Here is a 56,724-nt window from a genome sequence, read left to right on the forward strand (position 1 = left end):
ACCACCGCGACACGCCGCTCGACGGGTCGGCGCCCTGCCTGCTTTACGGCTACGGCTCCTACGGCATCACGGTGCCGGCGGCGTTCAACACCAACTGGTTCTCGCTCGTCGATCGTGGCTTCGTCTTCGCCATCGCGCATGTGCGCGGCGGCAAGGACAAGGGCTATGGCTGGTACGACGATGGCAAGCGCGCGCACAAGATGAACACGTTCACGGATTTCATCGCCTGCGCGCGCCATCTGGTGGCCGAACGCTACACAAGGCACGACCGTATCGTCGCCCAAGGCGGCTCAGCCGGCGGCATGCTGATGGGGGCGATCGCCAACATGGCGCCGGAAAGCTTTGGCGGCATCGTCGCCGAGGTGCCGTTCGTCGACGTGCTCACCACCATGCTCGACGCCAGCCTGCCGCTGACGCCGCCGGAATGGCCGGAATGGGGCAACCCGATCGCGTCGGCCGACGACTACCGCACGATCGCGGCCTATTCGCCCTACGACAATGTCGCGGCGCTCGACTATCCGCCCATCCTGGCGCTGGCGGGACTCACCGACCCGCGCGTCACCTATTGGGAGCCGGCCAAATGGGTGGCGCGGCTGCGCGAGCGCAAGGCGGGCGACAACCCCGTGCTGTTCAAGATCAACATGGAGTCCGGCCATGCCGGCGCCTCCGGCCGGTTCTCTCGGCTGGAGGAGATCGCGTATATCTACGCCTATGCCTTGAAAGTGACAGGCAGGGTCTGATTTTTGCTCGCAATTGCGACGGCCACGCGCTACGCAATTCGCCGTCCTTCAGGCGCGGCCTTCCGGGTCGCGGGGGTTGTCCATTCGCCAGGGTTCGCCATGCTGCTCGTCGACGTCTATCTCGACAAATCGCCTATCCAGGGCATCGGTGTCTTCGCCAAGCATCACATTCCGCGCGGCACGCTGATCTGGAAGCTCGATCCAAGGTTCGACCGATGTATTCCCGTCGACACCTATGAGAGCGAAAGCGGCCCGGTGAAGTCCTATCTCGACCGCTATTCCTATCCCGACCGGCGCGATCCCAACTACATCGTCTTCGAGGCGGACGACGCGCGCTACATGAACCACGCGGACGAGCCGAACTGCGACGTCTCCTCACCCGAGGAAACCTATGCGCTGCGCGACATCGCGGCCGGCGAGGAACTGACCTGCGACTACAACCACTTTTTCGAAAACGGTTTCGACTTCCTCGGCGACCGCCACGCGTAGTCCTCGCGCGAGTCCACTGTCAGGATTGACAAGCACGGCAGCTTCGGCGCAATTTTTGGGACGGTGGATACGACCTGCTGCTTGCGCCCCTTCCAGGGGTACGGTGAACGTATCGAGCCATTTCAGGCTCCCTTTGCCCGAACGAACGGGTCAGCAACGCAAGCTCCTGACACGCCTTCCGTTCGTTTATGCAAAGGACCATCTCATGCGCGATTTCCGCGATGCAAAAGCCATGGCGCAAACGCTAACCGCAGCGCTGGCCGCTAAATCCGTTTCCCTTTCTCACAGCGAAAGCCTGGAGTTGATCTCCAAAATCCTCGGCTTTCGCGACTGGAACGTGTTGGCCGCGCGGATCCAGGCCAGCCAGCGGACTGGCGCACCCGGCCTGTCGGATGGGGTCACCACGCCCCCCAGCTTCGCCCAGGCAGACATCCCCATCTTTCCGATGCGGGATCTCGTGCTGTTTCCGCAAACGATCACGCCGGTCTTTGTCGCGCGTGACAGAACCCGCCGCGCCGTGGAACGTGCCATGGCTGGTGACCGTCGCGTTCTCGTGGTCGCCCAGAGGCGCGGCGCCGACAACGATCCCAGCACGCTCGAATCCCTCTATTCGGCGGGCGTCACGGCAAACGTGATAAACAGCCAGACGCAGGTGGATGGTGTTCTCAAGGTCTCCGTCTCTGCCCTGCAGCGCGCTGCCATCACCCGCCTGATCGTCGGCGAATTCCTGGCGGCGGAGGTAGAGCCGATCGAAGAGCAGCGCGGCCTCTCGGAAGAGGCCGCCGCGCTTTCACGTGCTGTTCTCGATGCGTATCGGATCTACGCCAACGTCGACCTTTCCTCTCTTCCGCTGCAGCAGAGGGTACGCTTCGGCCTTCCTTCCGCGGAAAATCCCGGCCTATTGGCCGACACGGTCGCGCAGTCGCTGTCCATCGGCATCGAACAGAAGCAGCAACTCCTGGAAACCGGCGACGTCGTCGTCCGGCTCGCAAAGATCCTCGACCTGATGAGCGCCGGCCGGCCTGAGAAATAGACCAGCGCCGCCGGCATCGCCGAGCCCGTTCTCAATTCGCCGGCTTGCGTGCCGGATAGCCGTTGGGGTGCGGCGGGATCGCTTTCAAGTAGGCGGCGATCGCGGCGCGGTCGTCGGCCGTCAGCTGCGCCATGTTCCTTTGCACCTCGACCATGGCGCCGCCGACGGAATCGAAATCTGGCGTGAAGCCGGTTTCGAGATAGTTGGCGATGTCGGCCTCCGACCAGTCCTTGGTGCCGCCCTGCGGGGTGATGTTGGGCACGACGCCCGAGCCCTCGGCGGCCACGGCACCCGCCAGCCACTCGGCCTTCTTCACGCCGCCTGCGAAGTCGCGCGGGGTGTGGCATTCGCCGCAATGGCCCGGCCCCTCGACCAGATAACGGCCTGCCAGCACCTTGTTCGGCGCGCCGTCGGGCAAGGCGATCACCGGTTCGGGGCTGAGATAGAGCCGCTTCCAGAGACCGATGCCGCGACGGATATTGAAGGGGAAAGCAAGCTTATGGCCAGGCGCCTTGCCGGCGACTGCCGGCAGCGTCTTCATGAAGGCATAGAGGTCGGCGATGTCGGCGGCCTTCATGCGCGCGTAGGAGGCATAGGGAAAGGCCGGATAGAAGTTTTCGCCGGAGGGCGAAACGCCCTTCAGCATGGCGTTGGCGAAATCCTCCTCGCTCCAGGCGCCGATGCCGTCCCTGGCATCCTGCGAGATGTTGGGCGGCACGAAGGTGCCGAACGGCGTCTTCAGTTCCAGCCCACCGGCAAGCTCCAGGCGGGCATCGCCCTTGGACCCCGGTTTGGCATGGCAGGAGGTGCAGCTGCCGGCATAGAAGATGCGCTTGCCCCTGGCGGCGTCGCCGGGACTGAGCTGCGCAAGGGTCCCGGCATCAAGCCTGACGGGTGCCGACAGCGCCCAGCCGGCGACCGCGCCGGCGCCGCCCAGCACGATGACGGCGCCGACGAGCTTCTTCAGCCAGGCCATATCAGGCGATCAGCCCTTCTTGATCCTGTAGGTCTGATGGCAGGTGCCACAGTCGCCGCCGATCGTGTTGAGCTGCGTCTTCAAGGCATCGACATCGGCCGGCGGCGAGGCGACCGCGGCCTTGACGTTGGTCAGCAACTTGTCCTCGGCCGCATTGAAGCCGGCCTTGTCTTCCCAGATCTTCGGCGCAGCCGTGGTATCGCCCTTGTCGCTGCCGGCGGGGAAGAGCTTCTCGGCATCGAACTTCTCGGCATTGGCCTGCAGCGCCTTCAGCGTCGTCAGCACGGCGGCCGCGTCGAAATCCTCCTCGCCCTTGACCACCTTCACCAACTGGCCGGCGAGCTTGCCGCGCTCCTTCATCAGGGCCTGACGATCCTTGATCGGATCGGCAAAGGCGGCCGAACCGGCAAAGGCAAGCATGGAGATGGCGAGGACAAGCTTTCTCATTCAATTGGCTCCGTGGTGAAGAACATTCGCGACCAAGGCATTTCACCGTGAACGGTGAAATGCTCTATTTCCTTGTTGGCGCAATTCCGGACGGAAAACCGGTCCACACTTTTCCTGGAATTGCTCTGCACGTTAACGGCGCTCGCGGCGGGAATATTCCCCCGCACCGTCACGATTTTCCCGATCGTGATCAATCTCCTGTGTTGGCAGATAAAGAAAAGCCCCGGCATGCCGGGGCTTTTCGTCAGATAATCAGGCTTTCGCCTTTTCGTAGAGCTCCAGGACGTAGTCCCAGTTGATCAAGCTATCGACGAAGGCTTCGAGATATTTCGGCCGCGCGTTGCGGTAGTCGATGTAATAGGAGTGCTCCCACACGTCGACGCCGAGGATCGGCGAAGCGCCATGGACCAGAGGGTTCTCGCCGTTCGGCGTCTTCGAGATTGCGAGCTTGCCATCCTTGACCGAGAGCCAGGCCCAGCCGGAGCCGAACTGGGTGGTGCCGGCGGCAATGAAATCCGCCTTGAACTTGTCGTAGCCACCGAGATCGCTTTCGACGGCCTTCTGCAATGCGCCCGGCAGCTTGTTGCCGCCGCCGCCCTTCTTCATCCATTTCCAGAAGTGGATGTGGTTGTAGTGCTGGGCGGCATTGTTGAACAGCCCGGCATTCTTGCCGAACGACTGCTTCACGACCTCTTCGACCGACAGGTCGCCCATTCCAGCCTCGGCGGCCAGCTTGTTGCCGTTGTCGACATAGGCCTTGTGGTGCTTGTCGTGGTGATACTCCAGCGTCTCCTTCGACATGTAAGGCTGCAGGGCCTCATAGTCGTAGGGCAAAGCGGGCAACTCAAAAGCCATGGATGGTACTCCCTCAGGAAAAAGTCCGGTGCAACTACCGGACTAAGATAGGTCTGGAATGGATTGGGGCAACTCCGGAACGAAGCGCCGGCCGCCTTTTTATCCGCTCAGGCAGCGGAAGTCGAATGCGCCCAATCCCAATAGAGCTCGCGCGCCTTCTTGGCCACCGGCCCGGGTTGAAGATCGCGGTCCTCGATGCGGGTGATCGGCACCACTTTCGAGTGGTTGCCGGTCGAGAAGATCTCGTCCGCTTCGAGGAAATCGCGGATCGAGAGCGCCTTTTCGGTGGTCCTGAAGCCGTAGTCGCCGAGCAGGTTGATGGTGCGCGAGCGGGTGATGCCGGAGAGGAACGTACCGTTCGCCGCCGGCGTCATCACATGGCCGTCCTTGACCAGGAAAATATTGGAAGTGCCGGTCTCGGCGACATTGCCCAGCATGTCCAGCACCAGGGCGTTGTCGAAGCCGCGCATCTTGGCTTCGAGGATGGCACGGCCGTTGTTGGGGTAGAGGCAACCGGCCTTGGCATTGGTCGGCATCGTTTCGATGGTCGGCCGCCGGAACGGCGAGACGCCGATCGAGAAGCCGGAAGGCGGAATCATCGGCGATTCATAGAGGCAGAGGCAGAAACGGGTCGAAGATGGATCGGCCGGCACGCCCATGTAGCCGCCATGCTCGGCCCAGTACATCGGCCTGATGTAGACGGCGGTCTTGCCGTCGAACTTCTTCAGGCCGTCCCAGGTCAGCGCGACGATCTCGTCGGCGGTCACGGAGGGCTTCAGACCGAGCGCGATCGCCGAGGCGTTGACGCGCGCGGCGTGGCGATCGAGATCGGGCGCCACGCCCTCGAACCAGCGGGCTCCGTCGAAGACGCTGGTGCCCAGCCACATGGCATGACTGCGCGGTCCGAGAATGGCGACGTTGCCCTCATACCAGTCGCCGTCCACATAGGTCCATGTCGCGGACTGCGCCGCCGCCGCCAGTGTCATCGTTTGCCGTCCATATGGATGAAATCAGACCGCCATAGGACGATGCTTCGACGGCCTGCGTCAACCGACATCGGGAAAAATCGTTGAGGCCAGAGGCACTTGACCGCAATCAGTGCTTGCACGGCAGGCTCGCGCGCCGCAAAACTTCTCCCCATGCACCATGCGGCCTATGTCTTCGACGCCTATGGCACGTTGTTCGACGTGCACGCGGCCGTGCGCCGCCATGCCGGCGAGATCGGACCGGACGGCCAGTTGCTCTCCGAGATCTGGCGCGCCAAGCAGCTCGAATATTCCTGGGTCAGGACGCTGATGGGCGCCTATGCCGACTTCTGGCAGCTCACCGAGCAGGCGCTGGACTTCGCGCTGCGCAAGGTGCCCTCGGTCGATCCGGCGCTGAGGGCCAGGCTGCTGGAAGCCTATTGGCGGCTCGACTGCTATCCGGAAGTGCCGGCGGTGCTGAAAGCGTTGAAGGCATCGGGAGCAAAGCTGGCGATCCTTTCCAACGGCTCGCCGGAAATGCTGCAGGCGGCGGCGAAATCCGCGGCACTCGACCAGATCCTCGACGACGTCTTCTCGGTCGACGAGATCAAGCGCTTCAAGACCGACCCCTCGGTCTACGATATGGTGGTCACCGGCTGGCGGCTCTACCCGGGCGCGGTGTCGTTCCAGTCTTCCAACCGCTGGGACGTCGCGGGCGCCGCCAAGTTCGGCTTCCGAACCGTCTGGATCAATCGCACCAACCAGCCGGACGAATACCAGGACTTTCCGCCGGGGCTTATCCTGCCCTCGCTCGAAGGCCTTTTGGCAGGCGCTTGACCTTGCTGTTGCTGCAGCGCAACAGATGTGTCGCGGTCACAGCTTCGCCTTCGTTTGTCCACCCTGAGGCCAGAATTGGAACCGCCTATCACCGCCGACTGTTATTGGAGCTGCCGGCGGCAAGCCTGCGGGTTCATGCTTTCTTGCAAGTCAGGTCCTAGAAAAGGCAACCATGTCAGACGATTCTTTCCGCATCAGTCGCCGCGGCTTTCTCAATCTCACAGCCCTCGGCGCCGCTTCGGCCGCGGTCTCTGCCTGCACCACCACCGGTCCAGGCCCCGAACCTGTCCAGCCGCCACCGCCGGCCTATGTCGAGCCGCCGCTCGGCGACTACGAGACGATGTATGGGCCGATGTCCGACAACGGCTTCGACCTGCCGGCCATCCCGGTGAACAAGATCGATCACAGATTCCTGCGCCAGATCGTCCCCGATCCGACCGGACAGCGGCCAGGCACGATCGTCGTCGATACCACCAACCACTTCCTGTACCTGGTGCGCGAGGGCGGCCAGGCGATCCGCTACGGCGTCGGTCTCGGCCGCGCCGGCTTCGAGTGGTCGGGCGATGCCGTGGTGCAGTGGAAGCAGAAGTGGCCGAAATGGACGCCGCCGGACGAGATGGTCGCCCGTCAGCCGGAGCTGACGCAATTCAGCGCCAAGAACGGCGGCATGCCTGGGGGCTTGAAGAACCCGCTCGGGGCGCGTGCGCTCTACCTCTTCCAGGGCAATCAGGACACGCTCTATCGCCTGCACGGCTCGCCCGAATGGTGGTCGATCGGCAAGTCGGTCTCGTCGGGCTGCGTGCGCCTGATCAACCAGGACATCATCGACCTTTACGACCGCGTGCCGACCAAGACCCCGGTCGTCGTGACGGCCGATATCGGCGAGCCGATGGCCGACATGCCCGAGCGCCGGGCCATCCCGATCGACAACGGCGTGCCGACCGGCTCTATCCTGCTCGGTCCGGTCAGGCAGATCACGAACGAGATCTTCTAGGGGCGAGATCTTCTAGAGGCGAGATCTTCCAGATCTTGAATTCTTCAGCGGTGCTTGGCCAAGACAGTCGCCAGCACCGCAACGCCGCGCCGCAGCGCCTCCGCGTCGAGCCCGGCGTAACCCAGGATGAAGCCCGCGGTTGCGGGCAGAGGCTCGCTCGGGTCATAGAGCGGCGACACCGGATAGAGGCCGATCCCGGCGGCGCGCGCCGCCGCGATGATCTCCGGCTCGCGCTCGGCGGCGATGCCGTTCATCCAGGCAACGACATGCAGTCCGGTTTCTGCCCCTGCGATAGAAATCCTTGACCCCAGAAGATCTGCCAGCGCCTGCAGCAGGACCTCCCTGCGCTCGGCGTTCCTTCTGCGGATGCTGCGAACGTGACGCTCGTAGACGCCGCTCGCCAAAAGGTCGGCCAACGCGTCCTGCTCCAGCATCGGCGCGTGCCGGTCGGTAAGGCGCTTTGCTTCGCTGAACGCCCTGCACAGGCCTGCGGGTACGACGAGGTAGCCGAGCCGCAAGGTGGGCGAGAGGGTCTTGGACAGCGTGCCGACATAGATGACCAAGTCTGGGTCGAGCGTCTGCAGAGGCGGGATGGGAGCGATGTCGTGGCGGTATTCGCCATCATAGTCGTCTTCGACGATATAGGCGCCTGATGCCGCAGCCCAGCCCAGGAGCGCGCGCCGCCGCGTCGCCGAAAGCACGCCGCCGAGCGGAAACTGGTGCGACGGCGTCACGTAGGCCAGACGGGCCGGCGGCAGCGCATCCGTCCTCAGGCCGTCCGCGTCGACGGCAACGGGCACTGCGATGCCGCCCGCCGCCACGAAGGCGTGGCGCGCCAGCAGATAGCCCGGATTCTCGATCACGAACGGATCGCCGGGGTCGAGCAGAAGCCGCGCGCAGAGGTCGAGCCCTTGCTGCGAGCCGTTGACGATGACGATCTGGTCGGGGGTGCAACCGATGCCGCGGGCGCGCCACAGATAGGCCTGAAGCGCGCTGCGCAGGACGGCAGATCCCTGGGGGTCGCCATAGCGCAGCCGCTCGGCGCGCCGCAGAATCGCTTTGTTCGACGCCCGCCGCCAGGCCAGCACCGGGAAGTCCGCGCCGGACAGGTCGCCATAGCGGAAATCCGCGACCTTGGCCGGCTGCTGTTGCGCCGGCGGAGGCATAGCCAGCAGGCGTTGCGCAAATGCCGAGAGGCTGCGCGGCGAAGCAGCCGCGACGGGGGCCTCGCCCGACGCTTTCTCCAGTCCTGGGGCAACGATGGCACGCGCGCCCTGCCGGATGATCAGGTAGCCTTCCGCGTCGAGCTGGTTGTAGGCCGCCGTCACCGTGGTTCGCGACGCGCCCCATTCGGCTGCGAAGGCCCGCGTCGACGGCAGGCGGTCGCCGGGCCGGTAGGCGCCACTGTGGATCTGCGCCTTGATCGCCGCGATGATCCGGCGCGCGATACCATCCTGTTCGAACTGGACCACCAAAAACCTTCAAAACTGGATATTCAAAGCAAGCCAGATTTCCGGCATCTTGCCATGCAAAGCAAGGAGTTTTCGCCATGTACATACCGCCCGCCTTCCGCGAGGACGACAGGGAGAGCCTCATGGCCACGATCCGCGCGGCGCGGCTGGCGACGCTGGTCACCGCCACGGCGGAAGGGCCGCTGGCGACGCCATTGCCGCTTCTCCTCGACGAGCGCGAGGGCGAGCATGGCGTGATCTATGGCCATGTCGCGAGAGCAAACCCGCACTGGCGTGTTCCGCCGCTGGGCAATGGCCTGGCGATCTTCATGGGACCGGACGCCTATGTGACGCCAGCCTGGTACCAGACCAAGCAGGAAACCGGAAAGGTGGTGCCGACCTGGAACTACATCGCCGTCCATGCCCATGGGCCGGTCGAATTCTTCGAGGATGCCGACATGCTGTTAGAGGTGGTCACGCGCCTGACCAATCTCCACGAAAGCGGGCGCGCCTCGCCCTGGGCCGTATCGGACGCGCCGCCGGATTTCATCCAGGCACAACTCAAAGGCATTGTCGGCCTGCGCATGCCGATCGCGAAGCTCGACGGTAAGCGCAAGATGAGCCAGAACCGCAACGCGGCCGATCGCGCCGGTGTCATGTCCGGTCTCGCGGCGAGCGACCGGCCTTCCGACCGCGAGGTCGCCCCTCTCATTCCATCATGACGCCCGCCCGCTCCGCTCCGTAGCCCCGAGTCCATCATGCCGGATCTGACCCAGTTTGCCTTCTACTTCGCCGCGGCCTTCCTGCTCGCCATCACGCCGGGACCAGGCATCTTCTACGTCGCCGCGCGCACGCTCGCGGGAGGACGCGCGGAAGGCATCGCCTCCAGTTTCGGGACGGGCCTAGGCGGAATGGTCCATGTGCTTGCCGGCAGCCTGGGCGTTTCGGCCATCGTGCTTGCGAGCGCGGAGCTGTTCACCGCGCTGAAGCTGATCGGCGCCGTCTACCTCGTCTGGCTCGGCTTCCGCACCTTCCAGTCCGCCCGCCGCGAGACAAAGACGATGCCGGAAGGCGACGCGGCGGCGCCCGCGGTCGGCGCGGGCCGAGCCTTTCGCGAAGGGGTGCTGGTCGAGGCATTGAACCCGAAGACGGCCGCCTTCTTCCTGGCCTTCATTCCGCAGTTCGTGAACCTCGGCGCCGGCCATGTCGCCCTGCAGTTCATGGTTCTCGGCTTCATATCGGTGACGCTCAACACCCTTGCCGATGTCGTGGTCGCATCTGCGGCCAGCCGCATCAGGGAAGGCGCGGCCGGGCGTTCGGGCGTGATACGCCGCCTGCGAGAGGCGTCCGGCGGCGCGATGATCGCGCTCGGCATCGGCCTTGCCATAGCCAAGCGCCCTGCCCCTTGATTGCCCGGCCGAGACAAGGGCCGCAAGCCGGTCTGGAACTTTGCAGAATCTGCAGCGTTCTCACCCAAGTCTGAGTCCAAGCACAGGCCGTAGCAGACCGCGCAGATCAAAAAGACGGTCTTCGCCCCTGGCCCGGAGAGAACCTCCGACCAAACACCGGGTGCAAAGTCCGGCCGGTTTCCGGAAGCTCGCTTCACGGCCCAGCCATAAAGATCCGCACACGAAACCGCCGAGTTCCGGAGCGCGTGCATATGCTGAGTAGCGAACAGGGCAAAAACATACTTCGCGCGAGAAGTCTTTTTGTCCCAACGATCATGATTTTTCTCGCCGCGTATCTGATGCTTTCTTCAAGCGTCGGCTTCGGCGAGGTCATGGCCAGCATGGCCGCGATCGACTCGCGCGTGCTGGCCGTCGTCCTCGCATTGTCGCTGGTGAACTATGCGCTCAGGTTCTGGCGCTGGTCGCTGATGCTTTCCCCGTCTTCGAACGCGCTGCCGCAATCGCGGCATTTCCTGATCTATCTGTCGGGATTTGCGTTGACGACGACGCCGGGGAAAGTCGGCGAGGCCCTGCGCATCTTCTATCTCAGGCCGTTCGGCGTCAGCGCCAGACGTTGCCTGGCTGCCCTCTACAATGAGCGTCTGCTCGACCTTGTCGCGATCGGCATCCTCGCCATGTTCATAGTTGCCTCTTCCGGTGCCGTCACCCGCTCGTTCGGCCTTCTCGGCGCGGCGCTGGTGGCAGCGCTGATCATCGCCCAGCATCCCGCCACGATCGCGCGCCTCGAACGGCTTTCCGCATTCTTGCCCGGACGGCTCATCCCGTCCCTGACCAATGCCGCGACGACATTCCTTCGCGACGTCCGATCCATGATGACGGTTCGGCTGGCCATCGTCGGAACGCTTCTGGGCCTCCTGGCCTGGGGCGCCGAAGGCTTCGGCACATACATCGTGGCCAGAGAACTCGGCCTCAACATCGGGCCGCTGGCCGCAGTCGGCATCTATGCGGTCGCCATGCTTGCCGGTGCGTTGTCCTTCCTGCCCGGCGGGCTGGGCAGCACCGAAATCGTCATGATTTCTTTTCTTGCTTACACCGGAGCAACGGCCCCCGAGGCCGTTGCAACGACCACCATCGTTCGACTCGCCACGCTCTGGTTCGCAGTGGCGCTCGGATTGGGCGCCTGGTCAGCTATCGAAGCCTTTCCGGGGCCGATAGCGGCAGGTTCGGGGCACACGTCAGAGAGAAAGAGCCCTCATGCAGCGTCTCCAAGCGGTCCCGAAGACCGATGAACCACAGCGCGTCACAAAATCGTCGATTCCCCTCGTCGTCGACCTCGACGGAACACTGATCCACAGCAACCTGCTGGTGGAGTCCGTCATCGCGCTGGTCAAGCGGTCGTTCCTGTCGATCCTGCTTTTGCCCCTGTGGCTCATGAGCGGCAAGGCAGCCTTCAAGGCGCAAGTCACAAAAAGGGTGGCGCTTGACCTTTCCGCCCTGCCTTTCAACCGGCCGCTCATCGATCACCTGAGACAAGAGAAGGCGCGCGGCCGCAGGCTGGTTCTCGCCACCGGCGCTCATGAATCCCTTGCTCGTGAGATCGCGCATCAGCTTGGCCTGTTCGAGGAGGTCTTTGCCAGCGACGGAAAACGCAACCTGACGAGCCATGACAAGCTCGCCGCCCTGCGCGACCGCTTTGGCGCCGATGGGTTCGACTATGCCGGAAACGCGGCGGCGGACTTTCCGATCTGGCGCGCCGCGCGATTTGCAACGGTGGTCAACGCGTCGCCGCGCACGGTCAACTGGGCGTTTGCCCACGCGCATGTGGACGAGGTGTTCCCGCGCAGGAAGCCGACGCTTGCCATCTATGTCCAAGCGCTGCGCCTGCATCAGTGGCTGAAGAACCTGCTTCTCTTCACGCCGTTGATCGCCGCCTTGAGATTCACCGACACCGAGGCGCTCGTGGCGCTTCTGACCGGATTTCTCGCTTTCAGCCTTTGCGCCTCGAGCGTCTATCTGCTCAACGACATCGTCGACATCGAGGACGACCGCCGCCATCCCGAGAAGCGCGCCAGGCCCTTTGCCTCCGGCCGCCTTCCGATCGCGCATGGGTTCGTGCTTATCCCGGCATTGCTGGCGGGATCCGCGGTGCTGAGCTCATTCCTGCCCTGGAAGTTCGGTGCCGTGCTGGCGGTCTACTACGTGGTCACGCTCGCCTATACTTTTTTCCTGAAGCGCCTGGAGGCGGTCGACGTCGTTACGCTCGCCCTGCTCTACACGACGCGGATTTTCGCCGGCGGCGCGGCGGCGAGCATTCCGCTTTCCCAGTGGCTGCTCACCTTCTCCATCTTCATTTTCCTCAGCCTGGCATTCGCCAAACGCTGCGCGGAACTGATGCTGATGCAGGAGCACGGCAAAAAGGCGAGCCTGGGCCGGGGCTACCTGCTTGCCGACCTGCAGATGCTCAACAGCATGGGGGTGGGCGCGGGTTATGTCGCGGCTCTCGTGCTTGCCCTCTATCTCAGCACGCCGCAGGTCCTCATCGCCTATGCGCGCCCCGGCCTTCTTTGGGTTTTCGTGCCACTTCTGATTTTTTGGGTGACGCGGATCTGGCTCAAGACCTGCCGCGGCGAGATGCGCAGCGACCCGCTGGTCTTCGCCGCGCGCGACCGTGTCAGCCTGGCGTTCGCCGTCCTGGGCGGCGGCGTCATCTGGCTGGCCATGTGATGGGACGGAACAGTCGATATCGGTCGTGGGCGCGGCCGCCGGCGCCGGGCCCGCAAGGCGCGGTCCGGCTGCATTGGCGGGACGAGCAACTGCCGGAAGGCGGCGGTCCGTTCCTGGCCTACGGCAACGGGCGCAGCTACGGCGACAGCTGCCTGAACAGCGGCGGCACGCTCGTCGATCTTCGCGGCCTCGACCGCTTCATCTCCTTCGACGCCGAGACCGGTGTCCTTCGCTGCGAGGCCGGCGTTCTCCTGTCCGACATACTTGGCCGTTTCGTCCCAGAAGGCTGGTTTCTTCCGGTGACGCCGGGCACCCAGCAGGTGACGGTCGGCGGAGCCATCGCCAACGACGTTCACGGCAAGAACCATCACTGGGCCGGAAGCTTCGGCCATCATGTGCGGCGCTTCGAGCTCCTGCGCTCCGACGGCAGCCGGCTCCTGTGCTCGCCGCGCGAGAATGCCGACTGGTTCGGAGCGACCATCGGCGGGCTCGGGCTCACCGGCGTCATCCTTTGGGCTGAGATTGCGTTAAAGCGGATCGAGGGGCCGGCGATGGAGGTGGAGAGCCTGCGCTTCTCGCGCGTCGAGGAGTTCCTGGAGCTCAGCCGCGCCTCGCACAACGCCTATGAATACACGGTCGCCTGGATCGACTCCCTCACACCAGGGCCGGGCGGGGCGCGGGGCCTGTTCTTCCGCGGCAACCACGCAGCCGGGCATCATGCCGCCGCGCCTTCCCGCCGCAAGCCGGGATTGCCGGTCACGCCCCCGGTCTCGCTGCTGCCGAGGGCCGCGGTCGGCCTGTTCAACACGGCCGTCTACCGGTGGCCGCGTCGCCGGCACGCCGTCGCCCATTACGAGCCGTTCTTCTACCCGCTCGATGCCGTGCCGAACTGGAACCGGCTGTTCGGCCGCAAGGGTTTCTACCAGTATCAGTGCGTCATCCCGCAAGACCAGGCCGGGGCCGCGATCGGCGAGATCATCGCCAGGGTGGCGCGGGCTCAGGAAGGATCGTTCCTTTCCGTGCTGAAGGTGTTCGGCAACCGCAAGCCGCCGGGCTGGCTGTCCTTTTCGAGACCGGGAACGACACTTGCCTTCGATTTTCCGGACCGCGGCCGCTCGACGCTTGCCCTGCTCGATACGCTGGACGAGATCACCGACGAGGCGGGCGGCGCCGTCTACCCGGCCAAGGATGCCCGCATGAAGGCAAGGATCTTCGAGCGCGGTTATCCGGCGCTGCATCGTTTCGAGCGCTATCGCGATCCCGCTTTCATGTCCGACTTCTGGCGACGCGTGACTTCCGGCGACACGCAACAGGGGGCAGCCAATGCGTAGGGTTCTGATCATCGGAGCGACCTCGGCAATCGCCGAAGCGACCGCCCGCCTCTTCGCGGATGATGGCGACAGGCTGTTCCTCGTCGCAAGGCGCAAGGCCAGGCTGCAGGCGGCGGCCGACGACCTGGCCGTGCGCGGCGCCGAGATCGCGGGATGCGAGGTTCTGGACGTCAACGAGTTGGACCGGCACCGCGCCGTGCTGGAGCAGGCGGAGCACGCTCTCGGCGGCATCGACGTGGCGCTGGTGGCCCACGGTACCCTGCCCGACCAGCAGCTTTGCCAGGCGTCGGCCAGGCTGACGGTGCAGGAGATCCAGACCAACGCCGTCAGCACCGTGGCACTGCTCACCCGCCTGTCGGAGCTGATGGAGCGCAAGGGAGCCGGCCGGATCGCCGTCGTCACCTCGGTGGCCGCCGACCGCGGGCGGCAGAGCAATTACGTTTACGGGGCGGCCAAGGCGGCGGTCGATACGTTCCTGGAAGGTCTGCGGCAGCGGCTCTACAAGGCGGGTGTCGGCGTGACCACGATCAGGCCCGGCTTTGTCGACACCCCGATGACGGCGGGGTTCGAGAAAGGCCTGCTCTGGTCACAGCCTGAAACCGTCGCCAAGCGCATCCATCACTCCATCCTCAATGGCAAGGACGTCGTCTATGTGCCGTCATTCTGGCGCTGGATCATGCTGGCGATCCGTCTGATGCCTCGCCGGGTTTTCAAAGCGATGAAGCTGTGACGGCGTAAGGCATGTTGGATTTACCTTGATGCCTGGCGCGGTTCTCCCTCGAGCGTTTTCCGAAACGCGGGATCGAACATCGCGGGATCGATCCGCTCGCCGCCGTTGACGATCGGAATGAGCTCGTCCTGAGGGCCGCGACGGAGCGGATTGACGAACTCCCAGACGATATCTCCTGCAGGCGTCACTTCGAAGATGCGCCCGCCGTCGGACTCGGTGATCAGCGTATTGCCGTTGCCGAGACGCTGGGCATCGGAGCGCAGCGCGCTGGAGAACGGATGCTGGGCGCTGCCGGCATAGCTCCATTTTACGCTCGATGAGCGCGGGTCGTACTCGATCACCCTGGAGTTGTTGCCGTGTCTGATGCCGCCGAGATTGTCGAAAAGCAGGATGTCGCCGTTCGGCAGAACTCTGGGGTCGTGCTGTCCTAGCCACGGGCCGCGCGTCGCCCATGTGATCTCGCCTGTCTTCATGGAAAGGACCGCGATGAGCGACATGTCACGGAAGGAAACCAGCACGTCGCCCTCCTCGGCGAAGGGAAAGGCCTTCGCCTTGTCGGCGTCGATATATTCGACCGTGTTGGGATGGAGCGGGTCGGCAAGCGAGAAATAGGGCAGGACCGCCAGAAGCGAGAAATAGGGCGAGCGCAGGAAGGCGTCCGTCAGCGACACTTTCCTGATCTCCTTTCCGTTCGGCGAGAGCACCACCACGAAATCCCTGAGGTGGGGGCGGTCGAGCTGCGGGGCGGCGTCGACCGGGTTGAAGTCGAACTCGTTGGTGAGCGTGTAGATGCGATTGTCCGGCGCGATCGCGAGGTCGTGATGGGCGGGGGCAAGATAGCTCCAGATCACATTGGAGTCCTTGTCGAGCTTGACCATGCCATAGCCCCACGGGGTGTCGGCGGACGAAATGTAGATGACCAGAAGATCGCCGTTCGGAAAGACGACCGCCCTGTCCATGTAGACGAGCGAGTCGGGCTGCGGCTTCCTGTTGAACGCGCCGTTCTTGGCGACATCGCTGAACGGGCGGCGCCATTCATGCACCACGTGTCCGTCCATCGCTATGAGACGCGCCACATTGTCGTCTCCCGAGGTGTAGAGCGTATACCCCGGCTCGGCACGCTTCGGGTCATAGATGGTGACGCCGCGGGCGGGCGTTCGGGCCGGCTGGTAGAGATTGGCCAGGACTGGATTTTCGATGATCTGCCGCTGCAGGACCAGGGCTTCTCCGGCCCGATAGGCGTCGCGAAGAAATTCCGACGGAAATACCCGGCCGAAAACCGCCATTGCCCCCGCGACGAAGGCGAGGAAGGCGATCATAAAGACGAAGAGCGCAGATCCGATTTTCTCCATCAGCTTGCCTTTGGTTCACCCATATCCGAACCGGCCGGCCACCGCCGCCGTGCGGCTGCGGATGTCGCTGCGCTCGGCTTGCGTGAACGATGGCTCGTAATAGGCCGGGAAGCTGATGGTAGCTTGCGCCGCCTGCCTGAGCCCGCGGTCGTCAAGCTCGCAGTGGTCGAGCATTGTCGAGACTGCTCCGCCGGGATCGCTGCAAAGATCCTCGTAGCGGACGACGAGCATGCTACCGGCGATCGCCGGATCATCCAGCATCGCCGCCACATATCCGTAGACCGAGGCCCAATAGGTCGCCCATCCGGCAACGTCCTCGCCGCTTTTCCAGAGCCTGACGATCTCGCCGGCGATCGTGCCATCGACATTGATCGGCACGCGGTTCAAGCCGAACTCGAAATGTCCGCTGCGCCGCATGTGGCTGAGGACACGGCCGTCCCTGCTCTCCGCCTCGGAAAAGAGCCTGTGCTGCTTCATCAGCGATGCGATGTGCCATGTCGGATCGCGGACGGGTACGATGAAGCGCGCGTCTGGAAACAGTTTCCTCAGATAGCGCAAGCGCGTGACATTGTAGTTGCCCTTGGCGAGATAACGACTGGCATTGCGCAGCAGGAGCAGCTTGCGGATATGATCCCGGTAGAAGGCTTCGAAGCAGGGATGGCGCGCGGCTTCGTCCAGGACCGCATTCGTCGACGGATCGTGCAGGTCCGGGAAGAATGCCATCCAGACGATCTCCTCGAAGGCCTCCGGGCTCTCCGGCGTCACCTTGATGCGGTCGCGATGCGCACGCTCGGCCGCAACCTGCTCGGTGCGCCCGGCGCGGTCGACGAACCAGTTCCATGCCATGGGGGCAGGCACCAGGGGAAAGTCGCGATAGCGATGACTGGCCGTGTCGGGATGGCTTGCAAGCAATTCTAGCAGGATGGTGCTGCCCGAGCGGGCAAGGCCGGCAATGTAGATGGGCCGGCTCACGCTGGTATGATCGAGCTGCTCGGCAAGCAGCCGCGTTTCCCAGTTTCCCACCCTGATCCAAAAACGCGGAAAGCGTTCCAGCAGCCGCCCGATCGCGTCCGTCCACGTATCGACCTCCAGGCCAGCCACCCCGCCACGACTTTTCGTTGAGCGTCTGGTCCCGATCATGCGATGCCGCGCACGCTCTTGAGCATCAGGGCAACGAGGATCGTCGCGACGAAGAAGATGCCTTCCCAGCCGCGCAGCCAGGCGGGACCGACGCCAAGAACCTGCTGCCGCGGCAGCCCAAGGTCGATCCTGTCGAACGGCAAGTCGTCCGGCAGATAGCCGGCGGGGTTGCCGACCAGCACGTTCCACCAGCGCCATTTCTGGATGACCGACACCGCCTGCGTCACCGGCACGTCGGCGACTGCCGCGCCTGCCCGGTCGATGATCCGCGCGTGCGGCACGCCATCGCCTGCGTTCACCCAGCGTCCCTCGAAGTCGTTGGACACGGTGATGCCAACCGGGGCGTCGGGCGGCGGGTAGACGTCGCCGTAGCGGCTGTCGAGCCAGACGGCAACCAGGAGCAAGGGCAGCGACGCGGCGATGGTTGCCGGAAACACCAGCGCCACGCGCCGCAGCGCCAACGTCAGCATCCGGCGAAGAAGGGGCCAGGCTTCCTGGAACTCGCCCTCGAAATCGGCAACGCTCTGCTGCGCCCGCGCATATGCCAGCTTGATCTCCGCAATGCGCTTTTGCGGCGAAAGGAGCCGGTAGAGCTCCATGCCGAGAAAGGCCCCGAACGCCGCCCAAAGCACCAACTTGGCCGATGACGGCAGGAAGGGCGTCAGCCAGTTGTCCAGCGCCGAGAGGACTGGCGATGGCATGTCCAGGAGACCCATCGGACTGCCTCAGCGGCCGATTTCGTCGCGTGAGCCGTCACTTTCGGTCCGGCCGGCACGCCTTTCAGTGGGCTTCATCCCGCGCGACGCACGCCGACGCCTCAACGCCTTACGAAACGGCCAGGCTATGATGAATGAAAGAGCCGTGGCCAGAGCGGCGACGAGCGCCCAGAGAGCGCCCAGCAGGCCCAGACCCGCTCCCGGTCCGACATAGGCGAAAGCGGCTGTCGGAACGGTCAGCGCCAACATGAAGCAGATCGAGGCGATGAGCCTCCGCATATCGTGGCCTCCTCATCTCAGGATGGCTTCGACCAAGGAGAGCGCGCAGCGACGGTTCATCCGTCTACGCAGATGTCTCCTGGATCGTTCATAGCGATCCTCGCTGCCCCCACAGCCCAAGAGCTTGACGATCCGGCACGGACAACAAGCGACGACAAGTGAATGCCGCGCACCACGGTCCGGTTCCGGCTTTACATCTAGTGCCCGGTCGCCGGCCGGCCACCCAACCCTGGGCAGGCCTGGTGGTTCGGTCGGAAAAGCAATCGATTTCAATAAGTTGATTCGATCCGTTGCCAGGATCGACAGCACAGGCAGCCGGTCCTAACGCATTCGTGAACCGGACAGATCCGCTCCCAGCTATGCCTAAGAACGGGCGCCCACCCAGGCGGACCTGCCGGCTGATCCACCTGGGAGGAGCCAGCCGATCATTTCGAGCTGACCGGTGTCACCGCGGCGCCAAGCGGCGCGACCGGATCGTCGGCGGAGACGACCGCCGGGGCGGCCGGCTCGAGCCTCGTATGCATCAGGAAGACGTTATAAGGGCCCCACTGGGACATCGTGTAGTAGAGATCGCCATCGATCTCGGTCCCCGGCACGATGTAGGGCGCGTAGAGACCCGGATATTGATCCGCGGTCACCACCGCCTGGGCGTCGCTCCAGGGGCCAGTCAGCGCGGGGGCGGTGCGCAGCACCACCGCTCGCCGGTTTTCATCGAGATACATCATCAGCCAACGGTGATGGGGCTCGCTCCACGCCACGGAGAGCTCACCCACCGGCGCGGGCACGACCAGGGCCGCGGATTTGGCATCGGCACCCCACTTCGTGCCATCCCAGTACTCATAGGCATCGGGCGTCAGGATGCGCTCACGCGCGACCCGGCGCAGCCGCACCCCGCCGAAGCGCCCTTCAGGTATGCCGAAGCTGTAGAGAAAGCCGTCCGCCATGACGAAGGCAACCTGTTCGAAACCGCAGTCCTCGCGCCATGTCGCCCCGGCCGGCTTCGCCCATGTCTGTCCGTCGTCATCGGAATAGGCGAGGCCCGAATGGCCGACCGTCCAGTTGCCGCCCGTTAAGCCCCAATGCCTGACCGACATATAGTGGAGATAGATGCGCCCTCCCAGGGAGATGCCCTGGGTCGGGATGACGGTCTTCTCATCACCGTCGATCTTGCGCGAGCGGATCAGCTCTTTGGCCGCGCCGTCCGGGCCGGTGACCATGGATTCGAACGGAAAGCCGTGGCGCGGATCCGGATCGGCGATGCGGGCCATGACGTTGCTGCGCCAATTGCTGCCGCCAAAGCCACCTGCCCCGAAAGTATCGCCAAAGACCATGTACAGCCGGTCGCGGTGCCAGAACATGTGACCAAGGTCGGTCCCGTAGACGCCCCAGCGCGCAGCCGTGTCGTTCCGGGAATTGTTGCCGGTGACCTGATTCAGCATCTCGGTGCCGAGCACGCGCAAAGGCATGACGTCCTCTTTGGCCGGACCGACTGCAGCGGGAGCTTTCGCGGCCTCTTCCGGCGACGTAGCCGGCGGCTGAATCGGCGCGGCAGATGCTGCTAGCGTGGAGCTACGCGGGTCAGTTGGAGGAAGATTTAATAAGATGCCCAGACACGACAGATTCAAGAATACGAGCCAAAAAACCCGCCCCACGCAACGCCCCTTTGTTAGTCACAACCCAAGTCGGACTGTTACGTATTGTGATCAGATGGCGGAATTGCGACAGCGCCGCATGAATGCGCCGCAAAGCTGAATTCCGAGCGATCCTGTAATTAACCTATTGATTATCTTATGATATTTTTTCCACAGGCAGACATGGGCCGCCTCTCCCTCACAGAATGCGACTCTTGGTCCAGATGAGTGATTGAACCCACCCTCCCGATAGGGGTTGGTGAAAATCGGGCTGATTTCTGTGGCGGGCCGAACAATCGACAAAACCCCGGAGGTGCCCGTGGTCCTGGCAGTCTCAACAAATGCGTCGATGGGCACCAGTACCCGCGTCATGCGGCTGGCGTGGTTCGTGGCGTTGCTGTGCTACGCGGTCCTGCTCACCACGTTCCACTATGCTTCCACGACCGTCTGGTGGATCGCCAGCCCGGCTCTAATGGCCGACTTCATCGCGGCGGCGCCATTTCAAGGCCGGGTGCTGCTGCCGCTCATCGTCCACGCTATCATGCGCGTCACGCCCTGGTTCGACGTCGACCTCCTGTTCGCCGCGGCCGAAGTCGCCGCCTGGATGCTGCTGGTCGTCGTGGCGCGTAAAGCGCTTCGGGTGTTCCGCATCGAGACATCGGATCTCGTCAGCGGGATTCTGGCGCTGACGATCACGGTTCCGGTCGCGCTGCATCTGATCGTGCCCGACCTGGAGGTCCACTCGGTATTGGGGCTCGACAGCGGCGTTCTCGAATTGGGAAAATGGCAGACGGTGCCGTTCTTCCGCTATGTCTACGACCTGCCGGCGGCTGTCTTCACGCTGGCGCTCGTGCTCTGTCTCGCACGCTTCGTCCAGACACCAGGAACGGGCTGGTTGACGACCTATCTCGGTCTGTTCGCGCTTGCCACCGTGAACCGCGAGACCACAATGTTCTTGCTGCCGGCTTTCCTTGCCGTGTGCTGGGGGGTGCTCGACCGCCGCACGATTGCGACGGCGCTGGCGGCGCAGGTGATCATTTTCGTCGTGATCCAGGCTGCCATCAGATGGTTGTTCCCGGGGCTGCCCAATCCCTATGCCAGCATCCCGGGGACCAACTACGAGATCCATCTGACGGACAATCTCTGGCTGTTCACCAATCCCCTCTATCTGTTGACCTATCTCGCCCGCTTCGGCGCCGGCCTTTACCTGCCCGTCCTGCTGCTGCACCGCTACCTCGACCCGGTGCTGAAACGGACACTGCTGTGGTTCGGCATACCGTTTCTCGTATCCACCGTGCTTTTCGGGCGTCTGGTGGAGCATCGGGTGGTCATCGAAATCGTGCCGTTGCTGTGGCTGGGCGCCGTCCAGGCAATCAGCGCCTGGAGCACGGATCAGGCGCGGCAGTCCCAGACCCATGGGCGGGAACCGTTGCCTTTAGAGGCTCAGCGCGGGCCTGAAAGCGCAAAGCTCCTCGTCGGCGATTGAGACGACGTTCCAGCGTCAGGTGCAGACCCACTCGCGGATCTTGCACTCCTTCTTCTCGCCCCCGCACTGCGCCGTGGCCCTGTCCTCGGCCTCACGGCGGGTCGTGGCCGAGGCGGCGCCCCAGAATGGGGTTGCCGCGCCGCGGCTCTTGCCGACGGAGAGGGCCGCGCAGTGCTCGTAGGGGAAGCCGGTGCCATCGTCATCGTCCCAGTGGCGATGGTTGCGGAACACCTCGACGACCCTGCAGCCGGCACCATCGGCGTTCTCGCAATGCTTGAGCGCGATGTCCTCCGCCTCGTCGCGCTTATCGGCGCCCCAGAAGAAGCCGTGCCGGCCGTCGCCCGGCGAATAGGCGATCGCGCCCCAGATGCCTTTTTCCTCGCCTGTCGGCGCCGGCGGCGGCGCCACCAGGTCCGCGGCGTGGCTCGCAATCGTAAGCCCGGCGAGCGCCGCAAGAGCGGGCAATGAGAGGCGGCGATTGATCAGCATTCTCGTGCTCCATGTTGCAGCCATTCAGCAATCCACCGCGGATCCCGACCCCTATCCGCCCATCCGCGCGACGGAGACGACGATGCAGGTATTTCCGGTCGGGACCAGCAGGGCCTGGCCACCATCGTTGGCCAGGTTGAAAAGCACCGTGTTCGAAAGATTGTCCGTCGCAACGCTGCCCTTCGGCAGGGTTTGTGCGACTTCCTGGCAGGATTTCTGGAACGGGGCGATCCGCACGAAGCCGCCTTCGCAGGTCTGGCCGACAGGCGAGGCAAAGACGACGCCGGCGGCTTGCGTCTTGTAGTCAGGCAAGTCGTAGCTCATGCCGGCGACCGCCTGCAGAGCATGGGTATCCGGAGAGGATTTGTCCCATTGCGTTTGGACCGCATAGCTCGATCCCGCGGTGAGAGCCTGGCCGAGCGTGGCGAAAAGGTTGGCGCAGGTGCGGACGCCTGCCTGGGTCACATGCGCCTGAAACGGATTCTTGTTCGCAGAGGCATCCGCCGGCGCGGGCTTGGTTTCCGCGGGTTTGGCTTCTGCTGGCTTGCCTTGGGCGGCGGGCGCCTGCGCTTGCGCCGAGGCCGTGCCCGCGACGAGCGTGCCTAGCGCGGGGAAGAAACGGAACGACAGGATGACCGCCACCGCGACGAGGACAGCGAACGCGCCGAGCAGCGCGGTGTTTCGCAGCAGCCGCCAGACCGACGAACGCCTCGGCGGCAGGCTGGCCGACGGGTCTTGCGGAGCTCCCGGCTGAGGTCGCATCAGAATTCTTTCCTCGATGGATTGGCGTGTCATTTGCAAGTCTTTCTATTTGATGGCCGACAGCGCGGTCTTGAGCCCCTTGAAAGGAGCGTCGAGGCTGACCGCCGCGCCCGACGGCAGGGAATAGGTAACCTGGACGGTGGTCTCCTTGCCGATCTGCTCGCGAAGCACGGGCCCCACCGGGAGGTAACCGACGCAGACCGACGCATCGCAGGCCTGCAGTTGAACTTCGACCGGCTGCTTGCGGCCAGCGATTTTCAGCGAAAGCTTGCTGCCTGCGCCCGTGGCGCCGGGGGTCCGCAATATCAGGAAAGGCTTGCCCTTCTCGTCGGCCGCAAGCGACCAGCTGAAGACCAGCGCCTGGCTCTGGTCGATGAAGGACTGGCTGATGTTGCAAACTTTCTTCCTGGCCTGCAGGTTCTCGTCGCAGATCAGCGTCCAGTTCTCGAACGGACGCGTGGTCCGCTGATATTGGCCAAGCTTCACGTTCGCGGGCACCGCGACTTCCGAAGGCTTTATCCGATAGGCAGACGGGACTGCCTCCTGCCCGGCCGCGCGCGGGCCGGACAGGAGCAGGCAGGTCAATGACATCGCTATGACAGAGACCGCGTACCTGGTCATGAACGGACTGCTTGTTTGCGCATGATCTTTCCGCAAACCGCTACACACTTTCCGGGATCATGCTTCTAGTTGATGGTAAAGCTGACGCCCGCGCCGACACCCCAGTGGCCGCCCGCCGTCGTGCCGGACACGTTGGCCCGGGCGCGCCCGTCCTCGCTGGTGTAGCCGGCGCCGAACGCGACGGCTCCCTCGCCGCGCCAGTAGCCGCCGCCTGCCGCCACGCTGAGCTTGCCTGGACGATCGTCATAGCGCAGCGAAGCGGCCGCCAGGCCGATCGCGGCCGCCTGGCGCGCCTCGCCTCGAGCCTCGCCCATGTCCATGTTGAGCTGGCTGAGCTTGGAGTCGGTATAGGCATTGGCCTGCTGGAGCGTGGTGGCCGCCACCTGGTTGGTGTAGGTCTTGGAGTCCGTCAGGTTGAGCGCCAGTTGGTCGGTAAGCTGCTTGACGTTGACCGCGTCGGTGTCGGCTGTGCCGGCGCCGACATTGTGGATGACGACGGGCGCGTTCACGTCGCCGCCGACCAGCGTCAGCGAGTTGGACTTGGTGCCGTCCGGGTTCTTGTCATATTGGACGGAGAACTCGGTCAGATTGCCGACGCTTCCCTGCACAGCTTCGACAGCCTGGTTGGTCGCATAGAGCTGGCTGCCGTTGATGGCGTCAGTCGAAGTCTGGCTGATCCGGCCCGCGGCCACGTTGGTGACGGTGCGCTCGTTGCCGACGCTGCCGACGCTCACCGTGCTGGTCGGCGTGGTGCCGGCGAAGGTGTAGGCGACGCCGTTGATCGTGGTGCCGGTGGTGGCGACCGCGGCCGCCGTCGTCGAGCCCGCGCCAAGTGCGACGCTGCCCGGCTCGTTGGCCGTGGCGCCGGCGCCGAGGGCTACGGCCTGGGCGCCGTTGGTGGTGGCGTTGGTGCCGAGCGCGACACTGTCGGCCTGGTTGACGGTGGAGTTCTGGCCGATCGCGATGCCGCCAGGCGCGGTCTGCTGGACGATGGCGCCGTTGCCCATGCCGATGCCGTTGTCGCCGTTGACGGTGGTGCGCGGGCCGATCGCCACCGAATCGGTGCCGACCGCCAGCGAGTCCGAGGCGGTCGAGTTGGCGTGGAAGTACATGGTGCCCGTCACCGCGAAGGAGCTCAGCGCGCCCTTCAACTGGCGAAGCGTGACGGCGTCCTGGTCCAGCGTGCCGTCGGCCACGTTGGTGATCTGGCGATAGGATGTCGAGTTACCCACCGACACGGCGCCGAGGAGCGTCAGGTCAGTGGTGTTGTAGGGGATGAGGCCGGTGCCAGAGAGGATCGATCCCGACACGGGCGCGACCGTGCGGTCCGAGACCGAGCCGGCGCCGAGCGCCACTCCGCCGAGGATCGTGGCCTGGGTGCCCCGGCCGAGCGCCAGCGCATCGGCGGCGGACGCGGTCGCCTGGTAGCCAAGCGCGGAAGAGCCCACCCCTTGCGCGAACGCGTCGGTGACCGGGAGCGTCGTGTCGTTGGTGCGCACATAGCGGATGCCGTCGCCATTGGCGTCCGTGTAGGCGGTCGAGGTGTCGCCGGCAAAATTGTTGATGGTGTTGCCGAGAGTGGTGATGTCGGCGGTGTTGGCGGCGATGTCGGTGGTGTTCTGCGTCACCTGCTGATTGGTGGCGAAGAGCTGCGAGCCATTGACGGCGTCGGTCGACGAGCCGCTCAACTGCCCGGCCGCTACGTTCTGGATCTGGCGCTCCGCGCCGACCGCGCCGACCGAGAACGCACCCGCCGGCGTGGTTCCGGCGAAGGTGTAGCTCACGCCGCCGATCGTCGTGCCGCCGACCGCGGTCGTGGTGCCGGACACCGAATTCAGACCGATCGCCACGTCGCCGGCATTGTTGGCCACGGCATTCGGGCCGATCGCCACCGAATCCGCCCCCAGCGCCTGGGAATCGGCGAGCGTCGAATTGGCGTGGAAATACTTGATGCCGCCGCCGGTGTTGATGTTGGTGACGGTGCTCGCGAGGCTGTCGACGGCTTGATTGGTCGCGAAGAGCTGCGAGCCGTTGACCGCGTCGGTCGAGGACCCGCTGATCCGCCCCGCCGCAAGATTGGTGAGCGTGCGTTCGGCGCCGGGCGCGCCGATGCTCACCGTCGAGGTCGGAGTGGTGCCCTGGAAGGCGTAGGTGGTGCCGTTGATCACCGCACTGGGCGTGCCGACCGCTACGGCGGTCACCGAACCAGAGCCCAGCGCGACATCGCCGGAGCTCGCCGTGGCGAGCGCGCCATTGCCCAGCGCGACATTGCCGACGAAGCCGGCGGCACCCGCGGTGGAGCCGTTGCCGAGCGCGACCGAGCCCTGCCCGATCGCCTTGTTGCTGTTGCCGATCGCGACCGCGCCGGCGGCCTGGTTGGCGGCGGTGGCGCTGGCCGTGCCGTCGCTGTTGGCAATATTGTTGGCGCCGCCGGTGAAGGCGCCGGTGCCGCTGGCATAGCTCGGATCGCCGATGGCGACCGCACCGTCGCCAAAGGCGGTGTTGCCGGAGCCGATGGAGACGGCCTTGCCGCCTGTGGCGACCGCATTGGTGCCCATGGCGACCGCCTCGGCGGAATCGGCCTTGGCGCTTGTGCCGAAAGCGATGGCGTCCTGCGCGCTCGCATTGGACGACTTACCGATCGCGCTGGCATTCACACCGCTCGCCGTGGCGCCAAGTCCCAGCGCGGTTGCGCTTGCGGCGGTCGCCGTGGCGTTGTTGCCCAGCGCGGTGGTGGAGGTGTCCGTGGCTTGAGCGCCCGAGCCCGCCGCGACCGAGCCCACGCCGCTCGACACGGCCGAATTGCCGAGGGCCAGCGCGAATTGACCCGAAGCCGTGGCGACGTTGCCAAGCGCAGCCGAGTTTATCGCCGTCGCATTGGCCTGGGGACCAATGGCAATGGCATTGGTTCCTCTCGCCATGGCATTGTAGCCGATCGACGTCGTTGCGTTGTTCGTGACGCCGATACCAGCGTTGGTGCCGATCGCGATGTTGTCGTTACCCGTCACCAAGCTGCCTGCGGACGCCTTGAGCGTGGCGTCATAGGCCACGGAGCCGTCGCCTGTTCCGAACGCGACATTGCGCGCTCCGGTTACGCCGGAGCCGGCGCCCCGCATTACGCTGGCGATGCCGCCGCCGATCGCGCTGTTCTGGGCGCCGCTCACGAGCGTGCCGGCGGCGATGCCCACCGCAAGGGAATTCGTATTGGCGGTGGTTGAGCCAGCGCCGGCGCCCTGTCCGACGGCAACCGTGCCGTCGCCACTGGCCAGCGCCTGCCCGCCGAGCGCGAGTGCAGTGTTCCCCGTCGCGCGAGCCAAATTGCCGATAGCGACCGCTGCGGGACCGGCCGCGTTGGCCTGATAGCCCGCAGCGAAAGCATAGATTGCGGTGGCCTGGGCCCGTGTTCCGATCGCGACTGCGTCGTCAGCTCCCCCGTTCGCGTTGATGCCCAAAGAGATCGCTTGAGCCCCGCTGGAGACCGCCCCACCGCCGATCGCGGTGCTGCTCACACCGCTGGCAGTGGAGGACTCGCCTAAAGCAAGGGCGTTTGCCTGGCTCGCGGACGCGTTCGAACCCAAGGCGACCGCATTGATGGCAGTGGCGTCGGCGCTAAGGCCCCCAGCAAAGGACCCGGAGCCTGAAGCGGTGGCCGTCGAGCCGAGGGCGACGGCGTTCGCCGCGCTTGCGGTGGTATTGACACCAAAGGCCGAAGCCCCGTCCGCCAGTGCGCGGGCGTTCCCGCCCACGGCAAGGGCATTGACGCCGGTCGCGTTCGCGAAGACACCCATGCCTATGGCGTTGAGGCCATTGACACCCATCGAATAACCGATGGCGATCGAAGCATCGCCCGTTGCGTTATTGGAAGTGCCCAACGCCAGGCTGTTCGGGTTATTCGCTTTAGCACCGTTACCGATGGCGACGGCGTTGCCGCCTGTCGCGGTTCCGCCGCCGGCGGCATACTGCGCCAGAGCCGGTGTGGCGAAGCCACCGAATGCGATCGCACCCAGTGCCACCGCCAGCATCCGGCCGCTGCCCATCGTCCCGAGTCCCAAGCCCCTGCGCCGCATACCCAACACGCGATGCGCGTTGCGCAGCGCCGCCATCAAGCGGCGCCGGAGCGAGCGGCTGTCGGCCGCGCCGGAGACCCAGTTTCCAGCGAAGCGGTCCGATCCGCGCCGGATGATTCGTTCTTGCCTGAAGTTCATTGCGAGAATGCCTCCTTTGGTGGGTCACGCTCGACCGCGGCAGGTTCCGCCGACCCTGCCGCTGATGCGTGTCTGCTCGAAAATGGGATGACGACATCGGCGCCGCGCGCGAGCAGCGCATGGCCCTGTTTTTCACCGATGGCCTCGACGCGATCGAGCGTATTTTCAAGCCAGGCGTCACCCTCCTCAGGCACTGCCTGGAGCGCCGCCGCGACCCGCTCGGTTGGGATCAGCGGCTCGAGATAGGACCGCACCGCCGCCAGATGGACGGCAGGCGTGTCATGCGCGTGAACGACGGCGGTGAGGCCGTAGAGATAATGGGCCAGCAGCATGTCCTGCTTGGCCAGGGGAACGCCATTTCCATAGCGCTTCTCGAGCGTCCTCGATGCCGACTCCAGCCAGTAGCCGATCTCCTCGGAAAGGCTTCGACCGATGGCCGTATCGTCGCTCATGTCCCCTCAGCCGCCTCGGAATCCGGAAATAGCCGGACCTGCTGGAGAAAGACATGTTTTCGGAAACTCGTATTTCAACAAATTGCTGTTTATTTGAAAATATACAGCAGATATTCGGGAGGTTAATACAAAATTACTTTAGTTATATCTTTTATAAGCCGACGCATAAATAAACTTGCAGTAAATTAGCACCACCTTACTCGTTGGCCTGCGATCGACCCTGCCGTGCTCGTACCTGCTGCGGGGTCGCGTTGCGATATTTCTTCATCATGGTGGTGAAGTGGCTCTGGCTCGAGAAGCCGCTCAAATCGGCAATGTCCGTGATCGACATGCGCCTGTCGACAAGCAGCTTTTCGGCAAAGTCCAGGCGAAGGCCAAGGACATACTGGTGCGGCGGCACCCCGAACGTCTTGGAGAAAGCGCGGGCGAAATGATAGGCGGAGAGATCGCATATGGCCGCCATCTCCGCCAGCGACAGCTTGCGCGAAAAATTCTGACCCAGAAATTCCTGTACCTGACGGGTATGCTTGGCCGACAACCCGCCTTTCGCGTTCAGCAATGGGCGTCCATCGAAATCAGTTTCCGAAAATACGGTTGGCAGATCATCGTCGCGCCGCAACTCGGCCTCCTGATGCCTGGCCCCCGCCAGTCCTAGCTCAACCTGAACGCGTGTCTTCGGTTCCCTGGGCAAAACAATCGTGATCATGCGCATGGGTTGATATCGCCCTCGGGTTTGACCCGGCGACAGGCTTGCAAAAGCCATGATTTGGGGCCTTCGGTATTTCAGGAAATTGCGGTCCTGCCGGAAAAAACTTCGCTCGCGAAAACTTTAAATTCTGGCGATGTGATCTGCTTATCGCGGAGTAAGATTTGATCGTCGAGAGGTAACGAAGTCAGCTTCCGACACGGTGCGGTCCCGTGACAGATTCACGGCGAGTGGGTCCGCGCCCGATATCGGTAGCTTTGCGGATGTGATTCGCACCGCACTGCGTTCGGCTCAGGCAGCGGAAGTAAAAAGGTCCTGCGGTTGGCGACGGTCTGATCCGGCAAGTCAGGGTAACGGTCGGTCACCGCCCTCGCTACCGTCCCCTGGCCAGGCTGCCCAGGATGCCGCGCACGATGGCGCGGCCGACGGAGGAGCCTACCGAACGCACCACCGACTTGATCGCGGCTTCGGCCACCGTCTGGCGGTTGGAGGACCGCCGTCCGCTTGTTCCCAAAACGTCGTCGAAGCCTGGAATGGTCCAGCGCGAGCCGCCGCTGTTCTGCTGCTGCGCCTGCGCCTCGGCGTCCTGCGCCTCCTTGGTCTTCTTCTGCAGGATCTCGAAGGCCGATTCGCGGTCCACCACCTGGTCGTACTGGCCGGCGACCGGGCTCTCGGCGATGATCTTGCGGCGCTCGTCGGGCGTGATCGGTCCAAGCCGAGAGGACGGCGGCCGGATCAGCGTGCGCTGGACCATGGCAGGGACGCCCTTGTCCTCCAGCATCGAGACCAGCGCCTCGCCGGTGGCGAGCTGGGTGATGGCGGTGGCGCAATCGAAATCGGGATTGGGCCGGAAGGTCTCGGCTGCAGTGCGCACCGCCTGCTGCTCGCGCGGCGTATAGGCGCGCAGCGCGTGCTGGATGCGGTTGCCGAGCTGGGCCAGAACCTTTTCCGGGATATCCAGCGGGTTCTGGGTGACGAAATAGACGCCGACGCCCTTGGAGCGGATCAGCCGCACCACCTGCTCGACGCGGTCGACCAGCACCTTCGGCGCGTCCTCGAACAACAGATGCGCCTCGTCGAAGAAGAAGACCAGCTTCGGCCGCTCGAGATCGCCGACTTCCGGCAATTCCTCGAACAGCTCCGACATCAGCCAGAGCAGGAAGGTGGCGTAAAGCCTGGGGTTCATCATCAGCTTGTCGGCGGCCAGAACGCTGACCGCGCCGCGGCCGTCGCGGGTGGTGCGCATAAGATCGGCGATGCGCAGCGCCGGCTCGCCGAAGAAGTTCGCGGCGCCTTGGCTTTCCAGGACCAGGAGCGTGCGCTGGATGGCGCCGACGGACGGTTTCGTGACATTGCCGTAGCGGGCGCTGAGCTCGTCGGCGCGCTCGGCGATGTTGGCAAGCAGGGACTGCAGGTCCTTGAGGTCGAGCAGCAACAACCCCTCCTCGTCGGCGATGCGGAAGGCGATGTTCATGACGCCTTCCTGCGCTTCCGTGAGGTTCATCAGCCGCGACATGAGCAGCGGTCCCATTTCCGAGATGGTGGCGCGGATCGGATGGCCCTGCTCGCCGAACAGGTCCCAGAAGATGACAGGGAATTCCTGGAACTGGTACGGATCGAGCTTCACCTCTCCGGCACGCTTGACCAGGAAATCCTTGGCCTCGCCCATCATGGCGATGCCGGACAGATCGCCCTTGATGTCGGCGCAAAAGACCGGCACGCCGGCGTTGGAAAAACCCTCGGCCAGGACCTGCAGGCTGACCGTCTTGCCGGTGCCGGTGGCACCGGTGATCAGCCCGTGGCGGTTGCCGTAGCGCAGCAGCAGCTCCTCGGCACGCTGGTAGGAATCGTCAGGCTTGCGGCTGGCGCCGATGAAGATGCTGGTGTCGTCAGCCATATGTCGGTCTCCGCAATCTGTTCCGTCAAAAAAACGCCCGGCCTCATCGGAGGTATAGTAACGCTGTGGCCGTGCGACAATGCCAATCATTGAAACGGCGCCGCCGGCGGAATTCGATCTTTTGAAGCTTGCGGATTTTGAGCATGTTTGGCAATCGGTTAGCGGCTGCCGGGGCAACCGCGACGGATGTCGCATTGTGATATCCGGCCGAGAACCTTAGACTGGTGGCTGATGCGGCAAGAGACGAGGAGTGCGATGGGCGCCGGCGCCTTGACCAGGGATGTCGACCTTCCGAACCCGGACGCCAAGCGCTGGCTGGCGCTGGCGGAAAAGGCGCTTGCCGGCAGTTCCTTCGAGGAGAAGCTCGTTTCGCATACCGATGACGGCATCCGCATCGAGCCGCTCAGCGAACGCTCGGCCAGCGCCGAGCCGCTGGTGCGCATCAATCCGACGTTGCCCTGGATCGTCAGCCAGCGCGTCGACGATCCGGACATCGTCCGCGCCAGCGCCCAGGCGCTGGAGGACATCGCGCAGGGCGCCACCGGCCTTTCGCTGGTTTTCGAGGGCGCGCCGAATGCCTTCGGCTACGGCCTGCCCAGAACCGCGGAAGCGCTGGAAAAGGTGCTCGACGGCGTGCCGCTCAACCGCATGCAGGTGCGCATCGACGCGCATCCGTGGAGCCGCGCCGTGGCCGATTGGCTGCTCGCCTTCCTGACCCGGCGCCGATCCGACCCGACAAAGCTCAACCTTTCCTTCGGCATCGACCCGGCGGCGATCTTCGCCGGCACCGGGCGGCTGCGCACCTCGATCGAGGCGCTGCAGGAATCGATGCCGCAGTCGCTGGCGCATTTCTTCTCGATGGGTGTGCCGGGTGCGCTGCTCGAAGCCGACGGCCGGGTCTTCCACAATGCCGGTGCCACCGAGGCGCAGGAACTCGGCACGATGATGGCTTCCGCCGTGTCCTATCTCAGGATGTTCGAAAAGGCGCGCCAGCCGCTGGTCTATGCCGCGCCCTATATCGGCTTTGCCCTCAGCGTCGACCAGGACCAGTTCCTGTCGATGGCCAAGGTGCGGGCGTTGCGCAAGCTCTGGGCGCGCATCCAGGAGGCCTGCTCGATCCCGGCCTCGACGGCTAACGTCCACGCCGAGACCTCCTACCGCATGATGACGGTTGCCGACCCGGAAACCAACATCCTGCGCACCGCGATCGCCGCCTTCGCCGCGGCGACCGGCGGCGCCGATTCCATCTCCATCCTGCCGCACACCATCGCGCATGGGCTGCCGGCCGGATTCGCGCGGCGGGTTGCCCGCAATGCACAGCTGATCATGGCGCATGAAAGCCATCTCCATCATGTCGCCGATCCGGCCAGCGGCTCCGGCGCGGTCGAGGCGCTGACCGACGAGCTTTGCGCGGCGGCCTGGCAGGAATTCCAGCGCATCGAGGCCGAGGGCGGCGTGCTCAACAGTCTGCAGCAGGGCTATATCCAGAACCGCGTGCAGACGGCCGCCGCCAAGCGCAATGCCGCCTATCGAGCCGGTGAACGCGGCATCATCGGCACCACCTTGTTCCGCGTCGGCAGCGAGCGTCCGGTCGAGACGTTGCCGGCCGAACGCCGCCCGGCGCTGACGGAGGGTGTCGCCGTGTGCGAGCCGCTGTTTCCGGTGCGTATCGATCAATCGATCGGAGCCGGATCATGATCCCGGATTTCAGCCAGGTCGCCTGGTCGGCGCCGCGCCGCGCGCCGGTGGAGCTCAAAGGCCAGCGGATGACGCCGGAAGGCATCGCGGTCAAGCATCTCTATACGCAGGGCGACCTCCAGGGCCTCGCCAGCCTCGACACCTATCCCGGCCTGCCGCCCTTCGTGCGCGGCCCCTACCCGACCATGTATGTCCAGCAGCCCTGGACGATCCGGCAATATGCCGGCTTCTCGACGGCCGAAGAATCCAACGCCTTCTACCGGCGCAATCTTGCCGCCGGCCAGAAGGGGCTTTCGGTCGCCTTCGACCTCGCCACCCATCGCGGCTATGACAGCGACCATCCGCGCGTTGCCGGCGATGTCGGCATGGCGGGCGTGGCGATCGATTCCATCCTCGACATGCGCCAGCTCTTCGACGGCATCCCGCTCAACGAGATGACGGTGTCGATGACGATGAACGGCGCCGTGCTGCCGATCATGGCGCTCTACATCGTCGCGGCAGAGGAACAGGGCGTCGCGCAAAAGGATCTCGCCGGAACCATTCAGAACGACATTCTGAAGGAGTTCATGGTCCGCAACACCTACATCTATCCGCCGAAGCCCTCGATGCGGATCGTGTCGGACATCTTCGCCTATACGTCGCGGCATATGCCGAAGTTCAATTCGATCTCGATCTCCGGCTACCACATGCAGGAAGCGGGAGCGACGGCCGATCTAGAGCTCGCCTACACGATTGCGGACGGCATCGAATATGCCCGCGCCGGCGTCGCCGCCGGGCTCGACATCGACCACTTCGCGCCGCGCCTCTCCTTCTTCTGGGCGATCGGCATGAACTTCTTCATGGAGGTCGCCAAGCTGCGCGCCGCGCGGCTGCTCTGGTCGAGCCTGATGAAGAAGAACTTTTCGCCGAAGGACGAGCGCTCGCTGTCGCTGCGCACCCATTGCCAGACCTCAGGCTGGTCGCTGACGGCACAGGACCCCTACAACAACATCACGCGCACGATGATCGAGGCGATGGCGGCGACGCAGGGGCATACGCAGTCGCTGCACACCAATTCCTTCGACGAGGCGATGGCGCTGCCGACCGACCATTCGGCGCGGATCGCCCGCAACACGCAGCTCATCCTGCAGAAGGAATCCGGCACCACGCGCATGATCGATCCATGGGGCGGCTCGGCCTATGTCGAGCGGCTGACGCATGATCTGGCGGCGCGCGCACTCGCCCATATCGAGGAGGTCGAAAACCTCGGCGGCATGGCGGCGGCGATCGAGAAAGGCATTCCGAAGCTGCGCATCGAGGAAGCGGCGGCGCGCACGCAGGCGCGCATCGATTCCGGCGAGCAGGTGCTGGTCGGCGTCAATGCGCATCGCCCGGAAGCCGATATCGAGGTCGACGTGCTGAAGATCGACAATGCCGAGGTGAAGGCCCGGCAATTGGCGAAGCTGCAGCGGCTGAAAGGCACGCGCGACGTCGCGGCACTGGAAAACGCGCTGGCTGCCCTCACCCGCGCCGCCGAGAGTGGCGAGAACCTGCTCGAATTCGCGATCCGCGCGGCGCGCGCCAACGCCACCGTCGGCGAGATCTCGCTGGCGCTGGAGAAGGTATTCGGCCGCCATGCGGCCACCGTCCAGACCATCTCGGGCGTCTATCGCGAGGCGCTCGGCGACAATCCGGCGGTCGACCGGCTCAAGGAGAAGATCGAGGCGTTCGAGAAGAAGACCGGCGCCAAGCCGCGCATCCTGGTCGCCAAGATGGGCCAGGATGGCCACGATCGCGGCCAGAAGGTAATAGCCTCCGCCTTTGCCGATCTCGGCTTCGACGTCACCGTCGGGCCGATGTTCCAGACGCCGGACGAGATCGCGAAGCTGGCGGTGCAACACGACGTCGACATCATCGGCGCCTCCTCGCTTGCGGCCGGACATCTGACACTGATCCCCGAGCTCAAGGACGCGCTGAGGAAGCTCGGCTATGGCGACATGCAGATCGTCGCCGGCGGCGTCATCCCGCCGCAGGACTATGACGCGGTGCTGAAGGCGGGTGCCGCGGAAATCTTCCCGCCTGGCACCGTGATCCCGCAGGCTGCGGACCGGCTGATGGATCGGCTGCTGGCCAATCGGTGAAGACTTGCTCAATTGACTGAAAGGTTGTTCTATAACTTATACACAACCATGGCGCGATAATGTTTAAGACGATCATCCATGCGCTTGAAGACGGATCAGGAGCCTTACTGCTACCACGCGAAATGCTCGACAGCTTGAACCTTCAAGTTGGCGATCAGCTCCAGATTATCGAAACTGAGGATGGCTTCGTTCTAAGGCCAGTGAGCGGCAGCTTCGAACAGGAGATGAGCGCTGCTCGCGATGTCATGGACAAGTATGATGTCGCGCTAGGGAAGTTGGCAAAGTAGACATCGCCGTCTCGTTTTCGGCCGATGTATTTTGCAAAGTTGCAGGTCTGGCGGCGGCAAGATTTCACGTCCGTTTCCGTAAAGCCAGCGCAAGCGCTTGGGGTTAGTTAAGCCTCGCAACTTCGTCAATCCCAGGGCGGAGCAGCCGCGAAGCGGCGTCGCGGAGACCCTGGGATCCATGCCGTGACCTTGCTCGAGGGGTGCAGCCGAGCAGAACTCTGCACCGCCGCAACACTTCGAAGTCACGGCATGGATCCTTGGGTCTACGCGGTACGCTTCGCTCCCCGCTCCGCCCAAGGATGACGACGGGATGGGCGTTTTCGGCCAATCTCCGAAGCATGCGACCTGCCAACGCAAGCAAAGCCGACGGGGTCAAAATTTCTGTGCTAGGGAGCTAGTTCTCGGCCTTGTCCGAGAGCTTGACGATCTCCCATTCCTTGCCGTTGACGGCGACGACCTCGCCGACCTTCTTGCCGAAGAGAGCCATGGCCATCGGCGAGACATGCGAGATACTGCCTTTCGACGGGTTGGCTTCATCCTCGCCGACGATGCGCCAATGCACCTTTTTGCCGTCATCGTTTTCCAGCGTGACGCCCATGCCGAAGCGGACAACGTCGCTGCCCGGCTCCGGCACGGAAAGCTCGGCGCTTTCGCGCCGGGCGGTCCAGTAGCGCAGGTCGCGCGACACGACAGCAAGGCGCTCGCGGTCGCCACGCCTTTCGGCCTTGGCCATCAGGTCGCGCAACTCGGCCAGGTTCTCCTCGATCATCGCCAGACCGCGCTCCGTCACCAGATTGCGATGCGGGCTGATCGGACGTTCGCCGACGCCGGCGATGGCATTTTCGCTGTCTTCTTCGCGTGTGAAAGCTCTGCTCATTCAATGAACTTAGGCTTGGTGAGGCTGCTGCACAAGCGATTTGCCTGCGGACCTGCCTTGGCACGATTCCTGCGATGAACCGGGCGAAACGCCGGGACCTGTGCCGATGTTGAACAGACGAACGCTGCTTGCCCAGACCGCCGGCCTCGCCGTTGCCGGGCTCTTTTCCGGCAAGGCATCGGCGAAGATGCTGCCCGGCATCGAGACGGCCGCGATGCGCGGCTCTATCAACGCCATCGAGATCGGCGTGCAGCCGGGCACGCTGGACGACCAGAGCAAAACCTTTACCAAGATGCTCGCCGACGCGAGCGAACGCGACGCGCCGGTGTTCCTGCCGCCCGGCACCTATCTCGTCTCCAACCTGAAGCTGCCGGCGCGCGTGCGGCTGTCGGGCGTGCCCGGCGCAACCCGCATCGTCTACGGCGGCAACGGCCATCTGATGATGGCCGAGCAGGCCGAGCATATCGAACTCAGCGGACTGGTGCTCGACGGCAGCAATCGCTGGCTCGCCGATTATACGCAAGGACTGCTCGATCTGCGCCGCGTCGCCCATCTCGCCATCGACAATTGCCAGGTCACCGGCAGCGGCAAGAACGGACTGGCGCTGGAGCATGTCGTCGGCCGCGTCGGCCGCTCCGATATTTCCGGCGCCGCCGACGCCGGCATCTATTCGGTCGAGGCCGGCGGGCTGGAGATTTCGGGCAACACGGTCTCAGACTGCGCCAATGGCGGCATACTCGTGCATCGCTGGCAACAGGCGGAAGACGGCACAATCGTCAGCGGCAACCGGGTGCAGCGCATCGGCGCGCGGAGCGGCGGCACCGGCCAGAACGGCAACGGCATTAACGCCTTCCGCGCCGGCAATGTCATCATCTCGGGCAACATCGTCTCGGATTGTGCCTTCTCGGCGATCCGCGCCAACAGCTCCAGCAATCTGCAGATCACCGGCAACACCTGCTCACGCTCGGGCGAGACCGGCATCTATTCGGAATTCTCCTTCGAGGGCGCGGTCCTCAGCAACAATCTGGTCGACGGCGCCGCAAACGGCATATCGATCGTCAACTTCAACGAAGGCGGTCGCATGGCCGTGTGCTCGAACAACATCGTGCGCAACCTGACGACAGTCGGCCCCTACACCGCCGACCCACCGGGCTTCGGCGTCGGTATCAGCGCCGAGGCCGATACCACGGTCTCCGGCAACGTGGTCGAGAACGCGCCGCTCTACGGGATGCAGCTCGGCTGGGGGCCCTATCTGCGCAATGTGGTGGCGACGGGAAACGTCATCCGCAAGGTGGGTACGGGCATCGCCGTCAGCGTCGTCGAGGGCTCCGGCAGCGCCGTCATCTCGGACAATGTGATCGATGGCGCGCAGAACGGCGCGATTGTTGGCCAGCGCTGGGCCGATCCGGTGACCGGCGATCTCGCCAAGTCAAGCGAGAGCGGCTACGCGCATCTCACCGTCGAGCGGAATAAGGTGAGCTAAAGCGCCTTCACAGGCCACGTGACGAGGCGCTATGCCGCGTTAACCAGAAGCCACGGTGATATGCATCTGAATTCAGATGCACATTGTGTCGAATATTTTATGTTGGTGAGGGAGGAGCCATTGCCATGGCCACCAAGGATCAGGACGCCCACGCCAAGCCCGTCAATCTGCGTATCCGCGACGATATCCTCGTCCTGATCGATCGCGCCGCGAAGATCCGCGGGAAGACCCGCTCCGACTTCATGATCGACGCCGCTTACCGTGCGGCGGAAGATGCGCTGCTCGACCATACGTTCGTCAAGGTCGATGCCGATAGCTATCAGCACTATCTCGATACCCTCGATCGGCCAGCGAGCGGCGAGGGATTTGCCCGGCTGATGAATGCGCCCAAACCCTGGCAGGATTGATGCTTTCGGCGCTAGCCCTTCTTACCGAAGTCCTCGATCTTTTTAAAAGCGCGGCATCCGGCTTCGAGAGGCCGCATTAAATCAGCGCCGCAGTCGGCTGTAGCGAGCCGACCTTGGCGCCGACGCGGCTTTCGACCGGCGGACGGGCGAGTTCGTTGAGCCTTGCCGCGAGCGCTTCGTCGCTGCGCAGCAGTTTTGCCAGCACCGCCGCGATCATCACTTCAGAGGCGCGGCCGGCACCGTCATCGCATTTCAACGCGATGCCGAGGCCAAGTTCGGGAACGGCAGCGCAGTAGACGGCTTCGGCGCCGGTCTTGACGAAAATTCGGCCGGGGGCGGCCTGCATCAGCGCGAGGTCCGCCTTGCCGGTGCCGGCGACCAAGAAAGGCTCGGCCATGCAAGCCGACAGCAGTCGCTTCGCCGCCTTGGCGCGCTCGGGCGCGAAGCCCCGGCCCGTCGCCATGCGGGCAAAGCCGAGCGCGAAGCTCTTCAACGGCACGGCATAGGTGGGAATGGAGCAGCCGTCGGTTGCGCGATGGTCGACATCATGCGCGGCGCCGGTGACGGATTGCATGGCGTCGCGCACCATTTCCTGGAGCGCATGGCCGGCCTTGACGTAACCGCCATGGGCTATGCCGGCGTGGACGCAGGTGCAGAGGAAGCCGGAATGCTTGCCGGAGCAGTTGTTGTGCAAAGGGTTCGGCACGCCGCCAGCGCGGGCGAGCGCGATCGTGGCGCCGTGGCTCGACGGCCAGTGCGCGCCGCATTCGAGCGCCGTCCTGTCGAGACCGGCCTTGGCAAGCATCGCTTGCGCCAGTTCGACATGCGCCGGCTCGCCCGAATGCGAGGCGCAAGCGAGCGCCAGCTCGCGGTCGCCGAAGCCATAGGCGTCGGCTGCACCCGATTCGACCAGCGGCAGGGCCTGGATCGCTTTCACCGCCGAGCGCGGGAACACCGGGCGGGTCGTGTCGCCGATCTCCCAGACGGGCTTGCCGTCGGCATCGAAAACGGAGACGGCGCCACGATGGGCGCTTTCGACCACCGCGCCGCGCAGAACCTCGACCAGAACCGGATTTGCCATGTTGCCTCCCGCACGCGCGCGCCCAAAGGGTGCCGCTTCAATGCGGGCCGCTTCTACCTGATCCGGTCGAGGATGGAAACGTAATTGGCTACCGCCGCGCCGCCCATGTTGAAGATGCCGCCGAGCTTGGCACCCGGCACCTGGATGCCGCCGGCCTCGCCGGTCAGCTGCATGGCTGTCAGTACATGCATCGAGACGCCGGTGGCGCCGATCGGATGACCCTTGGCCTTCAGCCCGCCGGACGGATTGACCGGCAGGCGACCGTCCTTGGCCGTCACCCCTTCCATCGCGAGCTTCGCGCCCTCGCCGGGCTTGGCCAGGCCCATCGCTTCGTATTCGATGAGCTCGGCGATGGTGAAGCAGTCATGCGTCTCGACGAAGGAGAGGTCGTCGAGGGTGACGCCGGCCTTCTTCAGCGCCTGCTCCCACGCCCGCTCGCAGCCTTCGAAGGCAAGGATGTCGCGCTTCGACATCGGCAGGAAATCCTGGACATGCTCGTTGGCGCGGAAGGTCACGGCGCGGCGCATCCTCAGCGCCGTCGCGGTGTCGGTGAGCACCAGCGCCGCCGCGCCGTCCGAGACCAGCGAACAGTCGGTACGCTTCAAGGGGCCAGCGACGAACGGGTTCTTCTCGCTTTCCTGGCGGCAGAATTCGAAGCCGAAATCCTTGCGCATCTGCGCATAGGGATTGTCGACGCCGTTCTTGTGGTTCTTGGCGGCGATCATGGCGAGCGCGTCCGACTGGTCGCCGTAGCGTTGGAAATAGGCCTGGGCGATCTTACCGAAGACGCCGGCGAAGCCGGCGGGCGTGTCGCCGTCCTCGGGGAGATAAGAGGCCTTGAGCAGGTTCTTGCCGATCTCCGGGCCTGGCGTGGTCGTCATCTGCTCGGCGCCGACCACCAACACGATGCGGGCGGCATTGGCGTCGATGGCGCGGATGCCCTGCCTGACGGCAGCGGAACCGGTGGCGCAGGCGTTCTCGACGCGCGTCGCCGGCTTGAAGCGCAGCCGATCGTCAGCCTGCAGAACGAGGCTCGCGGTGAAATCCTGCGGCGAGAAGCCGGCGTTGAAATGGCCAAGCACGATCTCGTCGACATCGTCCGGGCCGATGCCGGCATGGTCGAGCGCGTCCACGGCGACCTTGGTGATGAGGCCCTCGAGCGTTTCGCCTTCGAGCTTGCCGAAGCGCGAATGCGCCCAGCCGACGATGCATGCGGTCATGGCAGCCTCCATTTGCCGCGCAGCCTAGCACGTCCTGTCGCGGCATGAGATTCAATATTGTTCAACAGTGAACCGTTTTCCAGCCGAAGGTATGGGCCAGAGCCACACGATCGGTTGATCGTGGGACCGATTTTTTATTGATTGATCCGTCAATAAAAAATAATCTCTGCGGGAACCGGATCTCCCGCATGCCGAAAATCGGAATGGAACCGCTGCGCCGCAAGGCGCTCATCGACGCGACGATCTCGGCGATCGGCGAACGCGGTTCGCTTGACGTGACCATGTCGGAGATCGCCGGGCGCGCCGGCGTGTCCTCGGCGCTCGCGCATCATTATTTCGGCGCCAAGGACGAGCTGCTGTTCGCGACGATGCGGCACATCCTTGCCGAGCTCAACGCCGACACAAGACAGGCGCTTCGCCTTGCCACCACGCCGCGTCAGCGTGTCTCGGCCGTCGTCGCGGTCAGTTTCTCCGATGAGCAGTTCCAACCCGAGATCATCGCTGCCTGGCTCGCCTTCTATGTCGAGGCGCAGAAATCGACCGAACTACGCCGCCTGCTGCGTGTCTACGCCCGGCGTCTCAATTCCAATCTGATGAGCGGGCTGACCGGCATCCTGCCCAAAGCCGAGGCCGACCGCGTGGCGGAAGCGACCGCGGCGCTGATCGACGGGCTCTACATCCGGCGCGCGCTGAAGGACGGCGTGCCCAATGCGGCCACCGCGATCGCGCTCGTAGAAGACTATCTCGAAACCAAGCTCAACGGACGGAGCCTGCCTTGACGAGCCGACGGCCCAATTTCCTGATCGTCATGGTCGATCAGCTCAACGGTACGCTCTTCCCCGACGGGCCGGCGGATTTCCTGCATGTGCCGCATCTCAAAGCGCTGGCGGCGCGCTCGGCGCGTTTCGCCAACAACTACACCGCCTCGCCGCTCTGCGCGCCCGGCCGCGCCTCGTTCATGAGCGGGCAATTGCCGTCGCGCACCGGGGTCTACGACAACGCCGCCGAGTTCTGCTCCTCGATCCCGACCTTCGCGCATCATCTGCGCGCCGCCGGCTACTACACCTGCCTTTCCGGCAAGATGCATTTCGTCGGACCGGACCAGTTGCACGGCTTCGAGGAGCGGCTGACCACCGACATCTATCCCGCCGATTTCGGCTGGACGCCCGACTATCGCAAGCCCGGCGAGCGCATCGATTGGTGGTACCACAATCTGGGTTCTGTCACCGGCGCCGGCGTCGCCGAGACCACCAACCAGATGGAGTATGACGACGAGGTCACCTTCCTGGCCGAGCAAAAGCTCTACCAGCTTTCGCGCGAGCAGGACGATCCGGGCCGCCGGCCGTGGTGCCTCACGGTTTCACTGTCGCACCCGCACGATCCCTATGTCGCGCGCAAGCAGTACTGGGATCTCTACGAGAACTGCCAGGCGCTCGATCCAGAGACGGCGTTCATCCCGCATGAGGAGCAGGACACGCATTCGCAACGCCTGTATCGAGCCAGCGACTACCAGTCCTTCGAGATCACGCCCGAGCAGGTGCGGCGCTCGCGGCGCGGCTACTTCGCCAATATTTCCTATGTCGATGAAAAGCTCGGCGAGCTTCTGGACGTTCTCAAACGCACCCGCATGCTCGACGACACCACCATCCTGTTCTGCTCGGATCACGGTGACATGCTGGGCGAGCGCGGCCTGTGGTTCAAGATGAGCTTCTTCGAGGGCTCCGCGCGCGTGCCGCTGATGATAGCCGGCAAGGGCGTGCCGGCCGGCCTCGTCGAGGCGCCGGTCTCCAATCTCGACGTGACGCCGACGCTCTGCGACCTCGCCGGCATCGATATCGCACAAATAGCGCCGTGGACGGACGGCCAGTCGCTGCTGCCGCTGCTCGACGGCAAGGCGCGCACCGCGCCGGTGCTGATGGAATATGCCGCCGAAGGCTCCTACGCGCCGCTGGTCGCGATCCGCGAGGGCAAATACAAGTTCGTTCATTGCGAGCTCGACAGCCCGCAACTGTTCGATCTCGAGGCCGATCCGCTCGAGCGCGACAACCTCGCCGACGATGCCGCGAACGCTGCCCTGGTGGCGGCGTTCATGGAAAAGGTCCGGGCGCGCTGGGACATGGCCGGCTTCGACGCCGCAGTCCGTGAAAGTCAGGCGCGCCGCTGGGTCGTATACCCGGCGCTGCGCAACGGCTCCTACTACCCCTGGGACTTCCAGCCGCTGCAGAAGGCGTCGGAGCGCTACATGCGCAATCACATGAATCTCGACAATCTCGAAGAGAGCAAACGGTATCCGCGGGGCGAATAATGGCTGACGTTCTGGTTCCTACGCTCGACCACCTGAAGCAGGCCTATGCGGTGACGTCCGCGGCCACGCAGGTGACGCCGCTGCTGGAGTCGGCGGCACTCGCCAAGGAGACGGGCGCGGCGCGCGTCTTCGTCAAGCCGGAATCGCTGCAATGGGCGGGCTCCTTCAAGGTGCGCGGCGCCTATTGGCGGCTGAAGCGGCTGTCTCCCGACGAAGCGAAGAAGGGCGTCGTCGCCTATTCCTCCGGCAATTTCGCGCAAGGGCTGGCGGCTGCCGGCCAGGCGCTCGGCATTCCCGTCACCATCGTGATGCCGATCGACGCGCCCGTCGCGAAGCGCGACGCGACTGCCAACTATGGCGCGCGCGTGGTGCTGACCGACCACGGCGATCGCGCCCGCGAGGAAGTGGCCGCCGCCAAGGCGCGCGAGATCGCCGAGACCGAGGGGCTCACGCTGCTGCATCCCTTCGACGACCCGGAGATCGTCGCCGGCCAGGCCGGCGCCGGGCTGGAAGCGCTCGATCAACTGGCGGCGAAGAAGGCGCATGCCGACCTGGTGTTCTGCTCCGTCGGTGGCGGCGGGCTGATCGGCGGCGTGTCGCTCGCCTTCCACTATCTATCGCCGAATACCGAGATCATCGCCGTCGAGCCCGAAGGCTTCAACGGCTTGGGCTCGTCGCTGGCGCATGGCGCGATCGAGACCATGCCCATCGGGCCGAAATCGATCTGCGACGGATTGATGGCGCGCAAGCCCGGCGAGGCGCCCTTCGCGGCGGTGAGTGCTGCCGGCGTTCGCGGCGTCACCGTCGACGATGCCGGGGTGCGGCGGGCGATGAGGGTCGCCTTCGAGCGGATGAAGCTGGTGCTCGAGCCTTCGGGCGCGGCGTCGCTTGCCGCGCTGCTGGGCGGCAAGGTGAATGTGGCGGGCAAAACCGTCCTCGTGGTTGCAACCGGCGGCAATGTCTCGCTCGCCGATTTCATCTCGCATATGAACGATGGGCGCATATGAACAATGCTTGAAGCGGATTTCGTCATCATCGGCTCCGGCTCCGCCGGCTCGGCCTTGGCCTACCGGCTGTCGGAAGACGGCAGGCACTCGGTGATCGTCATCGAGTTCGGCGGCAGCGATATCGGGCCGCTGATCCAGATGCCGTCGGCGCTGTCGATCCCGCTCAACATGAGCCTCTATGACTGGGGCTTCGCCAGTGAGCCGGAGCCGCATCTCGGCGGCCGCGTGCTCGCCACCCCGCGCGGCAAGGTGATCGGCGGCTCGTCCTCGATCAACGGCATGGTCTATGTGCGCGGTCATGCGCGCGACTTCGACCATTGGGCCGAACAGGGCGCGACCGGCTGGGGCTTCGCCGACGTGCTCCCCTATTTCAAACGGATGGAGGATGCCGACGGCGGCGAGGACGGCTGGCGGGGCAAAGGCGGCCCGCTGCACGTGCAGCGCGGCACGCGCAAGAACCCGCTCTACGGTGCCTTCATGGAGGCGGGTCGCCAGGCCGGCTTCGAGCTCACCGACGACTATAACGGATCGAAGCAGGAAGGCTTCGGACCGATGGAGCAGACCATTCTGGGCGGCCGCCGCTGGTCTGCGGCCAATGCCTATCTGAAGCCGGCTCTCAGGCGAAAGAATGTGAGTCTGGTCAAGGGCTTCGCCCGCCGCGTGGTGATAGAGAATCAACGCGCCATCGGCGTCGAGATCGAAGCTAACAAACAGATTCAGGTCGTTAAGGCGCGACGTGAGGTGATCGTCGCGGCCTCGTCGATCAATTCGCCGAAGATCCTGATGCTGTCCGGCGTCGGCCCTGGCGCGCATCTGCAGGAAAACGGCATAAAGGTGATCGCCGACCGGGCGGGCGTCGGGGCCAATCTGCAGGACCATCTGGAGCTCTATATCCAGCAGGAAGCGACCAAGCCGATCACGCTGAACTCGGTGCTCAATCCCTTCTCCAAGGCGATGATCGGCGCGCAGTGGCTGTTCTTCAAGACCGGCCTCGGCGCCACCAACCATTTCGAAGCCGCGGCCTTCGTGCGCTCGCAGGCCGGCGTCGATTATCCAGATATCCAGTATCACTTCATCCCGGCGGCGGTGCGCTATGACGGCAAGGCGGCGGCGAAGTCGCATGGCTTCCAGGCGCATGTTGGGCCGATGCGCTCCAAGTCGCGCGGCTCGGTAACTTTGCGCTCCCCCGAGCCGAAGGCGAAGCCGGTGATCCGCTTCAACTACATGTCGCATCCGGACGACTGGAGCGAGTTCCGCCACTGCATTCGTCTGACGCGCGAGATTTTCGGCCAGAAGGCTTTCGACGGCTTCCGTGGCAAGGAGATTTCGCCGGGCAGCCATGTGCAGACCGACGACGAGCTCGACGCCTTCATCCGCGAGCACGCCGAGAGCGCCTACCATCCCTGCGGCACCTGCAGGATGGGCCGCGCCGACGATCTCACGAGCGTCGTCGATCCGGAATGCCGGGTCATCGGCGTCGAGGGCCTGCGCGTCGCCGATTCCTCGATCTTTCCGCGAGTGACCAACGGCAATCTCAACGCGCCTTCGATCATGACCGGCGAGAAGGCGTCCGACCACATCCTTGGCCGCACGCCGCTGGCGCCTTCCAACCAGGAACCCTGGATCAATCCGCGCTGGCAGGCGGCCGACAGATAGCGCATGATCCGGCGGGCGCCCTCCCCGCCCGGCGATAACGAACGGAGAAGACCATGCGCGCCCAGCCTACGGCATCGCATTACGTCAACGGCCGCTATATCGAGGACGAAGGCGGCGCGCCGTTGCCGGTGATCTATCCGGGAACCGGCGAGACCATCGCCACACTGCATTCCGCGACGCCGAACGTGCTGGAGCTGGCGATCGAGGCGGCGCGCGCGGCGCAACCGGCCTGGGCGCGGCTGAAGCCTGTCGAGCGCGGCCGCATCCTGCGCCGTGCTGCCGACATTTTGCGGGCGCGCAATGCCGATCTCGCCCGCATCGAGACGCTGGACACCGGCAAGGCGATCCAGGAGACGCTGGTGGCGGACGCGCCTTCGGCCGCCGATTGCCTGGAATATTTCGCCGGCGCGGTCGCCGCCTTCAACGGTGAGATGATCGATCTCGGCGGGCCGTTTGCCTATACAAGGCGCGAGCCGCTCGGCGTGTGCGTCGGCATCGGCGCCTGGAACTATCCGATCCAGATCGCCGGCTGGAAATCTGCGCCGGCCTTAGCCATGGGCAACGCCATGGTGTTCAAGCCGTCGGAGAACACGCCGCTCTCTGCGCTGGCGCTGGCCGAAATCTACAGCGAGGCTGGCCTGCCCGACGGACTGTTCAACGTCGTGCAGGGCTATGGCGATGTCGGGGCTGGCCTCGTCGGCCATGATGTCGTGGCAAAGGTTTCGGTGACCGGCTCGGTACCGACCGGCCGCAAGGTGCTGTCGCTTGCCGGCTCGAAGATGAAGCACGCTACGATGGAGCTCGGCGGCAAGTCGCCGCTGATCGTCTTCGACGATGCCGATCTCGAAAATGCCATCGGCGGCGCCATGCTCGGGAATTTCTATTCGGCCGGACAGATCTGCTCCAACGGCACGCGCGTCTTCGTGCAGAAGGGCCTGCATGACCGCTTCGTCGAGCGGCTGGTCGAGCGCACCAAAAAGATCCGCATCGGCGATCCGCTCGATCCGGAAACGCAGATGGGGCCGCTGGTCAACAAGGCGCAGCAGGACAAGGTCGTTTCCTACATCGCCGCCGGCAAGCAGGAAGGGGCGACGCTTGCCAGCGGCGGCAATGTGCCCTCGCTGCAAGGCTTCGAGGGCGGCTTCTTCATTGAGCCGACGGTGTTCACCGGCGTGACCGACGGCATGCGGATCGCGCGCGAGGAGATCTTCGGGCCGGTGATGAGCGTGCTCAAATTCGACAGCGAGGACGAGGTGATCGAACGCGCCAACGACACCGAGTTCGGCCTGGCGGCGGGCGTGTTCACCCGCGACCTGCCACGCGCGCATCGTGTGATCGCCGAGCTGCAGGCCGGCACCTGCTGGATCAACGCCTACAATCTGACGCCGGTGGAAATGCCCTTTGGCGGCGTCAAGCAGTCCGGGATCGGGCGGGAAAACTCGCTGGCGGCGCTGGCGCACTATTCGCAGTTGAAGGCGGTCTATGTCGAGACCGGGGACGTAGCGAGCCCGTATTGAGTTCCTGACTGCTCCAACTCAGCGTCGGCGGGGCAGAGGGGGCGCGAAGGAATGAGACTTGCGGTCTCTTCTGCTCACCCTCACCCCTTCTCCGCCGTTCCGTCCAGATATTGCGTCAGCGCATAGACCAGATGGTAGAATATGCTGGCCGGCACGTCGGTCGCCATCGAGCGGCCGCGCTCGTCGATGCGGTCGATCCAGAGGCCGAGCGGCGCCGGGTCGATGTGCCAGCGGAACAGCCGGCCGACGCGCGCCTCGATCTCGGGCTTGAGGTCGGGCCCGCCCGCGCCATTGAGCGCGATCGCCGCCTTCACCGCTTCGGCCTGAGGCCAACTGCGCGAGACCGTGTCGAGCGGCAGGCCCTGGCGCGAGACGGCGCCATAGGAAAGACCGGTGGCGCGATTGAGGCCGCTGGCGACGGCCGACGCATAGAGCTTGCGGGCAAAGCCATTGAGGTCGGTCTGGCCACTGCGCGCGGCGAAATCGATCAGCAGCGAGGCCCATTCGAAATGATGGCCGGGCTCGGTCCAGCTGCCCTTCTCGCCCGCCACCGGCTTCCAAGCGTCGTCGAAATACTCGCCCAGCGTCCAGCTCTCGGCGTCGAAGAAATGGCTGCGGAAGAGATCGATGATGCGCGAGGCGCGGCGCAGATAGGCGCGCTCCCCGGTCGCCTGGTGCCAGGCGAGGAAAGCCTCGAGCAGATGCATGTGCGGGTTGGAGCGCCGCTCGCCTTCACCACCGGACGTGTCGAGGAAGCCGGTCATGCGGCTGTCCTCGAGATGGGCGTCGAGGAAGGCGAAGGTCTCCTCGCCGAGCCGTAAGGCGTCGGGATGGCCCGAAATATGGGCGTGCGCCAGCGCGAGAAGCACGCAGGAATGGTCGTAGGCGTCTTCGACCGGATCGGCGACCGAGCCGTCGACATTGAGCGTGCGCACCCAGCCGCCTCTATCCGTGCGGCCCTTGCCGGCGATAAAATCGATACCGTGGGCGATCAGCCGATCGGCCGGGCCTTCCCAGCCGCGCTGCTTGGCCACCGCGAAGGCATAGATTTGGCGCGCTTGCGTGCGCATGCGCTTCGGCTTCATCAACGGCGTGGCGTCGAAGCCCAGTGCTTCGTAGAAGCCGCCATGGCGTTCATCGACGCCCACGGTCGACCATAGCGGCAATGTCTCCTCGAACAGCCAGTGGCGCACGCGCCGCCGCCATGCGCCGCTCTCGATGACGCGGCCATGCGCCGGCGTGAACCTGGTCTCCAGCCGGCCGGATTTCTCCAGCTGCTCGACGATCTTCTTGACGTGCTGGCTGTGGCCGACCGGCGCGACGAAGGTGGCGTCGGCGGTCGAGACGATGGCGACGTCCTTCATGCCGATGGCCGACAGCAGGCGGCCGTCGCCGCGGATGTAGGAGTTCTCGCAGTCGATGGCGACGACATCGCCGAGGATGACATTACCATCCTTGTCGGACGGCCCGACATCGAGCAGCGACTGCCAGGAGCCGAGGTCGTTCCAGCGAAAGCTCGCCGGCACCATGGCGATGCCTTTGGCCCGTTCCATGACGGCATAGTCGATCGAGGTCGAGGGAATGGCCGAGTAAAGCTCCAGCGGCATGTAGAGGCCGGAAAGATCGCTGGTCGCAGACTTGTAGGCGGCTTCCGTCGCTTGCCAGATCTTCGGTTCGAAGGCAGTGAAAGCATCGCGCATGGCGCCGGCGCGAAACAGGAAGATGCCGGTGTTCCAGTAGAAATTGCCGGCGTCGAGATAGGCCTGCGCCGTGGCGAGATCGGGCTTCTCGACGAAACGCGAAACGTCGAAGACGCCGTCCCGGTCAGCCGCGACCTCGATATAGCCATAGCCGGTCTCCGGCTGGGTCGGCTTGATGCCGAATACCACCAGCCGGCCGGCGAGAGCCGCCCCGGCACCTGCCTCGATGCTTTGCCAGAACTGTCGCGCGGTGGAAATCTCGTGGTCGGAGGGCACCACCAGCACCAGCTCGTCGCCAAATTCGGACAGCGTGCGCAGGCTGGCCAGCGCGACAGCGGCGGCGGTGTTGCGGCCTGTCGGCTCGAACAACGGACCACCGCCGGCAAGGTCGAGCCCGGCAAGGTCGGCACGGACGCGCTCGGCATGACGTTCCGACGCGATGAGGAAGATCGGCGTCTGCCCGTCCGGCCTCGCCGCCAGCCGGCGCAAGGTCTTGGCCAGCATAGAGCCATCGCCGGAAAGGTCATGGAACTGCTTGGGATTGTCCGCGCGCGACAGCGGCCAGAGCCGCGAGCCGACGCCGCCGCTCATGACGAAACTGACGATGCGCTGGGTCATCCGGATCTCACGCTGAAAACTTGGCAGATCGGTAGCACAGATGGCCTTAAGCGGTGTTTACCCGCTTGGAAATCCGCTCCGTCGCCAGATCGATAAAGGCTTTGACTAAGGGCGAAAGATGGCGGCTGCTCGGATAAAGAACATAAAGCCCGCCTGCGGGCGTGGTGTAGTCCTCAAGAACGCGGCGGAGCCGCCCCTCGCCTATTAGCGCCTCGGCCACACCATGTGGCAACTGGGCGATGCCATAATCCGCAATGGCTGCGGCGACACCATGTTCCTGATGGGCAAGGCTGGAGGAAGAAACCCGCCAAGGCATCATGGCCGATGCGGCAAAAGCTGCCGGCATCGGGCATCTGATCTATTCCTCCGTCGCCGACGCGAACAAGAAGACCGGCATTCCGCATTTCGAAAGCAAGTATCTGGTCGAGCAGCACATCGAGCGGCTCGGCATCCCCTACACGATCAGCGCGCCGGTTGCCTTCATGGAAAACACTGTCGCACCTTGGTCGGCCGGTGCGCTGAGCCAAGGCATCCAGGCCTTCGCGCTACCCGCCAAACGGCCTCTGCAACTGGTCGCGCTGGCGGATATCGGCGCCTTCGTGGCAGCGCTCGCCGAGCGGCGTGAAAGCGTTTTCGGCAAGCGCTTCGATTTCGCAGGCGATGAATTGCCTGGCGAAGAGCAGGCCAGGATTCTGTCGCAGGCCATCGGCCGGCCGATCACCTATCAGGAAATCCCGATAGCCGTGGCCCGCCAGCAGAGCGAGGATGCGGCTGCGATGTTCGAATGGTTCGACCGCATCGGCTACGACGTCGACATCGCCGCCTTGCGCAAGCATTTCCCGGAGGTGCGCTGGCACAGTTTTGCCGACTGGGCGAAAGCGTTCGACTGGAGCGTGCTCGAACGGGCTCCGTCAGCCGGCTGACCGTTCGATCGCTGCATTAGAAAGTCTGGTTGTAGGCGCCGACCTCGGGGCTGCGGCGCAGCACGGCGTCGACCGCTTCGAACATCTGCCGGCGGCGTTCGGACGATACCGGGCTCTCCACGACCACGACAAGCTCCGGCTTGTTCGAGGAGGCACGCACCAGGCCCCAGGTGCCGTCCTCGGCGACGACGCGCACGCCGTTCACGGTGACGAGTGCGGCGATTTTCTGGCCGGCGAAATCGGCGCCCTCGCGCTGCATTGCCTCGAAATCGGCCACGACGCGCTCGACCACGCCGTATTTTACCTCGTCGGCGCAGTGCGGCGACATGGTTGGCGTGCCGTAAGTCAGCGGCAGCGCGCGATAGAGATCGGCCATCGAGCTCCGTGGGTTGCGATCGAGCATCTGGCAGACGGCGATCGCGGTGACGAGTCCGTCGTCATAGCCGCGGCCGATCGGCGGATTGAAGAAGAAATGCCCGGATTTCTCGAAGCCCGCAACGGCGCCGAGTTCGGCAACGCGACGCTTGATGTAGGAATGACCGGTCTTCCAATAGTCGGTGACGGCACCGTTTGCCTTGAGCTTATCATCGGTGGCGAACAACCCGGTCGACTTGACGTCGACAACGAAGGTCGAGCCAGGGTGGAGCGATGAAATATCTCGCGCGAGCATGACGCCGACCTTATCGGCAAAAATTTCGTTGCCCTCATTGTCGACGACGCCGCAGCGGTCGCCGTCGCCATCGAAGCCCAGTCCAACATCCGCTCCACTTTCCAGCACCTTTTCGCTGATGGCATGCAGCATCTGCATGTCCTCGGGATTTGGATTGTAACGCGGGAAGGTATGGTCGAGTTCGACATCGAGCGGGATGACCTCGCAGCCGATACGCGCAAGCGCTTCCGGCGCGAAGGCGCCCGCCGTGCCGTTGCCGCAGGCGCAGACCACCTTGAGCTTGCGGGCGATGCCCTTGTCTCTAGTGAGATCGTCGAGATAGGTCTCGCGGAAGCCGGAGACGAATTCATAGGCGCCGCCGGCAATGTCGAAGTCCGCTTCGAGCACGATCTTCTTCAGCGCGCTCATTTCCTCCGGGCCGAAGGTGAGCGGCCGCGCCGCGCCCATCTTGACGCCGGTCCAGCCATTCTCGTTGTGCGAGGCGGTGACCATGGCGACGGAGGGCGTATCGAGCGCGAACTGGCCGAAATAGGCCATGGGCGACAGCGCCAGACCTATGTCCTTCACCCGCGCGCCGGCCGCCATCAGGCCGGAGACGAGCGCCAGCTTGATCGACAGCGAATAAGAGCGGAAATCGTGGCCGGTCACGATATCCGGCCCGACACCGAGGCGACGGATCAGCGTGCCCAGCCCCATGCCGAGCGCCTGGACGCCGATCAAATTAAGCTCCGGCGTTTTCGCCGCGCCGGGATGGCCGAACCACCATCGCGCGTCATATTCGCGAAAACCCGACGCCTTGATCAGCGCCGAGGTCTCGAACTCGAAGCTGTTGGGTCGGGCTTCGCCAACGATCGTCAGGGTCAAGAGTTGAAACTCCAACGGGTCGAAATGCTGTCTATTGACCTGCGGCCTATCACAAAAGCCTTTAAGCCGGTCTTTATCCGGCGGTTAAATCCATGCCTTCCAGACAACCTTGGTGAAAGCCGACGAAATGCGACACTAGTGCAGCCATTGGCGCTTGCAGGATCGGAAAGTGGCGGCTATAAGCCCGCCGTCTGGTCACGGAGTGTAGCGCAGTCTGGTAGCGCACATCGTTCGGGACGATGGGGTCGCAGGTTCAAATCCTGCCACTCCGACCAGAAAAAACAATGTCTTAGGCGATTCTGAGATCGCCTACCCCACAGATATCCCCACAGAAACAGATAAGAGTTTAGGTTGGCGCGGTATTTGGTAGCCTGGATACGGCACTGCCCGGATGGTCTCCGCTACGTCGGCACGAACTTGCCATTGAAGTTGCTATGCCGCCAAAAGCGTGCATGGCAAACAGAGCACCCGTAGGAACGTCAGCACTTGCGCCGGACTTGAGGGCCGGGCGCGGCGATGTTCACTCGACGGGACTGCCGGACTACTCGGTGTCCCTAGTGACCATAGGCTTCCTCAAAGCACCGCGCCTAGCAATAATGCTCGCCGGTCTCAGCTAGCGCTTCAGATTAGGCCTGATTGTTTCGACCTCCTCTCGCGTGCTGGTATCGGGTAGTTCGCTTGGACCGTCCGGATTCGGTGCCGGATTTTCACGCGTGTCTCGCGGCGGCTTGTCCATTGGTTTAGAGTTAAAGGGTTTCGGGTTTCGGCTTTCGATTTTTTCCCCGTTTTGCTGACTTCGTCATCGTATGCTTCCTGCCCTTGCTCAGTTGCGCAGAAGATTACGGTCCGTGTGGAGTCAGCAGCTGGTCGTTGTTCTCCACTTCTGCGGCGACCGCAGGACTCCACGGCCCTGCGACAGCTCCATCCGCTCGATCTCATCTCGGTCTGAGCGCATGATTTGCTGGCAGGGACGCACCAGGTCCTGGTCCCAACAGACGGCTTTTTCGGCACATCGGCATTGCGCCGGAGTGATAAGGCGGCCATCGATGAGGCATGAGGACGTTGTGAGGGCAAAGCGGAACAACTGCGTCTCGTTGCGGTTTTCCTTCTGCTTTCCTCTTTTGGACGACCGAGATGGAACCTGCTGTCACCGATCACGTCGAGATCAAGAAATACAATCATCCGACCGGCGGATGGGGCTCGCTCAAATCTCTGATCCGCAACGCGCGGGACCAGGGGCTGCTGCTGTCCGACATATGGAGCACGTTGCTGAAGCAGAACAAGGCGGACGGCTACATGTGCGTCTCCTGCTCATGGGCGAAGCCGGCCGAGCCGCGGCCTTTCGAGTTCTGCGAGAACGGCGCCAAGGCAACGATGTGGGAGCAGACCAGCAGACGCTGCGAGCCGACCTTCTTTGCCGCACATACCCTGACCGAACTCCTGGACTGGCCGGATCACGATCTGGAGAAACAGGGACGCCTGACGGAGCCAATGCGCTACAACCGCGCCTCCGACAAATACGAACCCGTAGCCTGGCCGGACGCGTTCGGCGAAATAGGCGCTCAACTCAGACGCCTCGACCCGAAGTCCGTGGTCTTTTACACCTCCGGACGCGCCTCGCTCGAAGCTTCGTTCATGTATCAGCTCTTCGCCCGCGTCTACGGCTCTTCGAACCTGCCCGATTCCTCGAACATGTGTCACGAGTCGACGTCGGTCGGCCTACCGGAATCGATCGGCTCTCCTGTGGGCACGGTGCAATTGGAGGACTTCGCCAAATCCGACATGATGTTCTTCTTCGGCCACAATACCGGCGTCACCGCGCCGCGTTTGTTGCACCCAATCGAGGACGCTCGCCAGCGCGGTGTTCCGGTGATCACCTTCAACCCTCTGCGTGAGCGCGGTCTGGTGAGATTCAAGAACCCGCAGAACCCGGTCGAGATGCTGTCGCCGGGCCCGGGCACGAAAATGTCGAGCGACTTTTTCCAGATCCGGGCAGGCGGGGATATTGCGGCCATGACTGGTATCGCTAAGGCGGTGCTGGCGCTCGATGACGCAGCCCGAGAGCGCGGAAAACGCGTCCTCGATACCGCTTTCATCGAGGAGCACACATCCGGCTTTGTCGAGTTCGAAGCCTATCTGCGCGCCACCGATTGGGAAGACATCGTTCGGCGTTCTGGCATCTCGCGAGCAGATCTCGAACATGTCGCTGAAGTATACAGCTTGGCCAATGCGGTCATCGGCAATTACGGCATGGGGCTTACCCAGCACCGCCACGGCACAGAGAATGTGCAGATGCTATGCAACCTCCTGCTCATGCGCGGCAATGTCGGCAAGCCCGGAGCCGGCATATCGCCGTTGCGCGGACACTCCAACGTGCAGGGACAGCGCACGGTCGGTATTTCCGAAAAGCCGGAGCTCGTTCCGCTCGACAAATTCCGGGAGTTCTACGGCTTCGAGCCGCCGCGGGAAAAAGGGCTCGATACGGTCGAGACCTGCGAGGGCGTGATCGACGGGCGGGTTCACGGGTTCGTCGGGCTCGGGGGCAATTTCGTGCGAGCCGTACCGGAAACCGGACTGGTTGAGAAGGCGTGGCGGGATCTCGACCTGCATGTCGAGATCGCGACCAAGCTCAATCGCAGCCATCTGATTACTGGGAAAACCACATATCTGCTGCCATGCCTGTCGCGGCTGGAGAAAGATGATCAGGCCAGCGGGCCGCAATGGCTTTCGATGGAGGACTCGACCGCCTGCATCCACGGCTCTTTCGGATCGCGGCCAAAGCCGAGCGAGCACCTCATGTCCGAGCCGAGCATTGTCGCGGAACTCGCCAAGGCGACCGTCGCCGGTAAGAGCTCGATCCCGTGGGACGACTGGGTCGCGAACTATGCCCGCATCCGCGACGAGATCGAACGCTGCTTCCCGGCGCATTTCAAGGACTTCAACAAACGCTTCCTCACGCCGGGCGGATTCCGTCGCGACATCAAGGCGTCGGAGCGCGTTTGGGAGACGCCGAACAAGATGGCGAATTTCAAGCTGCCCACCACGCTGGAAAACGATCCGGACATCGATGTTTCCGGCGAGGATGTGCTGACCCTGATCACAGTACGGTCGAACGACCAGTTCAACACGACCGTCTATGGCTATCGCGACCGATTGCGCGGCATCATCGGAACGCGAATGGTCCTGTTGATGAACGAGGAAGACATCCGGCGGATGGGACTCAGCGCGGGGCAGGAAGTCGCTCTCGAGGCGCATACCGATGATGGCGTCGAGCGGCGGGTAAGAGGCCTGCGAGTGACCCCCTATTCGATACCAAGTGGCAACTGCGCCGGCTATTATCCCGAACTCAATCCTTTGATACCGCTGTGGCATCGGGCCCATAAAGCGCACGTGCCGGCTGCGAAATCGGTGCCGGTGAGAATCGTCGCATAACGTTCAGGTCCAGGCCGCGAGAACCGTCTCCATCTCGACGGTCTCGACCTGTTGCGCGAAGCGCTGGTGGTAGACGGTCATCAGTGCGTCGTGCGTGGCGTCGGAGGAGCTGCAAAGTGCATCGGTAACCAGCACGACGCGATAGCCGATGTCGATCGCGCCAAGCACCGTTGCAAGGACGCAAACATCGGTTTCACCGCCGGTGACCACCAGTGTGTCGGTTTGGCGTGCCGCAAGCACACCTTGCAGCCTGCCTTCCGGCCAAGGCGAATAGATGTGTTTGTCGATCACCTGCGCCGGTGGACAAAACGATGGCAGCGGTGGCAGCAGGTCGATCATCTGCGGGCCGACATTCTCGATCGTCATCGACGCCCAGCGCTCATAATAGCGCCTCCAGGTGCCAGCACCCTTGCCTGGCCGTTCTGCTGGGACGAAGCGCGTGAAGATGGTCTGGTCGGCTTTCCTTTCGGCGAGATCCACGATCCTGGGAAGGACGCGTGTGATCCATGGCGTCGCCCATTCCGACGGCTCGGCAAACAATCTTTGCATGTCGACGCACAGATGCGCGCAGCGATCGCCAAGAGGACCATAGCTCAAGCCGGAAACCGACATCAGAACTCCCGACGAGAGTTCGTGTACGATGTGATGACGCAAGGCTGGCGCACTGAGGTCGGCTCGACACTCCTGAATCGTGCCGATGTAACGTTCCGCTATGCACCTCGTTCCGTCGGTCGGAAACCACGGCCTCCGGTCGCACGTTGAAGCAAGATGGAGACTGTTCGAATTTCTGCTCCAACGGCGGCGTCGCGCAACGGCTATCTACTGCCGTTGGAGACGCCGCCGATGGAGGCGCGAACCGCGGACGCGCTGCCGGAAGGCCCTTGGCAGTACGAGCCGAAATAGAACGGGTTTCGCTGCTTGGCTTTCAAAGGCCGCGAAACCGTCGAACTTCGAGCCAAGTCCGGCAAGCCGCTCGGCCGCTATTTTCCCGAATTGACAACGATGCTGCGAGATCTCGCAGCAAAGCATTTCGTCGTCGACGGCGAGATCGTGATCGAGATCGATGGCCAAGCCTCGTTCGACGCGCTGCAGATGCGGCTTCATCCGGCTGAGAGCCGTATCCGTATGCTGAGCGTAGACACGCCTGCTCGGTTGATCCTCTTCGATGCCCTGGCCGCGCCGGGAGGCAGGATATTGCTCGAAATCCCCTTGTCCGAACGCCGTCTAGCGATCGACGACTTCGTGGCCAAAGCGAAGAATGCCGCGCTGCGGCTTTCGCGGTCTACGACTAACCTCGCAACCGCCAAGCAATGGTTGACGGGCGCCGTTCTTGGCTCGACCGACGGAGTCGTCGCCAAGGCGTTGGCCGATCCTTATCGGCCGGGTGAACGCGCCATGATCAAGGTCAAGCAGCTGCGCACGGCTGACTGCGTGGTTGGCGGCTTCCGCTACCTGAACGGCAAGCGCCAGGTCGGCTCGTTGCTGCTTGGCCTCTACAACGAGCGCGGCCAGCTCGACCATGTCGGCTTCACTTCGACCATTGCCAATGACGAACGGGCAGCGCTGACTGATACGCTTGAGGCGCTGCGCGGCGGCCCGGCTTCACCGGCAAGGCACCAGGTAGCCCGAGCCGCTGGAGCACGGAGCGCCGCGGAAAATGGGAACCGGTGCGGCCGGAACTGGTGGTGGAGGTCCGCTTCGACCAAGTCACCGGCGAGCGCTTCCCGCATGGAACGAGGCTGGTGCGCTGGCGCCCCGACAAGTCGCCGCGTCAATGCACGTTCGAGCAGATCGCGTAAATCGCACGGCGGCTTTCCCGACCTCAAGCCGACTTGCGCTTTTTCTGCTTGCCCGATTTTGCCGTGATGCCCTCCTTGGCAAGACTTTTGCGCAGGACGTCGGCCAGATCGATGACATTCTCACGCGGCGTCGGCGCGGCCTTGGGCAGCTTCTTGCCTTTGCGCTTGGCATCGATCATGGCGATCAAGGCATCTTCATATGTGTCCTCGAACTTCGAAGGATCGAACTTGGTCGCTTTCTTGTCGATCAACAGGCTGGCGATCTCGAGCAGATCCGGGTCGTAGCCCTGCTTCTTCAGCCCTTCGAATACGGTTGCTTCCGAAACCATTTCATTGTGATTCC

The 56,724-nt window shown here is 64.2% G+C and carries 48 protein-coding genes, 1 tRNA gene and 3 pseudogenes (2 of these 52 running past the window's edge); 26 read left to right on the forward strand and 26 right to left on the reverse strand.

The annotated features are described in order from the left end of the window. The 3 genes from QAZ47_RS27120 to QAZ47_RS27130 form a co-directional block, all read left to right on the forward strand. Window positions 1–740, forward strand: partial view of a S9 family peptidase gene (locus tag QAZ47_RS27120; protein ID WP_278231401.1) — the final stretch only. The gene continues 1,372 nt to the left of window position 1, outside the view; 740 of the gene's 2,112 nt are visible here — the last part of the coding sequence; its start codon lies beyond the left edge, outside the window; the stop codon is at window positions 738–740. A gap of 99 nt (window positions 741–839) precedes the next feature. Further along, window positions 840–1,229, forward strand: a complete 390-nt coding sequence (locus QAZ47_RS27125; RefSeq protein ID WP_278203872.1) for an SET domain-containing protein-lysine N-methyltransferase — start codon at window positions 840–842, stop codon at window positions 1,227–1,229. A 205-nt stretch (window positions 1,230–1,434) separates the two neighbouring features. After that, window positions 1,435–2,262, forward strand: coding sequence for an LON peptidase substrate-binding domain-containing protein (locus QAZ47_RS27130; protein ID WP_278203873.1), 828 nt, complete (start codon window positions 1,435–1,437; stop codon window positions 2,260–2,262). A 31-nt stretch (window positions 2,263–2,293) separates the two neighbouring features. Here the strand turns inward: QAZ47_RS27130 and QAZ47_RS27135 are convergent, their stop codons facing one another. The 5 genes from QAZ47_RS27135 to QAZ47_RS27155 all read right to left on the reverse strand — a co-directional run bounded on the left by QAZ47_RS27135 (window position 2,294) and on the right by QAZ47_RS27155 (window position 5,526). After that, entirely contained in the window at window positions 2,294–3,238 is a 945-nt protein-coding gene (locus QAZ47_RS27135) for a cytochrome c (RefSeq protein WP_278231403.1), read from the reverse strand. A 9-nt stretch (window positions 3,239–3,247) separates the two neighbouring features. Continuing rightward, a complete protein-coding gene (locus QAZ47_RS27140) occupies window positions 3,248–3,685 on the reverse strand; it encodes a cytochrome c (RefSeq protein ID WP_278203875.1) in 438 nt (145 codons plus the stop codon). Then, window positions 3,682–3,915 (reverse strand): hypothetical protein, encoded by a 234-nt coding sequence (locus QAZ47_RS27145; protein ID WP_278203876.1) that lies wholly within the window; start codon window positions 3,913–3,915, stop codon window positions 3,682–3,684. The genes QAZ47_RS27140 and QAZ47_RS27145 overlap by 4 nt, the downstream gene beginning before the upstream one ends. 22 nt (window positions 3,916–3,937) lie before the next feature. After that, entirely contained in the window at window positions 3,938–4,540 is a 603-nt protein-coding gene (locus QAZ47_RS27150; RefSeq protein ID WP_278073107.1) for a superoxide dismutase, read from the reverse strand. 107 nt (window positions 4,541–4,647) lie between these two features. Continuing rightward, a complete protein-coding gene (locus tag QAZ47_RS27155) occupies window positions 4,648–5,526 on the reverse strand; it encodes a branched-chain amino acid aminotransferase (protein ID WP_278203877.1) in 879 nt (292 codons plus the stop codon). Between the two features lie 153 nt (window positions 5,527–5,679). Here QAZ47_RS27155 and QAZ47_RS27160 point away from each other — a divergent pair, with 153 nt between their 5' ends. Together QAZ47_RS27160 and QAZ47_RS27165 are read left to right on the forward strand one after the other, a co-directional pair. Then, on the forward strand, window positions 5,680–6,342 hold the full coding sequence (locus QAZ47_RS27160) for a haloacid dehalogenase type II (protein WP_278207956.1): 663 nt from the start codon (window positions 5,680–5,682) through the stop codon (window positions 6,340–6,342). Window positions 6,343–6,514: 172 nt separating this feature from the next. After that, window positions 6,515–7,336, forward strand: coding sequence for a L,D-transpeptidase (locus tag QAZ47_RS27165; protein ID WP_278203878.1), 822 nt, complete (start codon window positions 6,515–6,517; stop codon window positions 7,334–7,336). A gap of 44 nt (window positions 7,337–7,380) precedes the next feature. Here QAZ47_RS27165 and QAZ47_RS27170 read toward each other — a convergent pair whose 3' ends face one another. Beyond that, entirely contained in the window at window positions 7,381–8,808 is a 1,428-nt protein-coding gene (locus QAZ47_RS27170) for a PLP-dependent aminotransferase family protein (protein ID WP_347567209.1), read from the reverse strand. Window positions 8,809–8,885: 77 nt separating this feature from the next. On the opposite strand from QAZ47_RS27170, the gene QAZ47_RS27175 reads away from it, so the two are divergent. The 6 genes from QAZ47_RS27175 (at window position 8,886) to QAZ47_RS27200 (ending at window position 14,981) form a co-directional block, all read left to right on the forward strand. Then, window positions 8,886–9,509: an FMN-binding negative transcriptional regulator gene (locus tag QAZ47_RS27175; protein WP_278231405.1), complete on the forward strand. Its 624-nt coding sequence runs from the start codon at window positions 8,886–8,888 to the stop codon at window positions 9,507–9,509. A gap of 36 nt (window positions 9,510–9,545) precedes the next feature. After that, on the forward strand, window positions 9,546–10,196 hold the full coding sequence (locus tag QAZ47_RS27180; protein WP_278231406.1) for a LysE family translocator: 651 nt from the start codon (window positions 9,546–9,548) through the stop codon (window positions 10,194–10,196). Between the two features lie 314 nt (window positions 10,197–10,510). Beyond that, entirely contained in the window at window positions 10,511–11,485 is a 975-nt protein-coding gene (locus QAZ47_RS27185; RefSeq protein ID WP_278231408.1) for a lysylphosphatidylglycerol synthase transmembrane domain-containing protein, read from the forward strand. Then, window positions 11,451–12,920 (forward strand): UbiA family prenyltransferase, encoded by a 1,470-nt coding sequence (locus QAZ47_RS27190; RefSeq protein WP_278231409.1) that lies wholly within the window; start codon window positions 11,451–11,453, stop codon window positions 12,918–12,920. The genes QAZ47_RS27185 and QAZ47_RS27190 overlap by 35 nt, the downstream gene beginning before the upstream one ends. Then, entirely contained in the window at window positions 12,920–14,251 is a 1,332-nt protein-coding gene (locus tag QAZ47_RS27195; RefSeq protein ID WP_278231410.1) for an FAD-binding oxidoreductase, read from the forward strand. Before QAZ47_RS27190 ends, QAZ47_RS27195 begins: the two co-directional genes overlap by 1 nt. Next, window positions 14,244–14,981, forward strand: coding sequence for an SDR family oxidoreductase (locus QAZ47_RS27200; RefSeq protein ID WP_278231411.1), 738 nt, complete (start codon window positions 14,244–14,246; stop codon window positions 14,979–14,981). The genes QAZ47_RS27195 and QAZ47_RS27200 overlap by 8 nt, the downstream gene beginning before the upstream one ends. A 20-nt stretch (window positions 14,982–15,001) precedes the next feature. Here the strand turns inward: QAZ47_RS27200 and QAZ47_RS27205 are convergent, their stop codons facing one another. The 5 genes from QAZ47_RS27205 to QAZ47_RS27225 form a co-directional block, all read right to left on the reverse strand. Beyond that, window positions 15,002–16,333 (reverse strand): arylsulfotransferase family protein, encoded by a 1,332-nt coding sequence (locus tag QAZ47_RS27205; RefSeq protein WP_278231412.1) that lies wholly within the window; start codon window positions 16,331–16,333, stop codon window positions 15,002–15,004. Window positions 16,334–16,348: 15 nt separating this feature from the next. Then, window positions 16,349–17,434 (reverse strand): sulfotransferase, encoded by a 1,086-nt coding sequence (locus tag QAZ47_RS27210; protein ID WP_278231413.1) that lies wholly within the window; start codon window positions 17,432–17,434, stop codon window positions 16,349–16,351. A 35-nt stretch (window positions 17,435–17,469) separates the two neighbouring features. Next, window positions 17,470–18,174, reverse strand: coding sequence for a hypothetical protein (locus QAZ47_RS27215; RefSeq protein ID WP_278231414.1), 705 nt, complete (start codon window positions 18,172–18,174; stop codon window positions 17,470–17,472). A gap of 24 nt (window positions 18,175–18,198) precedes the next feature. Beyond that, window positions 18,199–18,468 carry a hypothetical protein gene (locus QAZ47_RS27220; RefSeq protein WP_278203894.1) on the reverse strand — a complete coding sequence of 90 codons (270 nt, stop codon included), beginning with the start codon at window positions 18,466–18,468 and terminating at the stop codon, window positions 18,199–18,201. Window positions 18,469–18,893: 425 nt separating this feature from the next. Beyond that, entirely contained in the window at window positions 18,894–19,934 is a 1,041-nt protein-coding gene (locus QAZ47_RS27225) for a DUF4185 domain-containing protein (RefSeq protein WP_278231415.1), read from the reverse strand. Window positions 19,935–20,358: 424 nt separating this feature from the next. Between QAZ47_RS27225 and QAZ47_RS27230 the strand changes: the two genes are divergently transcribed. Then, a complete protein-coding gene (locus QAZ47_RS27230) occupies window positions 20,359–21,585 on the forward strand; it encodes a hypothetical protein (protein ID WP_278231416.1) in 1,227 nt (408 codons plus the stop codon). A 15-nt stretch (window positions 21,586–21,600) separates the two neighbouring features. On the opposite strand, the gene QAZ47_RS27235 is transcribed toward QAZ47_RS27230, so the two are convergent. From QAZ47_RS27235 to QAZ47_RS27265, 7 genes are all read right to left on the reverse strand, one after another. After that, window positions 21,601–22,074: a DUF4189 domain-containing protein gene (locus QAZ47_RS27235; RefSeq protein ID WP_278231417.1), complete on the reverse strand. Its 474-nt coding sequence runs from the start codon at window positions 22,072–22,074 to the stop codon at window positions 21,601–21,603. Between the two features lie 51 nt (window positions 22,075–22,125). After that, on the reverse strand, window positions 22,126–22,716 hold the full coding sequence (locus QAZ47_RS27240; protein WP_278231418.1) for a hypothetical protein: 591 nt from the start codon (window positions 22,714–22,716) through the stop codon (window positions 22,126–22,128). Between the two features lie 165 nt (window positions 22,717–22,881). Continuing rightward, window positions 22,882–23,457 carry an invasion associated locus B family protein gene (locus QAZ47_RS27245; RefSeq protein ID WP_278231419.1) on the reverse strand — a complete coding sequence of 192 codons (576 nt, stop codon included), beginning with the start codon at window positions 23,455–23,457 and terminating at the stop codon, window positions 22,882–22,884. 65 nt (window positions 23,458–23,522) lie between these two features. After that, window positions 23,523–27,662: a YadA-like family protein gene (locus QAZ47_RS27250; protein ID WP_278231420.1), complete on the reverse strand. Its 4,140-nt coding sequence runs from the start codon at window positions 27,660–27,662 to the stop codon at window positions 23,523–23,525. Further along, window positions 27,659–28,114, reverse strand: coding sequence for a hypothetical protein (locus QAZ47_RS27255; RefSeq protein WP_278231421.1), 456 nt, complete (start codon window positions 28,112–28,114; stop codon window positions 27,659–27,661). Before QAZ47_RS27255 ends, QAZ47_RS27250 begins: the two co-directional genes overlap by 4 nt. A gap of 196 nt (window positions 28,115–28,310) precedes the next feature. Then, a complete protein-coding gene (locus QAZ47_RS27260) occupies window positions 28,311–28,826 on the reverse strand; it encodes an AraC family transcriptional regulator (protein WP_278231422.1) in 516 nt (171 codons plus the stop codon). Between the two features lie 367 nt (window positions 28,827–29,193). Then, entirely contained in the window at window positions 29,194–30,717 is a 1,524-nt protein-coding gene (locus tag QAZ47_RS27265) for a helicase HerA-like C-terminal domain-containing protein (protein ID WP_278231423.1), read from the reverse strand. Between the two features lie 255 nt (window positions 30,718–30,972). Here QAZ47_RS27265 and QAZ47_RS27270 point away from each other — a divergent pair, with 255 nt between their 5' ends. The 3 genes from QAZ47_RS27270 to QAZ47_RS27280 are packed head-to-tail and all read left to right on the forward strand — an operon-like array spanning window position 30,973 to window position 34,822. Continuing rightward, window positions 30,973–32,415: a methylmalonyl-CoA mutase family protein gene (locus QAZ47_RS27270; RefSeq protein WP_278231424.1), complete on the forward strand. Its 1,443-nt coding sequence runs from the start codon at window positions 30,973–30,975 to the stop codon at window positions 32,413–32,415. Continuing rightward, complete coding sequence (gene scpA / locus QAZ47_RS27275; protein WP_278231425.1) at window positions 32,412–34,535, forward strand: methylmalonyl-CoA mutase; 2,124 nt, start codon at window positions 32,412–32,414, stop codon at window positions 34,533–34,535. The genes QAZ47_RS27270 and scpA overlap by 4 nt, the downstream gene beginning before the upstream one ends. 59 nt (window positions 34,536–34,594) lie before the next feature. After that, window positions 34,595–34,822: an AbrB/MazE/SpoVT family DNA-binding domain-containing protein gene (locus QAZ47_RS27280; protein WP_278231426.1), complete on the forward strand. Its 228-nt coding sequence runs from the start codon at window positions 34,595–34,597 to the stop codon at window positions 34,820–34,822. Between the two features lie 394 nt (window positions 34,823–35,216). Here the strand turns inward: QAZ47_RS27280 and greA are convergent, their stop codons facing one another. Continuing rightward, window positions 35,217–35,699: a transcription elongation factor GreA gene (greA, locus tag QAZ47_RS27285; protein WP_278231427.1), complete on the reverse strand. Its 483-nt coding sequence runs from the start codon at window positions 35,697–35,699 to the stop codon at window positions 35,217–35,219. A 106-nt stretch (window positions 35,700–35,805) separates the two neighbouring features. Here greA and QAZ47_RS27290 point away from each other — a divergent pair, with 106 nt between their 5' ends. Together QAZ47_RS27290 and QAZ47_RS27295 are read left to right on the forward strand one after the other, a co-directional pair. After that, window positions 35,806–37,182 carry a TIGR03808 family TAT-translocated repetitive protein gene (locus QAZ47_RS27290; protein ID WP_278231428.1) on the forward strand — a complete coding sequence of 459 codons (1,377 nt, stop codon included), beginning with the start codon at window positions 35,806–35,808 and terminating at the stop codon, window positions 37,180–37,182. A 125-nt stretch (window positions 37,183–37,307) separates the two neighbouring features. After that, the gene (locus QAZ47_RS27295) at window positions 37,308–37,589 is read left to right on the forward strand and encodes a DUF1778 domain-containing protein (protein ID WP_278231429.1); all 282 of its coding nucleotides are present in this window, start codon (window positions 37,308–37,310) and stop codon (window positions 37,587–37,589) included. A gap of 76 nt (window positions 37,590–37,665) precedes the next feature. On the opposite strand, the gene QAZ47_RS27300 is transcribed toward QAZ47_RS27295, so the two are convergent. Then, window positions 37,666–38,670: an asparaginase gene (locus tag QAZ47_RS27300; RefSeq protein WP_278231430.1), complete on the reverse strand. Its 1,005-nt coding sequence runs from the start codon at window positions 38,668–38,670 to the stop codon at window positions 37,666–37,668. 53 nt (window positions 38,671–38,723) lie between these two features. After that, window positions 38,724–39,890 carry an acetyl-CoA acetyltransferase gene (locus tag QAZ47_RS27305; protein WP_278231431.1) on the reverse strand — a complete coding sequence of 389 codons (1,167 nt, stop codon included), beginning with the start codon at window positions 39,888–39,890 and terminating at the stop codon, window positions 38,724–38,726. Window positions 39,891–40,078: 188 nt separating this feature from the next. Between QAZ47_RS27305 and betI the strand changes: the two genes are divergently transcribed. From betI to betB, 5 genes are read left to right on the forward strand one after another with little or no spacing between them, the layout of a single operon-like run. Then, a complete protein-coding gene (gene betI / locus QAZ47_RS27310) occupies window positions 40,079–40,669 on the forward strand; it encodes a transcriptional regulator BetI (protein ID WP_278231432.1) in 591 nt (196 codons plus the stop codon). After that, window positions 40,666–42,195 carry a choline-sulfatase gene (gene betC / locus QAZ47_RS27315; protein ID WP_278231433.1) on the forward strand — a complete coding sequence of 510 codons (1,530 nt, stop codon included), beginning with the start codon at window positions 40,666–40,668 and terminating at the stop codon, window positions 42,193–42,195. Before betI ends, betC begins: the two co-directional genes overlap by 4 nt. After that, entirely contained in the window at window positions 42,195–43,202 is a 1,008-nt protein-coding gene (locus tag QAZ47_RS27320) for a threonine/serine dehydratase (protein ID WP_278231434.1), read from the forward strand. The genes betC and QAZ47_RS27320 overlap by 1 nt, the downstream gene beginning before the upstream one ends. Before the next feature lie 3 nt (window positions 43,203–43,205). Further along, window positions 43,206–44,858 (forward strand): choline dehydrogenase, encoded by a 1,653-nt coding sequence (betA, locus tag QAZ47_RS27325; RefSeq protein ID WP_278231435.1) that lies wholly within the window; start codon window positions 43,206–43,208, stop codon window positions 44,856–44,858. 53 nt (window positions 44,859–44,911) lie between these two features. Further along, window positions 44,912–46,375: a betaine-aldehyde dehydrogenase gene (betB, locus tag QAZ47_RS27330; RefSeq protein WP_278231436.1), complete on the forward strand. Its 1,464-nt coding sequence runs from the start codon at window positions 44,912–44,914 to the stop codon at window positions 46,373–46,375. An 80-nt stretch (window positions 46,376–46,455) separates the two neighbouring features. On the opposite strand, the gene QAZ47_RS27335 is transcribed toward betB, so the two are convergent. Both QAZ47_RS27335 and QAZ47_RS27340 read right to left on the reverse strand, forming a co-directional pair. Next, complete coding sequence (locus QAZ47_RS27335; RefSeq protein ID WP_278231437.1) at window positions 46,456–48,693, reverse strand: AGE family epimerase/isomerase; 2,238 nt, start codon at window positions 48,691–48,693, stop codon at window positions 46,456–46,458. A 46-nt stretch (window positions 48,694–48,739) separates the two neighbouring features. Beyond that, a pseudogene (locus tag QAZ47_RS27340) lies at window positions 48,740–48,961 on the reverse strand (LysR substrate-binding domain-containing protein); the annotation flags it as partial. Here QAZ47_RS27340 and QAZ47_RS27345 point away from each other — a divergent pair. After that, a pseudogene (locus QAZ47_RS27345) lies at window positions 48,956–49,616 on the forward strand (NmrA family NAD(P)-binding protein); the annotation flags it as partial. The pseudogenes QAZ47_RS27340 and QAZ47_RS27345 overlap by 6 nt on opposite strands. A gap of 16 nt (window positions 49,617–49,632) precedes the next feature. Here the strand turns inward: QAZ47_RS27345 and QAZ47_RS27350 are convergent. Next, window positions 49,633–51,150 carry a phosphomannomutase/phosphoglucomutase gene (locus tag QAZ47_RS27350; protein ID WP_278231439.1) on the reverse strand — a complete coding sequence of 506 codons (1,518 nt, stop codon included), beginning with the start codon at window positions 51,148–51,150 and terminating at the stop codon, window positions 49,633–49,635. A 198-nt stretch (window positions 51,151–51,348) separates the two neighbouring features. Between QAZ47_RS27350 and QAZ47_RS27355 the strand changes: the two genes are divergently transcribed. Both QAZ47_RS27355 and QAZ47_RS27360 read left to right on the forward strand, forming a co-directional pair. Then, window positions 51,349–51,425 (forward strand) — tRNA-Pro (locus QAZ47_RS27355). Between the two features lie 859 nt (window positions 51,426–52,284). Further along, complete coding sequence (locus QAZ47_RS27360; RefSeq protein ID WP_278231440.1) at window positions 52,285–54,582, forward strand: FdhF/YdeP family oxidoreductase; 2,298 nt, start codon at window positions 52,285–52,287, stop codon at window positions 54,580–54,582. Between the two features lie 3 nt (window positions 54,583–54,585). Here the strand turns inward: QAZ47_RS27360 and QAZ47_RS27365 are convergent, their stop codons facing one another. Next, on the reverse strand, window positions 54,586–55,194 hold the full coding sequence (locus QAZ47_RS27365; protein WP_278203929.1) for a cysteine hydrolase: 609 nt from the start codon (window positions 55,192–55,194) through the stop codon (window positions 54,586–54,588). Window positions 55,195–55,350: 156 nt separating this feature from the next. Here QAZ47_RS27365 and QAZ47_RS27370 point away from each other — a divergent pair. Next, a pseudogene (locus QAZ47_RS27370) lies at window positions 55,351–56,381 on the forward strand (ATP-dependent DNA ligase). A gap of 23 nt (window positions 56,382–56,404) precedes the next feature. Here the strand turns inward: QAZ47_RS27370 and QAZ47_RS27375 are convergent. After that, a protein-coding gene (locus tag QAZ47_RS27375; RefSeq protein ID WP_278231441.1) for a Ku protein crosses the window boundary here: on the reverse strand, window positions 56,405–56,724 show its end. Its footprint extends 505 nt past the window's final position; the window shows 320 of its 825 coding nt (coding positions 506–825); the start codon falls outside the window, past its right edge — the gene reads right to left on this strand; it ends in the stop codon at window positions 56,405–56,407.

Origin of the sequence: Mesorhizobium sp. WSM4904, from assembly GCF_029674545.1 — a bacterium.
In the GTDB taxonomy this organism is placed as follows: domain Bacteria; phylum Pseudomonadota; class Alphaproteobacteria; order Rhizobiales; family Rhizobiaceae; genus Mesorhizobium.

Excerpts from the sequence above, each read along its gene's own strand:
- QAZ47_RS27175 (WP_278231405.1), top strand. The coding sequence starts at position 8,886 with ATGTACATACCGCCCGCCTTCCGCGAGGACGACAGGGAGAGCCTCATG.
- betI (WP_278231432.1), top strand. The coding sequence starts at position 40,079 with ATGCCGAAAATCGGAATGGAACCGCTGCGCCGCAAGGCGCTCATCGAC.
- betA (WP_278231435.1), top strand. The coding sequence starts at position 43,206 with ATGCTTGAAGCGGATTTCGTCATCATCGGCTCCGGCTCCGCCGGCTCG.
- QAZ47_RS27195 (WP_278231410.1), top strand. The coding sequence starts at position 12,920 with ATGGGACGGAACAGTCGATATCGGTCGTGGGCGCGGCCGCCGGCGCCG.
- QAZ47_RS27125 (WP_278203872.1), top strand. The coding sequence starts at position 840 with ATGCTGCTCGTCGACGTCTATCTCGACAAATCGCCTATCCAGGGCATC.
- QAZ47_RS27305 (WP_278231431.1), bottom strand. The coding sequence starts at position 39,890 with ATGACCGCATGCATCGTCGGCTGGGCGCATTCGCGCTTCGGCAAGCTC.
- QAZ47_RS27360 (WP_278231440.1), top strand. The coding sequence starts at position 52,285 with ATGGAACCTGCTGTCACCGATCACGTCGAGATCAAGAAATACAATCAT.
- QAZ47_RS27290 (WP_278231428.1), top strand. The coding sequence starts at position 35,806 with ATGTTGAACAGACGAACGCTGCTTGCCCAGACCGCCGGCCTCGCCGTT.
- QAZ47_RS27155 (WP_278203877.1), bottom strand. The coding sequence starts at position 5,526 with ATGACACTGGCGGCGGCGGCGCAGTCCGCGACATGGACCTATGTGGAC.
- QAZ47_RS27130 (WP_278203873.1), top strand. The coding sequence starts at position 1,435 with ATGCGCGATTTCCGCGATGCAAAAGCCATGGCGCAAACGCTAACCGCA.
- QAZ47_RS27185 (WP_278231408.1), top strand. The coding sequence starts at position 10,511 with ATGATTTTTCTCGCCGCGTATCTGATGCTTTCTTCAAGCGTCGGCTTC.
- QAZ47_RS27300 (WP_278231430.1), bottom strand. The coding sequence starts at position 38,670 with ATGGCAAATCCGGTTCTGGTCGAGGTTCTGCGCGGCGCGGTGGTCGAA.
- QAZ47_RS27295 (WP_278231429.1), top strand. The coding sequence starts at position 37,308 with ATGGCCACCAAGGATCAGGACGCCCACGCCAAGCCCGTCAATCTGCGT.
- QAZ47_RS27215 (WP_278231414.1), bottom strand. The coding sequence starts at position 18,174 with ATGCCATCGCCAGTCCTCTCGGCGCTGGACAACTGGCTGACGCCCTTC.
- QAZ47_RS27145 (WP_278203876.1), bottom strand. The coding sequence starts at position 3,915 with ATGCCGGGGCTTTTCTTTATCTGCCAACACAGGAGATTGATCACGATC.
- QAZ47_RS27265 (WP_278231423.1), bottom strand. The coding sequence starts at position 30,717 with ATGGCTGACGACACCAGCATCTTCATCGGCGCCAGCCGCAAGCCTGAC.
- QAZ47_RS27180 (WP_278231406.1), top strand. The coding sequence starts at position 9,546 with ATGCCGGATCTGACCCAGTTTGCCTTCTACTTCGCCGCGGCCTTCCTG.
- QAZ47_RS27160 (WP_278207956.1), top strand. The coding sequence starts at position 5,680 with ATGCACCATGCGGCCTATGTCTTCGACGCCTATGGCACGTTGTTCGAC.
- QAZ47_RS27200 (WP_278231411.1), top strand. The coding sequence starts at position 14,244 with ATGCGTAGGGTTCTGATCATCGGAGCGACCTCGGCAATCGCCGAAGCG.
- QAZ47_RS27150 (WP_278073107.1), bottom strand. The coding sequence starts at position 4,540 with ATGGCTTTTGAGTTGCCCGCTTTGCCCTACGACTATGAGGCCCTGCAG.
- QAZ47_RS27140 (WP_278203875.1), bottom strand. The coding sequence starts at position 3,685 with ATGAGAAAGCTTGTCCTCGCCATCTCCATGCTTGCCTTTGCCGGTTCG.
- QAZ47_RS27260 (WP_278231422.1), bottom strand. The coding sequence starts at position 28,826 with ATGCGCATGATCACGATTGTTTTGCCCAGGGAACCGAAGACACGCGTT.
- QAZ47_RS27365 (WP_278203929.1), bottom strand. The coding sequence starts at position 55,194 with ATGTCGGTTTCCGGCTTGAGCTATGGTCCTCTTGGCGATCGCTGCGCG.
- QAZ47_RS27165 (WP_278203878.1), top strand. The coding sequence starts at position 6,515 with ATGTCAGACGATTCTTTCCGCATCAGTCGCCGCGGCTTTCTCAATCTC.
- betB (WP_278231436.1), top strand. The coding sequence starts at position 44,912 with ATGCGCGCCCAGCCTACGGCATCGCATTACGTCAACGGCCGCTATATC.
- QAZ47_RS27225 (WP_278231415.1), bottom strand. The coding sequence starts at position 19,934 with ATGCCTTTGCGCGTGCTCGGCACCGAGATGCTGAATCAGGTCACCGGC.
- QAZ47_RS27205 (WP_278231412.1), bottom strand. The coding sequence starts at position 16,333 with ATGGAGAAAATCGGATCTGCGCTCTTCGTCTTTATGATCGCCTTCCTC.
- scpA (WP_278231425.1), top strand. The coding sequence starts at position 32,412 with ATGATCCCGGATTTCAGCCAGGTCGCCTGGTCGGCGCCGCGCCGCGCG.
- QAZ47_RS27335 (WP_278231437.1), bottom strand. The coding sequence starts at position 48,693 with ATGACCCAGCGCATCGTCAGTTTCGTCATGAGCGGCGGCGTCGGCTCG.
- greA (WP_278231427.1), bottom strand. The coding sequence starts at position 35,699 with ATGAGCAGAGCTTTCACACGCGAAGAAGACAGCGAAAATGCCATCGCC.
- QAZ47_RS27280 (WP_278231426.1), top strand. The coding sequence starts at position 34,595 with ATGTTTAAGACGATCATCCATGCGCTTGAAGACGGATCAGGAGCCTTA.
- QAZ47_RS27255 (WP_278231421.1), bottom strand. The coding sequence starts at position 28,114 with ATGAGCGACGATACGGCCATCGGTCGAAGCCTTTCCGAGGAGATCGGC.
- QAZ47_RS27245 (WP_278231419.1), bottom strand. The coding sequence starts at position 23,457 with ATGACCAGGTACGCGGTCTCTGTCATAGCGATGTCATTGACCTGCCTG.
- QAZ47_RS27190 (WP_278231409.1), top strand. The coding sequence starts at position 11,451 with ATGCAGCGTCTCCAAGCGGTCCCGAAGACCGATGAACCACAGCGCGTC.
- QAZ47_RS27220 (WP_278203894.1), bottom strand. The coding sequence starts at position 18,468 with ATGCGGAGGCTCATCGCCTCGATCTGCTTCATGTTGGCGCTGACCGTT.
- QAZ47_RS27320 (WP_278231434.1), top strand. The coding sequence starts at position 42,195 with ATGGCTGACGTTCTGGTTCCTACGCTCGACCACCTGAAGCAGGCCTAT.
- QAZ47_RS27270 (WP_278231424.1), top strand. The coding sequence starts at position 30,973 with ATGGGCGCCGGCGCCTTGACCAGGGATGTCGACCTTCCGAACCCGGAC.
- QAZ47_RS27235 (WP_278231417.1), bottom strand. The coding sequence starts at position 22,074 with ATGCTGATCAATCGCCGCCTCTCATTGCCCGCTCTTGCGGCGCTCGCC.
- QAZ47_RS27250 (WP_278231420.1), bottom strand. The coding sequence starts at position 27,662 with ATGAACTTCAGGCAAGAACGAATCATCCGGCGCGGATCGGACCGCTTC.
- QAZ47_RS27135 (WP_278231403.1), bottom strand. The coding sequence starts at position 3,238 with ATGGCCTGGCTGAAGAAGCTCGTCGGCGCCGTCATCGTGCTGGGCGGC.